A 57,671-nucleotide genomic window follows, 5' to 3' on the forward strand; every position below is an offset into this window, starting at 1 on the left:
TCGTTTGGATCGGTCAACCGGTCATTTTCTTAACTGATCGGCATTAAGCTAATTAGCTCCTTTTTTTATGTAACGACTTTTTATTAACTAATTATTAATCAGCTTCGTTTTCGTCTTGGTTGTGAATCTCTAAACTTGAAGACATCGCACTTTCGCGGGTGCTTTTTGCTGAATCGTTACGTAGCTCATCAATACGGTTTAAATAGTTTTGATCAATGTCGCCTGTAATATATTGCCCATCAAATACTGAGGTTTCGAACTTAGTAATTTCAGGATTTTCTTGGCTAACCGCAGCTATTAAATCTTTTAACGATTGAAAGATTAAACCGTCAGAACCAATACTTGCATTAATATCTTCAACTTCACGGCCGTGAGCAATAAGCTCAGCTGCTGAAGGCATATCAATACCGTACACATTAGGGAAGCGTATTTCAGGCGCTGCGGATGCAAAGTAAACATTTTTAGCACCAGACTCACGAGCCATTTCAACAATTTGTGCTGATGTTGTACCACGAACAATTGAGTCATCAACCAATAATACGTTTTTGCCTTTAAACTCGCGATCAATTGCATTTAGCTTTTGACGCACTGATTTTTTACGCATCTCTTGACCAGGCATAATAAATGTACGACCAATATAACGGTTTTTAACAAAACCTTGGCGATACGGTAAATCAAGCACACGTGCAATTTCCAGTGCTACATCGCATGAAGTTTCTGGGATTGGGATAACTACATCAATGTCTTTATCAGCCCATTCGCGTGCAATTTTTTCGCCTAGTTTTGTGCCCATGTTTACGCGTGTTGCATAAACAGACATACGGTCTATTGTTGAATCAGGTCGAGCAAAATAAACAAATTCAAAAATACACGGCGAGTAAGATGCTTTATCTGCACAACTAAGTGAATGAAATTCACCTTCTTCTGTAACATATATAGCTTCACCAGGGGCAACATCACGTACAAACTCAAAGCCGTCCGGTTTTAACGCAACGCTTTCAGAGGCGAACATGTACTCAGTCCCTTTTGCAGTCTCACGTTTACCAAATACAAGTGGACGGATACCATTCGGGTCGCGAAAAGCAACAATACCGTGACCAATAATCATAGCAATTGTTGCATAACCACCGCTTACTTTATTATTTACCTCGGTTACCGCAGTAAATATATCTTCAGGGTCTAAATGCAACTTATCAGATTTACTTAGTTCATGTGCCATGATGTTGAGTAAGATTTCTGAATCAGATGTTGTATTTACATGACGACGTGCTTCTGAGAATAACTGCTCTTTTAAAGCTTCTGCATTAGTAAGGTTACCATTATGGGCAAGCGCTATACCAAACGGTGAGTTAACATAAAAAGGCTGTGCTTCAGATGAGCTTGAAGACCCTGCTGTAGGATAGCGCACATGGCCAAGACCTATCGTACCTTGTAGTCGTTTCATATGACGAGTGTGAAAGGCATCTTTCACTAAGCCATTTGCTTTGCGTAAGCTGAACGTATTATTCTCAATGGTAATGATACCCGCGGCATCTTGACCACGGTGCTGCAAAACAGTTAAGCCATCATAAATCGCCTGATTGACAGGGGATGTTCCGACTATTCCAACGATACCACACATGTAATTTATCCTCGCCGATTAACGGTTTACTGAATTTAAAAAGCTCGAGTTGTTTTCTAGGTACGAAAAGAACCATTCAACAACAAAGCCAAATTCTGGAATCAAAATAGAATTGCCCCACCAGTGCGTATTGGGTGCACCAGTAAAAGCATCAAGAAAGAAGAGTAACGCGCTCACGACCAACACGCCTCGTAGAGCACCAAACACTATACCAAAGACACGGTCGGTACCCGATAAACCAGTACGATGTACAAGTTCACCTAAAATGTAGTTTAGTAAACCGCCTAACAGTAGCGTCGCAAAGAATAATATGGCTATGGCCGCCGCATTTCTTAAAAGGGGTTCAGAAATGGTTGTTAGGAAGGAAGCTAAATATTGGTAAAATAAGCTAGAGATGATAAAGGCGCCAGCCCATACCGCTAATGACATTGCTTCTTTTACAAAGCCGCGTATTAAACCGATGATGGTAGACAATACAATGATGCCAATAATGGCGTAATCAACCCAGATCATAAGAACCAATTAGTCGCTAATTTGGGGCGCATTCTATACCCAAACATCGTTAGTATGCAAGTTTAAACGGGAGATTACTGGGTTGTAGTTAATACAAAAAATTAACATTCTAGTCTAGGTATTGTGAGATAAAGATAATGATAAAAAAAATATAAATAAATAAATAAAGGCTTGTTATACAAGCCTTTATTTATTTTGTTACTTCGTACTGCGTAACTTTACCATTTAATTTAGTAAGCTCTTTGAGCTGGGGGAGCTGCTTTTGTAATTCACTTTTATCAAGCGAAGGACCAACAAATACTTTGGTTAATGCCCCATTTGGGGTTTTAATCGGTTTAGTAAACGTTTTAAACCCTTCAGCCTTTAATTTAGCCTGTAATGCTTTAACGTTTGCAACATGTGAAAAACTACCTAATTGAATAACATAGGCCATACTCGTTAGGTTTTCATCACTTTTACGTGGTGCAATTGGCTCTGGCTTAGCTTGAACAGGTGCTTTTGTAATTGGTGTAGCTTTGGGTTCTATAGTTGCTTCAACAACTTTATCTTCCACAGCGTAATCACTCTCATCCTTCGCGCTTTGCTGCTCAAAAGCTTCATCGTCAGCTTGAATGTCTTCAATTTCATCTTGCTTTAGTGGCTCAGCATTAGCCATATTTTCATCAATTGACTCTTGAAGATCGATTGTTTTGAACTCAGGGCGGTCTGGGATCGCTTTAAAGCCTTCTTTATAATGCACTTTTTCGCCATCGAGTATATTAGGGATAAACACAATTGCTGCAATCACCACTATACTTGTTCCGACTAAGCGATTAATAAAACTTGAGTTCACCGACATCCTCTCTATTTTTTAAAGTAATTAATAGCGCCAGCAACTGTAAAAAATGAACCAAATATAATCAACATAGTATCACTTTGTTGTTCTGGTAAAATTACATTCAGTGCCTGTCCCACACTGTCATAGCTATTAATAGTATTATGATGAGACAATTCCTGCAGTGCATTTTGTAAATTACTTGCAGTGTCGCCTCGCGGGCCACTTAAGCTCGCTAATGACCACTCATCGACCAAGTGACTTACTTCTTTAAGTACACCCGTTTTATCTTTATCAGCAAGCATAGCGGCTAATGCATGAATTTTAAAGCCTTTATCTTTATAGCTTGATAACTTATTGGCTAAATAACGCGCCGACTCAGGGTTGTGTGCTACATCGGTAAAGACTAAAGGCTCAATACTTAACTGTTGAAATCGCCCTTCGACAACTAAATTAGCTAAACAACTTCGTATAACTTGCTCACTTGGTAATAAGTTTAAAACACTGAGCGTGGTTAATGCGGTTGCTGCATTTTGACACGGTATTGCTGGCTTATCTATTTCAAGATTATGTTCTTTATATTGCCAATTAAAGCTCTCAGCATTTTCTTTAAAAATAAAGTCACTGCCCGACAACGTCATATTGGCATTAATTTCTTTGCCGTAATCAGTCATTGTGTGAGGAATATTTAAATCCCCTATAATAGCGGGCGTATTTTCACGAAAAATACCGGCTTTATCATAAGCCACTAACTCACGGGTATCACCTAAGTACTCTTTATGGTCTAAGTCTATAGTCGTGATCACGCTTGCAAAGGGAGTGACTATATTTGTGGCGTCAAAGCGCCCACCTAAACCAACCTCGAGTAATACATAATCGACGTTACAGCGTTTAAAAATTGCCAACGCACCCAAAGTACCATATTCAAAATAAGTCAGAGGAGTGTCTTTACGGCCTTGCTCAAGCTGGTGAAAAGCATCTATATGAAATTGGTCTGCCAATTCTTCCCCATTAACTCGTACACGCTCGTTATAACGAATTAAATGTGGAGATGCGTAAGTACCCACATTGAAACCTTGCGCTAGCAATAGCGACTCTAAGCAGCGTGCTGTGGTGCCCTTACCGTTTGTACCGGCAATAAGAATAATTTTACTTGGAGTGTTTAACAGGCCAATATTGTTAGCAACATTAGCAACTCGTTCTAAGCCCATAGCAATGTTAGCTGGGTGAACACTTTCTAAATAAAAAAGCCAATCATCAAGGCTTGATGATTGGCTAGGAGTTTTTTTTGTCATAGCGTGTAATCAGTAAAGCTGAAATTTACGCTACTCTATGCTCTTGTTCCGTAGAAGGCAAGTTCATAAATTTAGCTAAAATGCGTGCAAGGGTATCGCGCATTTCACGGCGGTCAATAATCATGTCAATTGCACCGTGTTCAAGCAAAAATTCACTACGCTGAAAGCCTTCAGGTAATGTTTCGCGAACAGTTTGCTCAATAACACGAGGACCCGCAAAACCAATTAATGCTTTAGGTTCCGCAACGTTAATATCGCCCAGCATAGCAAGTGATGCAGATACACCACCCATAGTTGGGTCAGTCATGACTGAAATAAACGGAAGACCTTTTTCAGTCATTTTTGCAAGTGCAGCACTTGTTTTAGCCATTTGCATAAGCGACATAAGCGCTTCTTGCATGCGTGCACCGCCTGATGCAGAAAAACAAATAAGCGGCATGTTATGCTCTAAACATTGATCAACAGCATCAACAAAGCGAGCGCCAACAACAGAAGCCATTGAACCACCCATAAACGAGAACTCAAATGCTACTGCTGCAACTGGAATACCTTTTAATCGGCCTTTCATAGCTACAAGTGCATCTTTTTCACCACTTGCTTTTTGGGCTGCACTGATACGATCAGAGTATTTTTTAGAATCTTTAAACTTAAGAATGTCTTTAGGCTCATGTTGTGTGCCAAGCTCTTGACGGTCACCTTCATCTAAAAAGTGCTCCAGGCGCTTACGGCCACTAACACGCATATGATGGTTACACTTAGGACATACGTTTAATGACTTTTCTAATTCAGCTTTATATAAAATTGAATCACACGATGTGCACTTAGCCCAAATACCTTCTGGGATTTCTTTACGACCTGATGATTTTGTCGTTTTAGGTAAGATTTTTTCTAGCCAACTCATTTGCAACTCTCTTAATGCTGTTCTGTGTCGCGAGCCTGCCAATAGCAATTAGCAGACAAATTTTTTCAATTAAAACATGAATTACACTAACGCGGTATAAAAAACTGGTCTTAGTAGTTAAAAGTGTTCATAAAAAGCACTAACGACAACCATAACTAAATTTCAGCGTCAGGTAAAAACAATGGACCTAAAGGCATTTTAGGAATATTAAACTCTTCAGGATAATCGACATCAACCAAGTATAAACCTGCAGCTTTAGCTGTAGCACTTGCTTTAGCACGCTCTTTACAATCAAGTAATTCTTTCAACCAAATAGGCTGTTGCTTATGTATGCCAATATCCATCAAGCTCCCCGTTATATTACGTACCATGTGATGTAAGAACGCATTCGCCTTAATATCAATAATAACGTAACACCCTTGGCGCTGTACCGATAAATGATGAATAGTACGAGTCGGTGTATTCGCTTGACAATGGATCGCTCGAAAAGATGTAAAATCGTGTGTCCCGATCAAATACTGACAGGCTTCCTGCATTTTAACTTCATCTAATGGGTGATGAAAATGCGTAACCCCTTCGCTTAACACTGCTCCTCGAAAAGGAGAGTTATAAATAATATAGCGGTATCGGCGAGCGGTTGCACTAAAACGAGCATGAAAATCGACAGCAACTGGTTGTGCAAAGCGAATAGCAATATCTTTAGGCAATAAGGTATTCATACCCATTGTAAATGCGACCATGTCACGCGAAGCTTCAGTTTCAAAATGTATTATTTGACCTGTACCGTGCACACCCGCATCAGTTCGCCCCGCACATACTACTTCAACTGGGTGATTACAAATACGCGACAATGCCTTTTCTACTTCTTGTTGTACGCTATTTACATGTGATTGACGTTGCCACCCACTATAGCGTACGCCGTTGTATTCAACTCCAAGTGCTACTCGCATAATTACTGCTTTACCTACTGTGCTAATGAACACGGCATTTTATGCTATCTCTCGACGCAATAAAAGGAGGTGTGCGGTAATACCCTTTTTATTAAAAACATGATCATTTTAATGAATCAAATAACTTAATAATTACGATGTAAATTATTCTTTTATAACAATTACATACTATAAAATTCGCTTCATTAATGCGTTGCTTTTCCTTGTTATAATTAAACTAACTTCCATAAAAAACCCTTAATTAGTATGACCAATTAAGGGTTTTTTAAAACAATTTGTTATTTTAGTTTCGCTTTTAAACTAAGTGCCTCTTCTTGAACTTCTTCAGGGCCTTTGTTGATGACATCCTCAATGACCTTGAGCGCAGAATCAAAATCATCAATTTCAATATAAGCACGCGCTAAATCTAGTTTAGCTGAATAGCCACCACTTTCAGCATCAACATCGGTTGGGTTATCACCAGCAAGTAATGCATCAAACTCACTCAAACCGACATCCATATTAACGTCGGTGTAAGGTTCGTGTTCAAGTTCAGCCTCTTCACTTTCTTCTAATAATGAATCTATATCTACAAATTCATCATTATCAAGTTGCTCAATATCACTACTTTCAACAAGTGGCTCTTTTGTAGTTAATGAGTCATCTTCCTCTAAGTCTTCTTTTAGCAAGCTGTCAAAGTCGACATCAAATTCACTGCTATCCTCAGCGCTTAATTCTTCAGGCTCCGCTAACTCACTAAGTAATGAATCAAAATCAGTTTGCGTCAAATTTGACATAAACTCTTCATCAAGTTCATCGTCAGAGCTAATATCAGTGCTACCTGCTTCATCTGAGTTTGTTAACTGTGCTTCGCGCTCTGCATTTGTTTGCTCTTGCTGATCGTCTGATAACTCATCAGTTAGCGCTTGCTCTAAAGTATCTTCGTCAAACTCAACATCTAAGTCAGAAAAATCGTCTTCAATTAAAATTTCATCATCAAAATCGTCTTCTAAACTATCTAAATCAGTATTTTCAGAAAGCGCAATTGATAAGTCCTGCTCAGCTTGGCTGGAAGCGACTCCCTGCGCCTCACCGTCTAAATCATCACCTTGTAATTCTTCGGGAGTAAATGGCAACTCACTTTCTAGTGTTTCTTGAACTTCATCAAGGTTAAGAGGTTTGGTATCCTCTTCTATACTAATTGGTTCAACAGAATCAATTCCGTCATTAATTTCTTGCAGTAAATCATCATCAAACGACTCGTCTTTAACCTTAGCTTCTGATTCAGAGAAGTCATTATCAATTAATAGTTCATCATCAAAATCATCTTCTAAGCTATCTAAGTTAGCATTTTCAGAAAGCGCATTTGCGAGATCTTTCTCTGTTTGACTAAGTGCTACTGCATTTTCTTCACTCGGTGCATTTTCTTTAGGTTCTTGCGGCTCAAACGAAGGTTCATTCTCCAATAATGAATGATCATCATCTAATTCAAGTTCAGGATATTCATCTAACTCTTCACTTGGCGTTATAAGATCGCTATCAAGCTGCTCTTCAATTTTTGTAAGATCTGAGTCATCGTCGCCCGCTAACGGATCGTCACCAAGATCTACTTCTATTGCTTCAAGATCGTCGTCAAGCTGATCTAAAGACCAATCTGGTGTTTCTATATAGTCATCATCCGTCGCTTGTTGTAGCTCATTTAAAAGCTCATCAACGCTCTTTAAAGTATCATCTGTATATTCTTCAAGCGCATCTTCAGGATCAAGAAGCGACTCTGATGTATCTGAAAAATCATCAACCGTTACATCTATAAGTTCAGATTCTTCTTTAAGCTCAGGTTCTTCTGCAAGTTCAGGCTCATCGTCAAGCTCAGGCTCATCGTCAAGCGCAGGCTCTTCTTCAAGCGCAGGCTCTTCTTCAAGCTCAGGCTCTTCTTTAAGCTCAGGTTCTTCTATAAGCTCAGGCTCATCGTCAAGCTCGGGCTCTTCTTCAAGCTCAGGCTCTTCTGCCAGTTCAGGCTCATCGTAAAGCGCAGGATCTCCTTCAAGCTCAGGCTCTTCTACAAGCTCAGGTTCTTCTACAAGCTCGGGTTCTGCTATAAACTCGGGCTCTTCTTCAAGCTCAGGCTCTTCTGCGAGTTCAGGCTCATCGTAAAGCGCAGGCTCTTTTACAAGCTCGGGTTCAGCTAAAAGCTCTGGTTCTTCTTCAAGCTCAGGCTCTTCTTCAAGTTCAGGCTCTTCTTCAAGCTCAGGCTCATCGTCAAGCTCGGGTTCTTCATTTAATGATGAAGCAAGCGACTCAATATCATCAACATTTAATTCTTCTTGAGCATCTGCTAAATCCTCAACTGAGTCTGCCAATGCATTATCAATTTCTGAATCTCTTACATCTGAATTTTTTACTTCATCATCAATTAGGTTATCTATATCGTCTAAATCAAAGCCATCACTTTGTTCAACTAATGAATCATTTGCAGCATCAACTGCTGCCTCATCAATTAGGTTATCAATGTCGTCTAAATCAAAGTCGTCACTTTCCTTAACTAATGAATCATTTGCAGTATCATCCGCTGCCTCATCAATTAAGCTATCTATGTCGTCTAAATCAAAGTCGTCACTTTCCTCAACTAAAGAGTCATTTGCAGTATCAACCGCAGTCTCATCAATTAAGCTATCTATATCGTCTAAATCAAAGTCGTCACTTTCCTCAACTAAAGAGTCATTCTCAGTATCAACTGCAGCCTCATCAATTAAACTATCTATATCGCCTAAATCAAAGTCGTCACTTTCCTCAACTAATGAATCATTTGCAGTATCAACTGCAGCCTCATCAATTAAGCTATCTATGTCGTCTAAATCAAAGTCGTCGCTTTCTTCTAGAAGTTCATCTTCGTCGAGTAACTCTGCATCAAGTGAGTCATCTACCACATCACTTTTTGGGTCATTCGCCTCATCAATTAAGCTATCTATATCGTCTAAATCAAAGTCGTCGCTTGTATCAAGTTCAGCTGAAGTGCTATTTGAGGTATCTAATTCTGTTGATGTTTGATCTAATAATTCATCTATATCAAAATTATCTTCATCTGCAAGCTCTTCACTTAAAGCCGCCATTTCATCATGAGATTCTAAGCTGTCATCTTCTAAAGCTTCGCTTGTTTGCGGTGCATCAAACTCAGGTAGACTATCGTCTTCATCAAACAAGCTATCTAAATCGTCATTAGTTAGGATTTCATCATTGTTAATTGAGTCATCAGATAAGTCTAAATCTATATCTTCAGCGTTTTCATCTGAAGGTTGATCAAACCCTTGCTGCATAAAAATATCGAGCTCATCATCGTCATCGGTATTTTCATCATCAAAAACAATGTCATCGCTTAGTAAGCTTTCGAGCTCATCCTGATCAAGTAAATTTTCGTCGCCAGAAAAATCATCTAAGCCGTCGTCTAAATCATCATTAGGCAACATATCACTTTCGAGACTATCATCTAATTGAACACTCAAGTCATCTAAAGGGTCAGGTACAATTGGATCGTCATTTAAGCTTGGGCCTAAATCATCATCGCCAGTATAAGTTGGGGTTTGTGGTAAAAAGTCATCATCGTTTTGCGGCTCTTCTTGATTGCTTGCTCGTTTGCGTAAAAACATAACGATTGCAAAAATAATCAGTAACCCAGGAATAAACATTAACATGCCCAGTACTATGGGGTTTGAAAATAATGAGCCAAAATAAAATGACTCTTTTGGTATTACTTCTTGTTTTTTTTGTTGGGCAATAATCTCGTTTTGTTTAACGATGAGTTCTTTTAACTGATTTTGAATTTCGCTGTCTTGTCCTAGTTGCAAACGTAAGTTTTCGAGCTCTTTTGATATTCCTGATAACTGTTTTTTAAGATTATTATTTTCAACTAAAATCTCTTCTACATTACTAACTGAGCTTTTAAACTGTTGTTGTAACTCAACTAGCTTAGTACCTTGCTCTGTTTTTATTTCATTTAATTCTTTCTGTATCTCTTTTTTAGCATCGTCTACATCAATTTTACGCGCTTGAGTTACTTTTGTTTGCGCTGAGTTAATTTCGCTTTGTGTAAGCGTGCCATTTTTTTTCTTTTCCCATAATGCATCATCTTGCTCAGAGCGTTGCTTTGCGAGCTGCGTATTTACAGCTTTTATTTCGGCTAAGGTAGGGATTTTTAAATAGGCACCATTTTGAATGTGGTTAAGATTTTGTTCTAAAAATGAATCGGGATTTTTGTTATACAAAGCCTGCATAACTTGATAAATACTGACAGAATTGTCTGGGCGCACTTTAGCTGCTATACGCCAAAGCGTATCAGTTGGTTTAATTGGCCCAATTGATCGCCCTTGCGCACCATAGTCAACGCCTTTAGGCCCCTTTAATTGGGTACTGTCCTGAGAGTAAACTGGCGTTACTATCAATGCAGACGCTAATATAATAAGTGTAGCTAAACCGCGCATGCTGATCCTTTAATATTTAAATATTAATAAAACACCTAAAACTTAAGTGCATAAATATTGTTTATTATTGCTATTATCAGCCAAATGACTGACTCGCATTTATTATTACAATCTATTTTTATTGCAAGCTCTATTCCAATTACAAACTATAAACCAGTTAGAGCGTAATATCCATCGCAACACCTTGAAAATAAATGCCTTAAAACATCTTTATAAATATTAATTTATTGAGTGTTATCAATCAGTTTTTGTATTTTTAAAATTAAACGGCAAAAATTTGACAAGCCATATAAACAAAAAGCGGCAAACAACTACTGTTTACCGCTTCAAAGGCATGTTTAGCGCAATTAACTATTACATGTAATTGGCAATGAGCTCTTCTGCAATTTGAATGCTATTAGTTGCAGCACCTTTACGAGTGTTGTCACTTACAACCCACATGTTTAATCCATGAGGATGAGAAATATCAGCACGTAATCGACCTATATACACAGTATCGTTACCACTAGCGTCAGACACTGCTGTTGGGTAGTCACCTTCATCATCAATTAGCTCGACACCAGGCGCGTCTTTTAAAAGTTGTTTAACGTGTTCAAAGTCATAAGGCATGCGCGTTTCAATATTAATTGATTCTGAGTGCCCAAAAAATACGGGAACACGTACACACGTTGGGTTCACTGCAATAGTGGTATCACCCAAAATTTTATGAGTTTCGTTTACCATTTTCATTTCTTCGCGCGTATAGCCATTATCTTCAAAGCTATCAATTTGAGGAATAACGTTAAATGCAATTTGCTTTGGAAATACTTTATTATCCATAGGGCGTGCATTCATCAAATTAGCTGTTTGCTTTGCAAGTTCATCAACCGCGTCTTTACCTGCACCCGATACAGCTTGGTAAGTAGATACATTAATACGGTCTATTCCGTAAGCATCATAAATTGGTTTAAGTGCTAACATCATCTGAATAGTTGAACAGTTAGGGTTAGCAATAATATTACGATTTCTAAAATCAGCTAGGCTTGAAGCATTAACTTCTGGCACCACGAGTGGTATTTCAAAATCATTTCTAAAGTGCGATGTATTATCGATTACAATACAGCCGGCTTCAGCAGCAATAGGAGCATATTTTTCAGATACACTGCTACCAGCAGAAAACAAACCTATATGCGCTTGGCTAAAGTCAAAGCCTTCAACGTCAAGTACTTCAATGGTCTCACCACGAAACTTTATATCTTCACCTGCGCTGCGGCTGCTAGCAAGTAAAAAAAGCTGATCAACAGGAAACTTACGATCTGCTAGCGTTTCAATGATTTGACGGCCTACTAAACCAGTAGCGCCAAGTACGGCAACGTTATATTTTTGCGACATATTTCTTCCTCTATAAACGACATTAAAACAACATCGTTAGTTAAATAATTATTCAGCTATGCTAAAGCCAAGCTGGCTAAGTGCTGCTAGTTGTGGGCTATCACCTTGTAGAAATAAAGTGCTAAATTCTCGCCTTATAGGATAGTTTTTACGTAAACTATCAAAGCCGTCGCTCTCTAGACGACGAAGTAATATTCCGTCATCGCGGCGAACGTCATAAATTAAATGCACTAAACGGGCAATATCTTGCTCATTAAGGCTTTGCGTAACAGTTGCATTTGTAATGGCTGGTGTTGGTAAAAAATCATCCAACGATTTAATCGCCTCAACACCTTTGAGCTGACACAGTTTTTGATACAACATTTGTGTACCACGAGCTTTCCCCTCAAGTGTATGCCCTGCAATGTGCACACTAGCGTAACGAACATGCTCTAGTAATTCAGTTAAAATATTGGGTTCTTTCTCCCATACATCAAGTACTAAATCTAAATCAGCCCCAGCTTCCATTACCTCAAGTAATGCTTGGTTATCAATTACATCGCCACGGCTTGCATTAATTAGCGTGGTTCCTGGCTTAAGTGCCTTTAAACGCTCTTTACCCATCATGTGCAGTGTTTTATGCTCGCCACTTTTAACAAGGGGAACGTGAAAAGTAACAACATCTGACTGCGCTAATAACTCATCAAGCGCTACATGCTCTTGTAATAAGCCTTGTTCGTGCTTAATCGGATCGCACAGCAGTACAACTACGTTTAATGCTTTTAATTTTTGCGCCAAACATGTACCAATGTTGCCCATCCCTACAATACCAATTGTTTGACCACACAATGGACGCGCATTTTCTTGGCTTAATGCAAATAAGCTACTAATTACATATTCAGCTACAGCAACCGCATTACAACCAGGTGCACTTGTAAAAGCAATATTTCTATCATGCAGTAATTGCGTATCAATATGGTCAATGCCGATTGTGGCAGTACCTACAAAGCTCAACTTGTCAGCTTGTACCAAAAGTTCATGATTAACATTTGTCACCGAACGAGTAAGAAGAACATCTACATCTATTAATTGTTCAGGCGTTAATTTACGACCATCAAAACGCTCAACCTCACCAAAGTCTGCAAAGTACTGCTCAACTAAAGGCATATTTTGATCGGCAAGAATTTTCATTACAGAGTCCGTTTGGCAATTAAGAGGCGCCATTGTAGCGAACAACCTAGCCTTTACACAAACTAAAAAGGCGCATTTTAGTTAATACAAACACTCAAAAATGGGGATGTGGATTGTTTTAAATCAGCAATTAAAATTAGGAATTTAAACGATGCAAATAATAACCTTACTATTGAATACACAAAGGCCGAATCACAGCATGATTCGGCCTTTATTATGCAAAATAAACTTCAATTACATTTACTTGATTTTAGTTTATAGCTCAAAATCTTTTTTGAATTTCAAACCAAATTCACTTCGATCATTACTGCGCATTACGCCAACAAAACCTGATTGTTGTAGACGACCAACATCGTAAACTTCGTTTAGAACGTTTTCACCATACAGTGTAACTTCCATATCGCCATATGGATTAGTGTAGGAAATATTAAAACCAACTAGTTCACGAGAGTCAATAGTCTCACTTTGGTTATAAACTGATTGCCCTTGCATTTCGCTTCGGTACGAATAATTAGCATTAAACGCAAGTGTTGCGCCGCTCTCTAAATCCATAAAGTAAGAAGGTGCAACCATGACAGTCCAGCGTGGTGTAAGTGCTGGTGAATCGCCTTTACCTATACCTTGTACACCCTCAGCCACTTCTGTTATTTCAGAATCTAAATAACCAACTGCACTGCGAATAGTAAAATCATCAGTAATAGCGACGGTTGTTTCAAGCTCAATACCTTGTGCTTTAGACTGACCCGCATTTTCTACAATTGTTACGAAACCGCCACCTGCTGTTGGGTCTGAAAACGGTAATGCTAAATCAGTGTAATCAGTCACAAATACCGCAAGCATCATAGATACATTTTCGTGTACTTGGCCTTTTTGAATTTGGCCATACACATTCATATTATTACTAAGCTGATAAGATGCATTTACATCCCAGGTAACTGCATCAAAATCTGCACTTACATACTTACGAGTAGGAAATGATGGGAATATAGCATTTGCATCTTTTTCATCTTTTGAATAACGAAGACCACCACCAACGGTTAAATCGTCAGTTAAATCATAGCTTTTAAAGTAGGCTGCGTAAGAATTAGTTTCTTGGTTAATTTCAAAATCGCCGTAACCACCAAATGATTCTGTTACTCCGTCATTCAATAAGCCATTGGGTGTATTAAATGGGCTGAATACAAATGGGCCTGAACGTGTAAAGCCATCTTCATTAAAAAAGTAAAGGCCTGACACAAAGTCCATATTATCAAATGTTGCATTTAGTTGAATTTCAAACGAGTACTGATCAGCTCCGCCCTCTTCTGGAAACTCAGATAAGTTTAAAGGTGATGCATCGTCATCTAGGCCACCTTCATACTCAGATGTACGGTAGCTTGAGATAAACTTAGTTGTGGCATCTAATAGTTTATCTGAAAGGTAATGAAGGTTTTTAGCTACATCCCTCACAGCCGTTAGCGAGTCCATTGTATCTTCAAATGATACGTGCATATTTGTCACGTTTTCTACAACCATAGCAGCAACTGATGTTTGCTCTTCTGTGGCAGCAGCAATTTGTGAGTTCATCCCATTTATTTCTAGCATTTGCTCTGCAATTTTCTCTATAGAAATGCCCGTTTTTTCTGCTGCAGTTGCATTATCTGTAGCCATATCTCTTGCAGTCGTCATTGCAGTAACTGATTCGTTAGCCGCTTCAGTTAAAGTAGTCAACAGCTCTCTAATCTCATTTGTAGAGTGAGCAGTTCGCGATGCAAGCTCTCTAACTTCATCAGCAACAACAGCAAAGCCTCGGCCATGCTCACCAGCACGGGCAGCCTCAATGGCAGCATTAAGTGCAAGTAAATTTGTTTGCTCCGCTATTGATGTAATAACATTTAATATTTGCGACACATTTTTTGTATCGTCTGCTAATTTATTTATAGTTGTAGCAGCGTGATTAATCTCATCACTTAACGTACGAGAAGCGGTTACTGATGTTTGTACTTGAGTTCTACTTTGCTCAACTTCTTTCTCAGCCGTTTGCGCTGCATGAGAAGCACTTGCAGCTGATTGAGAGATATCTCCTACACTCTGTTTCATCTCTTCCATTGATTGCTTTACAATCTCAGCATCAGTGGTTTATTTAGTCGTTGCACGCTCCGCTTGTTCCATCCCCTGCACTAAGCGAGTAGAGTTTTCCATTAACGGTTCGCAAACCGCGATAATTTCTAACACCGTTTTTTTCAATATGCCAATAAAAGAGTTGAAGTTTATAGATACTTGACCTATTTCATCTTCAGAGTTAACTGTCAATTTAGTGCTTAGCGAGCCTTTACCGCTTGCTAATAAGCTTAAATTATTTGCCGCATCACTTGCCGAAGAAGCAATTCGCTTAGCTATCCAAATAGCCATAAAGAGCAATAAAATAAGCGATACAATAGAAACAACTAACATTAACGTAAGGGCGTAATCAGAGCGGTCCTTTGTGCTTGCAACAAGTTCAAAAAAACGATCGTCAGCTTTGACTTGTGCTGCCTTAAACTTTTCTAGGACATCGTTATAAAGCGCTGTTTTCCTCTGTGCTTGTTGTTGAATTTTACTAAAATCTGCTGTTCCATTTACCATGCCATTTGCGATAGTCGCTGATATTTTTTCGTAATTTGCGAGCTGCTCTTTAGTGTCACTGTGAATGTAAGAGGCATTTATTTTTTCTATCGCAATAATATTCAATTCAAGTTGCTTGTATGTGTCAGATGCTTTCTCGACTAAATCTTGCTCACCAAATGTTACGGCTTGGGTGTAAAGTTCGTCCAGCTTCTCTAAAATACCAACATTAGCTGATGTTAACTTAACAACTTTGTAGGATGATTTTTCCATTTCATCAAGTGCAATTCTATTATCATTCATAGCAAAATAGTTGATCAGAACAATCACTAAAAATGCAACGACAGCAATACTCGTAATCGCATGTATTTTTTTACTTATGCTGAGATTTTGAAAAGAGAAGCCTGAAGCCATTGTGAATAGCTTATTTTATTGTCTAAATCTATTATCGGCTTATTACTCATAAGTGTTAACTAAATTTGTAATATTTCTAGTTTTTTTTACAAATAATTCAAAATTCTACATAACTAATTGCCCTTTAAAAAAGAAAGTACAAATAACATTCAATTTAAATTGCAGGCACAAAAAAACCAGTAACATTTCTGTTACTGGTTTCTAAATTTGGTGCGGATGGGGGGACTTGAACCCCCACGCCCGAAAGCACCACCCCCTCAAGGTGGCGTGTCTACCAATTCCACCACATCCGCATTTTTAAGCTCTCGCTTATTTGTTAAACATATGATTTATTTGAGGAGTATAAATCGTTTAACGATAACATTACGCTAAATTAGTTCGGTACGTCAGAGCTTTGCTCTTTAGTAGATGTTACCGGAACATCTTCTTCAACAGGAACTACAGTTTCCACTGCAGGAGCTGCTTCTAGGTTTTCCCACTCGTCAGTCTTTTTAATTTGACCTGCAGTTAGGTTACCTAGCACAATGCTTAAAACAAAAAATACTGTTGCTAAGCTTGTGGTTGTTTTTGTCATAAAGTTACCAGCACCTGACGAACCAAAAACCGTGCCTGATGCACCAGCACCAAATGAAGAACCCATATCTGCACCTTTACCTTGTTGAATTAAAACCATTCCAACTAGAGCTAAAGCCACAACTAAATAAACTACTAATAAAATTTCGTACATCTTATACAGTCCCTTTTGCACTGTTACAGATTGCAGAAAAAGATTCTGCTTTTAGACTTGCGCCGCCAATTAAGCCGCCATCTATATCTGTTTGTGCAAATAATAATTCGCTATTTTTTTCATTAACGCTACCACCATATAAGATGGAAAGCCCTTGTGCTAAAGTGCTGTCAAGTGCAGCAATTTTATCACGGATAAATTTATGAACAGTTTGTGCCTGCTCTGGCGATGCAGTCTTACCTGTGCCTATGGCCCAAACGGGCTCGTATGCTATCACAGAATCTTTCAGTGCTGCTACACCTAATTTTTCAATTACTGCATCAATTTGTGCAGCAACTACTTGTTCGGTTTGACCGTTTTCTTGCTCACTTTCACTTTCGCCAACACATAAAATTGGTGTTAACCCAACTTCTTGTGCTCTAGCAAACTTTTCAGCGACAGTTTCATTACTTTCGTTATAAATACTGCGGCGTTCAGAGTGACCAACGAGTACGTAAGTTGCACCTAAATCTTTTAGAAGCTGTCCGTCTACTTCACCGGTAAACGCACCAGGTGTATTTTCAGAAACAGTTTGAGCGCCTGTAGAAACACCACTAGCTATCATCGCTGGTACAAGTGGGAATGGAGGAAATAAAACAATGTCCATCTCTTGTGATTTTACATCGTTAATAGCATCAGACATTTGTTTAACTAGCTCTAACGAACCATTCATTTTCCAGTTGCCTGCGACCATCGCCTTGCGTATTGCCATTTTCCACTCCACATTAGAAAGCGGGCGAGATATTAACTTTTCTCGCCCAAAGTTACAAGAGGTTATTGTTATTAATCAGTCTGTTTGCTCATAGATTCTACAACAGCTGCAATTTTTTGAGCGCTGTCTATTACAATTTTTTCTTGCTCGGCTTCAACCATAACACGAACCACAGGTTCAGTACCTGATTTGCGCAGTAAAACTCGGCCTTTGTCGCCTAAAGCAAGCTCAACTTCTGCTACAGCTGAAAGTACCTCTGGCGCTTTTGTCGGATCTGTTCCAGCGGTATAGCGCACGTTAATCATTTTCATTGGATATTTAGTAAAACCAGCACCCAAATCTTGTAGTGTACGGTTTTGTGCAACCATAGCTGCAAGTACTTGCAAACTTGATATAATGCCATCACCCGTGCTAATTAAATCTAAATTTAATACATGGCCTGAGCTTTCACCGCCAATTTTCCAGCCTTTTTGCTGTAGTAATTCCATTACATAGCGGTCACCCACTTTACTGCGAGCAAACTCGATACCTTTCGCTTTTAAAGCATTTTCAAGACCCATGTTAGACATTACAGTGCCAACTACACCTCCACCCAATATATCATCTTCGGCAGCTTGGCAAGCAATAATATAAACTAAATCGTCACCATCAAATACACGACCATTATGATCAACCATCATTACACGATCGCCATCCCCATCGTATGCAATACCTACGTCAGCTTTAAATTCAAGCACTTTGCGTTTAAGGGTATCTACATGAGTAGCGCCACATTCATGATTTATATTAACGCCATTAGGCTCGCATGCATGTGTTATAACTTCAGCGCCAAGTTCGCGCATGACAGAAGGAGCTATATGGTATGTAGCGCCATTTGCGCAATCGACAACAATTTTAAGCCCTTCTAAAGATAACCCTTGGGGGAACTGGCTCTTACAAAACTCTATATAACGGCCGTCTGCACTAACTAAACGCGAAGCTTTGCCTAATTTATCTGAAGCAACACATGTCATTTGCTCATCAAGCATCGCTTCAATTTGAAGCTCTACTGCATCATCAAGCTTTAAGCCTTGACCATTGAAAAACTTAATACCGTTATCGTAATACGGATTATGTGAGGCACTAATTACAATACCTGCCTCAGCACGAAATGTTTGCGCTAAATACGCAACTGCAGGTGTCGGCATTGGACCCAGTAATACAACATCAATACCAGCGGCAATTAAACCAGCCTCAAGTGCGGTTTCAAGCATATAGCCCGAAATACGCGTATCTTTACCTATAATGACTTTTTTAGTACCACTTTGAGATAATACGCGCCCTGCAGCCCAACCCAACTTCATTGCAAACTCAGGGTTAATAGGTGGCGTTCCTACTAGACCACGTACGCCATCAGTACCAAAATATTTTCTTTCTTTCATTATGCAATTCCTTTCTCGCAGGCTTGATATACACCAAGTACGTCTGCGGTTTCTTTAACGTCATGTACACGAATAATTCTTGCGCCATTTTGCGCCGCGATTAACGCACCCGCTAAGCTGCCCGCTAATCGCTCATTTGTTTCTCTATTTAATAGATTACCTATCATCGACTTACGAGATAATCCGGCCAATAATGGCAAACCTAATTTATTAAAATCATCAAACTTAGCCAATATTTGATAGTTATGGCTAAGTGTTTTTCCAAATCCAAAACCAGGGTCTAGAATAAGTCGCTCAAACTTAATCCCTGCTGTTTCACATGCTTTAATACGTTCACTAAAAAACATATTTATATCTGCAAACAGATTGTCGTAATGAGGTGCGCACTGCATGCTGCGGGGTTGCCCTTGCATATGCATTAAACAAATTGCTACATCTTCATACTGCGCAACCGTTTCTAAGGCGTTTATTTCTTGTAGAGCTCTTACATCATTGACTATATCTGCCCCAGCGAGTATTGCTTGCTCCATAACTTGCGCTTTACTAGTATCAATTGAAATAACGCAATCACTGTACTCACGTATCGCTTTAATAGCAGGAATTACTCGGGCAAGTTCATCTTTTAAACTCACATCTGGCGCGCCGGGGCGGGTAGATTCTCCCCCTATATCTAAAATTTGCGCACCGTCATCTAATAATTGCATTGCGCGCTTTAGCGCTATTTTAGGGTCTAAAAACTGCCCGCCGTCAGAAAATGAGTCTGGCGTTACATTCAATATTCCCATAATAACAGGCTTTTCAATATTGAGCGTACGTCCTCTGGGAAGCTTTAATATATTAGTCATTGCCAACCTTTATTCTTTTTCTAAATAGCTGATACAAAAAAGCCCCGAAATTCGGGGCTTTCATTACTATTTTAACGATTATTCAGCTTTATCATCAAGGTTTGTTTCATCTTTTTTCGATGAATCATCCGCTTTTTGACTTTCATCAAGCACTGGCTCTTGCTCTTTTACCGGCTTAGCTTCATGGCGGTCATGAGCATCGCGCGGCTCACGCACTGGTTGGCGTGCCATTAAATCATCAATTTGCTTAGCATCAATAGTTTCGTATTTCATTAATGCATCTTTCATTGAGTGAAGAATATCAATGTTTTCTTTTAATATTTCTTCTGCTCTTTGATAGTTACGATCTGAAAATAAACGTACTTCTGCATCAATTATTTTAGCTGTATCGTCTGACATGCTAGATGAACGGCTACCACCGCCACCCATATACATTTCGTTCTGATCTTCAGCGTAAAGTAACGGACCTAGTTTTTCACTTAAACCCCAATGCGTAACCATTTTACGCGCTATATCTGTAGCTCGTTCAATGTCATTACTTGCACCCGTTGTTACTTTATCTGCACCGTAAATAAGCGCTTCAGCAATACGGCCACCATAAAGGCTAGAAATCATTGATTCTAAAAGCTCTTTTGAATGGCTAACACGATCTTGTTCTGGTAAGTACATTGTTACACCCAGCGCACGGCCACGTGGAATAATAGATACTTTATAAACTGGATCATGCTCTGGCACCATACGACCAACAATTGCATGGCCTGCTTCGTGGTACGCAGTCATTGCTTTTTCTTGCTCGCTCATCACCATGGTCTTGCGCTCTGCGCCCATCATGATCTTGTCTTTAGCAGCGTCAAATTCAGCCATACTTACAACACGTTTATTACCACGTGCAGCATAAAGCGCAGCTTCGTTTACTAAGTTTGCTAAATCAGCACCTGAGAAACCAGGAGTACCACGTGCTATAAGAGCCGCTTCTACGTTATCGCCTAATGGCACTTTACGCATGTGTACTTTAAGTATTTGCTCACGACCACGAATATCAGGTAAACCTACTTCAACTTGACGGTCAAAACGACCTGGACGAAGTAATGCAGGGTCTAATACATCTGGTCGGTTAGTTGCTGCAATAACGATTATACCTTCGTTACCACCAAAGCCATCCATCTCTACTAGCATTTGGTTAAGTGTTTGCTCACGCTCGTCGTTACCGCCGCCCATACCAGCACCACGTTTACGACCAACAGCATCAATCTCATCTATAAAGATAATACAAGGCGCCGCTTTTTTAGCTTGTTCAAACATATCACGTACACGTGATGCACCAACACCCACAAACATTTCAACAAAATCTGAACCCGAAATTGTAAAAAACGGTACTTTTGCTTCACCAGCAACTGCCTTTGCAAGTAGCGTTTTACCAGTACCTGGAGGACCAACCATAAGTACGCCTTTTGGAATACTACCGCCAAGCTTTTGAAATTTTGATGGGTCACGTAAAAAGTCGACCAATTCAGTAACGTCTTCTTTCGCTTCATCACAACCTGCCACATCGGCAAACGTTGTTTTAATTTGGTCTTCGCTCATTAACCGAGCTTTACTCTTACCAAATGACATAGCGCCTTTACCGCCGCCGCCTTGCATTTGACGCATGAAGAATATCCACACACCTATAAGGAGTATCATTGGGAACCAAGAAATAAATATACTTGCTAAAAATGATTGTTCTTCAGGTTGTACACCCTTCACATTTACATCATTTTTAAGTAAGTCATTAATTAAATCTTCATCGTACATTGGCATCGTTGTTTGAAAACGCTCACCACTGCTCTTAGTACCAGTAATATTACCTGTACCACGGTCAATAATAACTTCTTGTAAAGAGCCACTACGGACATCTTTAACAAATTGAGTGTAACTAGTTTGACGATCAACTTGCTCGCCGCCATTAAAGCTCTGAAAGACTGACATCAGCACAACTGCAATCACCAGCCATAGTATTAAATTTTTCGCCATATCGCTCAAGGGGTTAACCTCTTGTATCCAATTAATTTAAGTTCAACTAAACGCCAAGCAACTGTACTACAGTTTGTATCCAGTCGCTACTATATATACTTCCCGAGAACGGGCACGTGAGGCATCAGGTTTGCGTATTTTCACTGCTTTGAAACTATTACGTACATCTTGCAAGTATTGATCAAAGCCTTCGCCTTGGAAAACTTTAACAATAAATGCGCCATTTTTCTTTAGTACTTGGCTACACATATCTAGCGCAAGTTCTACCAAATACATGCTACCTGCTTGATCTACTGAGTTATTGCCACTCATATTTGGTGCCATGTCAGAGAGTACCACATCAACATTTTTACCATCAATACGTTTTAACAACGCATTTAGTACAGCCTCCTCACGAAAGTCACCTTGTAAGAAGTCAACGCCCGCAAGTGAATCCATTGGTAATATATCACACGCAATTACTTGACCTTTGTCGCCTACTTTTTCAGCCAAGTATTGAGACCAACTTCCTGGCGCTGCCCCTAAATCAACAACGGTCATGCCAGGGCGAAGTATCTTATCTCTATTTTGTACTTCATCTAATTTAAAAACCGCTCGGGAACGCCAGCCTTTTTTTTGCGCTTCTTGAACATATTTATCATCAAAATGTTCTTTCAGCCATCGCTGTGAACTGGCTGACTGTTTTTTATTTGTCATAAATTAACACGCAACTAATTAGTAATATTCTTTAGATGGCGTTAGAATACCCTTAATTCAAGCCATATTCAGCAAAATTTGTATAAACATGACATTATCAAACAAACAAAAGCAATTTTTAAAAGGTCAGGCACATAGCCTTAAGCCTGTAGTTTTACTAGGTTCTAACGGTTTAACCGAAGGCGTAGTAGTCGAAATTCAAAGTGCATTAGAAATTCACGAATTAATCAAAGTTAAAGTTCCAACTGATGATCGTGAAACAAAAGCACTTATTTTTGAAGCAATCGTACGTGAAACTGGTGCGACTAAGCTACAAACGATAGGTCACACTATTGTGCTTTATCGTCAAAGTGTTGAGAAAAAAATACATTTACCACGTAACTAATTAATCCTATTTAAAGGATTTAGTACGTTTAAATTAAAAAACCAGCTTAATGCTGGTTTTTTGTTATATAACACTTTTTAATTTAAAAGCTCATTGTATGGTGCGTTACATCATAATCAGTGCCATTACTTCTGGGCTTATTATGCAATATAAAATACTGAGTAAATTGTGTCTCACTCATAGCTGGCACTTTTTCATTGGAGAGTAGTTCAGCCAGTTGCGGCGTCGTATTACTGTGCCCAATAACAACAACTACACCCTTTAGTTTGAGTAACTCATTTTTTAAATCACCTAGCTCACCTGCGTTATACACATTTAATTTGGTATTAAAATGTGCCTGCAAAGGTGCGGCTGTCTGCAACGTGCGTTTATAGTTGCTGCTAAAAAGATGTATATTTTGATGTTCTTTAAACAAAGTAACTAAATTATTTGCACGTGCCTTCCCCTCTTCTGAGAGCGCTGGGTTTTTCCCCGTTAACTTTTCGCTATGACGAAACAAATATACCTCGTCAGGTGCGGCAAATGCCAAACTACAATTAAATGACAAGGCTAAAAAAGTGATTGCTAATATTATTTTATTCATATTTTTTTACCTCGTTTGTATTCTAATAGCCTGTCGATAAATTCAGTTGTTAATTCATTAATTACGCCGGTTTCAGCATTAACGATTAAACTAAAACCAACATTTAAGTGGGGAAACACAACCACATCGCTTCTATATCCTTGCACCCAGCCACTATGATAGTAAAGCGTTTCATCAGCATAATTATAAACCCGCCAACCTAGTCCGTAATAAGCCTCATTAAGGTGTTTTTTCCACACCCTGCGATGCATTTCTTTTTTTGTATGTGTATAAGGACGCGTTTGCTTTGCTAGAGTATCCAATGACAAAACATCTGGGTATTGCCCTAGCTGGGCTTTTAACCAAATAGCCATGTCATTTGCGCTTGCGTTTACACCCGCTGCAGGTCCCACTTTATAATAATTTTTTTTAAGCTTAGCGCTATACCAACGTTTTGTACCGCGCACGTGTGGTAATGCGTAATTTTCATCCTGAACCATAGATTCAAAACCTAAGCTGGCATCACTCATTTTTAAAGGCGCAAAAATAGTTTCCCGTAACCATTGCGCGTAACTTTTACCACTGCTTTGTAATATCACATTACCTATAAGGCTAAACATAACATTTTGATAACCGTAACATTCGCCTGGTTTGCAAATAGGTTTAACACTAAGTAATTTTTCAACAATACTGGAGTAATCCATACGAGATTCAATTAAATTATCGTATGCATTAGGAACTAACCCGCTTGAATGACTTAAAAGATGAAACACCTTTAAATCATTTTCATATACAGTTCCTTTAAAATCAGGTATGTAATCACTAACAGGCTTATCTAACTCCAGTAGGCCGTTAGCAGCCAATTTAGCTGATAACGAGCCTGCAAATGTCTTAGAAACAGACGCAAGTCTAAAGCGGGTATGCTTATTAACTTTTTGTCCATTTCGTGTTTTAGTTACGCCCATAGTGTGGATGTAGTCTGAGTTGTTTATACTTACAATCGAAAGCGCTGCACCAGGTATACCTTTACTTTTTAATTTTTTTTGTGCGTAACGGCCGTATTTTTTTACAAATGCATCCCAATCAGGATCCGCTTTTGCCGCAAAACCCACAGAGCTAAACAACAAACACAAAGCAGGTAGGCTATACAATAAAGAGTTGAGATACTTCATTTTTATAAATTTTATCTTTTTAACCACATCTGCGCAGATAATATCATGAAGTTTTGTTTGGACTAACGTACAATACGACGATTATTTGGTTTTTAGCGGGTGTTTAGTACTTATGCGTTTTTTAGTTGTGTCACTTTTTATATTATTATCAACTGGTTGTGCTATTACAAAGCAGCCAGCCGAGCCATTGGCTATGCCGTTAAAGCCAACATTAAAAAGTCAGACCTATCAGCTTGAGTACACTACAGAGCACTCATCTCCAAAAGTTAAATCGGTTCAACTTCCTGCACATAAAGTAGTTAGAAACCAGACAGTAAAAATCATTACCGATAAAGCGAGCGTGACCGATAAACTTCTATCGCAAATTAGCCAAGCACTGAATGATAAACAACTAAAAGTGACAACTAAAAATAACAGCGACTATACACTGACAATTCAGCAACTCGATTTAACTTTTACAGACGATACCAAGTACGCAATAAAGCAACCAGAGAATCCTTTTACTTTATATTCAAATGTTGCACAACAATATCCAACCCATCAGTGCGCAGCTATGTTCGCACAAGTTAGTATGCGTCTTACGCACAAGTCATCGGGTGATGTTGTTTGGTTTGCTAAATCATCTATCGACAGTGCTAGTTTTCATCGCGAGCCGCTAATTTACAATTTTACCGAAGAGCAAAAAATAACTAATGAGCTTGAGGTTGTCGCTTTTGTTCATCAACAAAACACTGATGAAGCTCGCATTGAAAGACTTGGGAAAGACATTCAAATCCCTCAGTACAAAACGTTGTCAAAACTATCTAGTCTTACCAAACTTAGCGGTCCATGTAACAGAACAGAAGTAAGTGCATTAACACCTATGATGCAGTTTTACTTGAGCAGTATATTAATCGATAAAATTAAAGTTCAGTAAATTTATACTTACTACATTTTTTTACAGATTAAAGGGACGAATTAACAATATACTACGCTTAATAACAAATAATAATTAGGCCCTTAGGGATGAGAAACACTTTGCTTAACCATACTTTAGTGAGCATAACATTGCTTTTTTGCTTTATTTTTAGCACCACAAGTATGGCAAGTAACCGCTATTATGCCGATAACACGTTAGAGCCAACCCAAGGCTTTGCGTGGGATTGGAGTGCTGGTGCGGGCTTTTATATTGAAGATTCCTACCTAATCGGTATCGAATCTTACGATAAAGGCGTTGAGCTTGATTTAAGTCTTGCTGTTTCTTACGATAAATTTTATCTTGATTTTGATCACAATCAACTCAGCGGTGGTCTTGTAATTGGTTACAGTCTTATAGATAAATTTGATTGGGGCTTAGATATACTTGGCACAAATACTCAAGCCGGGTTTGACGAAAAAGGCCTCGGGTTTTATAACCACGGTGTTATAAAAGAGCTTCAAGGTATTAAGAAACGTAATTACGATTTTGATGTTGGTCTTAGGCTCACCCGCCGATTTGAAAACTCACAATTCTCCTTTGAATACCTTCATGACGTATCTGGTGCTCATAATGGCTGGGTTATAAATAGCTTTTTTAGCCACATTTTGCCATGGCGAAACTGGGAGTTTAGATCTGGTGTTGGTTTAAGCGCCTACTCTGCCGATTTTACCAATTATTACTTTGGCATTGATAACGATGAAGCCACCAGCCTTCGCCCGATTTATAGCAGCAATGCCAGTACGAGTATTATCTTTGAGTTCCATGCTGAATATCCAATAAGCCAAGATTGGGTGTTTTTATCCGGTTGGCTCACTACATGGTTTTCAAAAGAAATTGACGACAGCCCCATTATTTCCCAAGGATATCAGCATAAAGCCAAGGTAGGCCTACGTTATGTATTTTAGATGGATTTGGGTATTACTGATCTTTCCCAGTACCTTTACTGTTAAAGCGCAGGAGCCCCCTGAAGCACTCATAGCACTACCCGACACTTGTGTTGCACTGCGCGAAGGGCGTAATTGCTATGCCGATGTCACACTTACGTGGGAGCAACCTATCATTGGTAATTACTGCCTACGCGATGCAACTTCAAAGTACATTATGCAATGTTGGCTAAAGCAACAAAGTGGTACTTTTAATTATGCTTTTGACTCACAGCAAAGTATTTCATTTGAACTATTTGATAGCAATACATCCAAAGTCATCAGTACAGCAGAAGTAAAACTACAATGGGTTTATCAAAACAGACAAAAAAAACGCCGCTGGCGACTATTTTAATACCAATCGCATTAGGGATATTTTATGGATAACTACGGGACTATTTTACTTGTTGAAGACGATGCATCACTAGCGCAATGGGTTGCTGAATATTTAACAGAGCAAGGCTATACAACGCATGTTTGTCATCGTGGTGACGAAGTTGTTAGCCAGGTCAAAACGTTAAATCCAAATATTGTACTCCTTGATATTATGCTCCCGGGGCAAGATGGTATCAGCGTATGTAGAGAGCTTCGTAGCTTTTATAATTCGCCTATTATAATGCTCACCGCACGCGATGAAGAGATGGATGAAGTTATTGGTTTAGAAGTTGGCGCAAGCGACTACATAATGAAACCGGTGCGTCCACGTGCATTGCTAGCGCGAATAAAAGCAGCACTGCGTCAAAACAATGAGCCAAATAAGCCACAGGTTAGCCAAAGCGTTATTCAAGTTGGTACGCTTAGTATTAATACCGAATCAAGAAATGTGACCCTTAACGAGCAAGATGTAAACATATCAAGCGCCGAATATCTATTATTGCACTACCTTGCAAGTAATGCAGGTCAAGTTGTCTCACGCGATGCCGTATTTAAAGCGACGAAAGGTAGAGAGTACGACGGGCTTGATAGAAGTGTTGATGTACTTATTTCTGCACTTCGTAAAAAATTTAATGATGACCCACAAAACCCTGAAAAAATTAAAACCATTTGGGGCCGTGGCTATTTACTTGTTTCTACCGCGTGGTAACAGAGCGATGAATAAATGAAAAAGTTTTATATATCGCTTCTAGGCAGTGCACTTTTATCTATTGTGGTATTGGGCTGGCTTATTGATGCTTTTAGTCAACAAGCGCATACCCCACAAGATGAATTTAGTCAGCAAAGTAAAATGATCATGGGTTTCAATAAGCAGTTAGCTAACATACCCACATCTGAGCGCAGCGATTATGTAAAACAACTGGCGCTAGAGTTTGATGTTTTAATTGATTACAAGCCTAATGAATCACTTGCTTTACCGCCTTCTTTATTATTACAAATGCATACGCCGGGTGGGCTGATTTTAGAAGATCAGCAAGGCTTTTATATGCTTTATAGCAGCGCTGTTTTAAATCCTTTTCACTTATCAATGCGTTTAGATAAAATTTTTGATAGCGAGCAACATAACGATATTATATTAACCTTACTCTTTTACGCAGGCTTATGTGTATTTATGGGGTTTATTATTGCGCCCTTAGCTAAACGATTAACCGTGTTAAATAAAGCCGCTAAAAAGTTTGCCTCAGGTAATGTTCAAGCCCGAATAAAAGTATCGCATTTTACTTACATAAAAGACGTAGAGCTTACTTTTAATCGCATGGCCAGCCAAATAGAGAAGCTTGTCGCCGAAAACAAGCTAATGGCCTCAAGCTTGTCTCATGATATACGCACCCCTATCGCGTGCCTGCGATTTGGTTTAGATGCGGCATTAGATAGCCATGATGAGCAAAAAATAAAACAGTATTTAACCCGTATGGAAAACGATTTAGATCATATGGAATCGATGCTTAGTAGCTATTTAGCATTTGCTACTTTAGAGCAAAACGCTAATAAACTGACCTATTCATCAACCAATATTAAATCCTACCTTGAAGATATTTTAGTTCAACTTGCACCAAAACTTGAAATGCAAATGCTCAACGTACAACTCAATAGTACTGATAAAATAATAAATGCAGATCTTCACTGGTTGGCTCGTGCAATTACTAACTTATTAACAAACGCATGTGATTTTGCAAACCAACATATTTACCTCAGTGCAAGGTTACACGAGCAACAGCTTATAATAACGGTAGAAGATGACGGCCCAGGTATCGCACAAGAAAACTTTAGTAACGTATTTAGCCCATTTTTTAGAGAGGAAGATCACCGTAACAGAGCCGATAAAAGTTATGGCCTTGGCTTAGCCATTGTTACCAAAGTAGCTGATTGGCATCATGGCAGCGTTAAAGTAACTAAAAGCACCCAGCTAGGTGGTGCGTGCTTTACTCTAACTATTGCACAGCACCATAATCCGTAAAGCAATAGTTACAGACTGTAATTAACAATTATTAAACAAAATCAACTCGTTATTTTAAACGACTTAATAACAACAATTAAAATCGATGGTTATAACATACACTTTACTTATTAATTTGTGCTAGATCAGCAAATAAGCACTTTTTATTTTTTTACATTTCCAGTAGATTGTCACCGCCGTCACACAATAGAGAAGTACAATAATATGAGCGCAGTTAGAGGCGAGTTTAGCTCTCGCTTTGGTTTTATTATGGCCGCAGCGGGTTCTGCCGTTGGTTTGGGCAATATTTGGGGATTCCCTACACAAACAGCCAGTAATGGCGGTGCTGCATTTTTAGTCGCATATTTAGTGCTTGCGTTCTTTTTAGCCTACCCCGCTTTAATGGCTGAACTTATGATTGGACGTCATGGCCAAGCAAACGCAGTGTCATCTCTTCAAAAAATATCTAATAAGCCATGGCAAAAACACTTTGCCTTTGCTGTTGGTTTTGGCGGTATTTTATGCGCTGGCTTTATACTAAGCTTTTACGCCATTGTTGCCGGTTGGATGCTCAGCGCCACAGCTGAACCAATAGCCACTTTAGTTGGTGCCAACACAGCATCTACATGGTTAAGCGAGCAATCACTTACTCGAAATATTATATTCACCATGATCTTTATCGTACTAACAGTCGCTATTATAAGTAGAGGCGTTGAAAACGGTATTGAGAAGTGGTCTAAGCGTTTAATGCCTGCACTTTTAGGCATTTTATTTGCACTTATTGCTTATGTAATGACGCAAGATGGTGCTATGGAAGGCTTAAAAGCCTACTTAGTCCCTGACTTTTCATCTATTTTTGACGCAAAACTATTAGTAAGTGCATTAGGGCAAGCTTTCTTCTCATTATCGCTTGGCACTAGCGTAATGATTATTTACGGCTCGTACATTAGTAAAAAAGAAAACCTCGTTTCTTTAGGTGCCTATGTAACCCTTATTGATGTATTTATAGCCTTTGTTGCAGGTTTACTGATTATTCCAGCTATGTATGTAGCACAAGCTCAAGGCGTTGAAATATTCTCGGCCACAACGGGTAAGCTACTCTCTGAAGATACATTAGTATTTCAGGTACTCCCCGCTTTATTTGATGGAATGGGCGAAGTTGGCTTATTTGTGGGTTTTTCATTTTTTGCGTTAATGAGTATTGCCGCTTTAACATCATCTATTTCAATGTTAGAGGCGCCAGTATCATACACCGTAGAGCGCTTTGGGATGAAACGCGTTCAAGCAACGTGGTTAATTGGGGCGCTAATCGCTATCGTCAGTATTACAATTGTGTGTAACCTTAGCAGCTTATTTGGCTTAGTAATCACTCTCACTACAAAAGTAGCTCAGCCTTTACTTGGTCTTATGTGTTGTATATTTGTAGGCTGGATTTGGTATAGAGGCTCATTACTAAAAGCAATTCAAGAGGGTAACCCTGAAGTTCACAATACATTGTTTTGGAAAATATGGCCTTGGTATACTAAGTTTGTATGTCCACTTGCTATTGGCATGGTGTTTTTACATTCACTATTGAGCTAAATGATACCTTAGCCTTAAAATAGTTTTAAATAAAATAGCCCACATTAGTGGGCTTTTTTATAGCTGCTTAAATTGGATTTATTGAGTGAGTTTTAAAATCATATCTTGATGAGGTATGCCGTCTTCTAGATATTCACTTTTGTAATCTTCAAAGCCAAAGGAGCGGTAAAAATCAAGTAAGTAGGTTTGTGCACCAATATAAATATCTCGTTCCGGCCACCGCTCTTTACAGCACTCTATAGCTCTACTTACAAGTAAAGTGGCGTCGCCTTTGCCACGCGCGCTTTTACTTACCAGCACGCGCCCTATTGCGCTATATTGCTCATTTTTTTCATAACATCGCGCATAAGTGTGTAGCTGCCCACTGTCTAATGTATATAGATGCTGTGTATTTAAAGCTATATCTACATCATCAAGTTCAGGATAAGGACACGCCTGCTCTACAACAAATACGTCCACACGTCCTCGCATAATAGTAAAAAGAGTATGCGCATCTAAAGCATTAAACTGCTCACATTTAAATTGCATTTTAAATCCTATAAACAATAAACCCAGCCTAGGCCGGGTTTAATAATATTATTCACTTGTTAATTTATATTAAGCAAATAAACGCTCTAGTTGGTCGCACAACTGCGATACATTCACATGGTCATGCTCTATGGTTAAATCTACATAACCATCGCCTCTAAAAGCTCTGTCTAGTTCTATGAGCACATGTGTTTTATGTGCCTCTGGAACAAATGACAACTCAATCTCTTGAATGCCAAATAAACTACGGCTATTTGGTTTATATTCAAGCTCCTGATAACAGCCCGATAACGATTGAAATGTAGAAGCGCGCAAATGACCTTTTTCTACATCAGCTTTCATTAAGCTAAAGCCTAATTTTTCCATCGCCTGCATGCACGTTTTAACAGCTTCATTAGGGTAAATATGTAAATGGTCTTTATCGCTCGGATCAAGTGCTAAATCAATATCCAAGCCTGTTTCAAGCCACACATGAGATTGATTGTAACCTGCATTAATTTCTGTAATAGGAGTTTCAGAATGAAGGCGTGCTTCAAAAGGGATACTTTTAACTTCGCCCGGCTCAATTGTACCTATATCTGTAATTCGCCATTGGTCAATCACATGATTGGTAAAATAATCGCCATCATCACCTGCCACTTTAACACGGGTCATAAGTAATAAATCTAAGCCTGCAATATCTTGGCTAACATCACCTGCGGTAATGACTATTTGTGCGTTAAAAAGCTGACCAGGTTGTAGGTGTTCAGTCTCTAAAACAGTATCTACTTTTGCAGCACCAATACCTACCGACGCTAAAATCTTTTTAAACATATATTTCTCCTTAAGCTGAGCGGCTCTATTATTTGCTCTCGCTTAAACTTCTTCGTTATCGCATCTTAACCATATTTAAAAGCCAATGTCAGTGAAAAAATGTTATTTACATACTATTTACGATTAAATGTATGTTTGATGCGCATTTTTTATACACAGTTAGCCATATATCTGATTAGACACGTTCATTTTTAGGTCTATTTTTATTTTCAATGGTATAAATTTTTCGTTACACTGCAACCCCAAATGAAGTGATATTAAGAATTATGGAACTAATCTATTTTGCTGCCGCGTTTGTGTGTGGTTTTGCTGTTTATCAGTTAAAGCTGCCTCCTCTTATTGGATTTTTATTAGCAGGTTTTGCTTTAAATTTATCGGGTTATAAAAGTACAGAGTTGCTCGATACAATAGCAGCACTTGGCGTAACCCTTCTTCTTTTTAGTATTGGTTTAAAGCTAAAGGTAAACAGTTTAATTAAACCCCAAGTGTGGGCGCCTGCAACATTGCATATTATTTTTAGCAGTGCGCTTTTTAGTGGCTTTATGTTATTGCTTGGTATTTTCGCCATTCCACTGTTTATTGATTTAAGTTGGCAAAGTGCTTTACTGGTTGGGTTTGCGCTTAGTTTTTCAAGTACTGTATTTGCAGTAAAAGTGCTTGAAGAACGCGGAGAAATGGCAAGCCTTCACGGTAAAATAGCCATTGGTATACTAGTCATGCAAGATATCTTTGCAGTTATCTTTTTAGCGATTAGTACAGGTAAAATTCCAAATGTGTGGGCAATTGCATTAATAATTGCTCTGCCTTTATTACGACCTGTCATGTATGGCGTATTAAATCGCTCTAAACATGGTGAACTATTACCATTATTTGGTTTTTTCTTTGCTTTAGTTGCTGGTTATCATGCATTTGAATTTGCAGGCCTAAAAGGCGATTTAGGTGCACTAATAATAGGAATGATGTTTGCCCCTCACAAAAAGGCAGGCGAGCTATCAAAATCCCTGCTTAATTTAAAAGACATATTATTAGTCGGTTTTTTCTTAAGTATTGGCTTGAGCGCAGAGCTAACCACTAGCTCATTAATCGTTGCCATTATACTTGTTTTAGTTTTACCGATTAAAATAGCGCTTTATTATGTGTTCACGAATATATTCAAACTACGCGCGCGTACATCATTACTTACCGCCTTTAGTTTATCTAACTACAGTGAATTTGGGTTAATTGTATGTGCAGTAGCAGCTAGCACAGGCATGATCACTTCGGAGTGGCTCGCTGTAATGGCAATTGCTGTTTCCATTACCTTTGTAATTGCCTCGCCGTTAAATAAGCGCTCAAACGAGTTATACGTAAAAATAGAGCACTGGCTATTAAAGTTTGAAAGCAAAACTCGTTTAGCTGAAGAGCTACCCGTTAACCTAAACGATACTAAAATAGTCATTTTTGGTATGGGACGTATTGGTACTGGTGCGTATGAGACTATTAACGCGACTCACCCAAATGTTGTTGCAGGCATAGATATAAAACCTGAGGTGGTAGATAAGCACGTTAACAGAGGCCGCAACGTCTTAATTGCTGATGCAACAGATCCTGACTTTTGGCAACGAGTAAATCATTCGCAAGTAGAAATGGTCATGCTTGCGATGCCAAAGCATATGCAAAATATTTTTGCGTTAGAGCAGCTACAAGCCTCTGGTTATAAAGGCCAAGTAACAGCTATTGCAAACTATCCTGATCAACAAAAAGAGCTAGAAGAAATGGGTGTTCATTCTACTTATAACTTTTACTTAGAAGCAGGTAGTGGTTTTGCAGAACACGTTAAACAAGAGCTATTTAACGAATAATCACTTTTTATAACGTCTATAAATAACAAAGTCTTAGAATTATTAAGGCTTTGTTATTAGTTTCTAAATAAAAAGCAATTCTATTTACATTCCTTTACAAGCCATTTCACCACAACAATGAAAAACAGGTAGACTATCCGTGTTGGTTAAATAAAAACCCATGTTCTAATAATAACTTAATTAGATCCCAGCTAATTAAAGTTCAACTAGGTTTATATTAATCAACAAAAATTATTAAATCAGAGGGCCTACTCCCTCGCAAAATAGGCTGTTTCTTGCCCGTCACAGCCTATTTTATATTTCTAAAATCCCTTACACTTACGCAGACTTTAAAACCTAAGTAACTCTTATGGATCCAAAACAATTAAAAATAGCTGTAAATACAACGATGCCTTTTGGGAAATATGCTGGGCGCCCTTTATTACTACTACCAGAACCTTATTTGGTGTGGTTCAAACAGCAGGGATTTCCTGACTCAAAACTTGGTAGCCAACTAGCGATGATGTATGAGGTTAAACTAAATGGCCTTGAGCAAATGTTAATGCCATTACTTGAAAAAAATAAAAAATAATTGAGAACTTTTTTAAATACTTGCGGTCTATTATATTGCTACTTGTTGATTTTGGTTTTTAACCGCAAAAAAAGCGCCTTAGGCGCTTTTTTTATGTCTTAAATTTGAGAGGTAAATATACAATAAATTTAGCACCACCTAAGCTTGAGCTTTCTGCTTTACACTCTCCTTGGTGCCACGACACAATTTTAGCAACTATAGCAAGCCCTAAACCAAAGCCACCAGTGTCCTTGCCTCTACTTTTATCTAATCGAGTAAAAGGCTTAAATACGTTTTCTCGCTCAACGGGGTCAATCCCTTCACCATCATCTTCAACAATCAATACGATGTGAGTTGCCTCTTGTAGCAATGAAATTTTGACTTGTTGATGAGTGTATTTGAGCGCATTGCCAATTAAATTTTGAAATACTCGCGCCATAAAGTGGCTATCACAGTAGTAATTTAAATGCTCAGGGAGGTTTATAGAGAGCGTTGTTCTAGCTTCAAAATTTAGCTTTTCAACAGTGGTTTTTACCAGCCCAGCTAAATCGCAGTTTATTGGCTGTAAACTTGGTTGTTGAGAGTCTAATCGCGCGTATTCAAGCATTTCAGAGACTAGTGACTCAAGCTCACTAATGTCTGTTTGCATGTTTGTTAGGTATTTTTCGCCTTTTTCATCAAGCATTTGCTCTTGTAACATTACAATTGCAAACTTTAAACGTGCTAATGGCGTTCTAAATTCATGTGATACCGATGAGGTAAGCTCTTGCTGCGCACTAAGTAAAAACTCAATACGTTGCTGCATTACCTTTAATGTATCTGTTATAGGTAAAAAGAAAGACTTAGAAGAGTCATTTAGTTGAAAGTCTTGCAAACCCTCTACCGCTTCACACGCTTTACGTAGCTTTGCAAAGTCACGCCAGAGTAAAAAGCTCCATAGCCCAACTGGTATACCTACAATAATAAGTAGTAATAAATACGGCCAAACTGAAGATGATTCTTGCGTTAATACACCTACCGGCCCTACCTGAAGTAATGAATCATTACCGAGATCTACATACCAAACAATGCGTTGTTGCTTATCATACAAATATAAGTAGTGATTTTGATTTAGCTGCGATTGTTGTTTTTGAGGGAGTATTAAATCACGTCGTTCAATCACTTTACTTTCAAAGTTATGCTTTAGCTTTTTAAGACCATTTGGGGTTTGCGAAAGCAACCACAGTGATTGCCCAAACTCATCGTCTAAGAAGACCTGCTGCTGCGACTCTTCATAAGGCCACAGCTGCTCAATAACACCACTTACAACAAATAATGAAACAATGATATATAAGTATAAGCTGGTAAACAGTTTTCCCATTACAGCCGATTAACCTTAAATAGTTCTAGAGATCCCACGCATCAGAAACAAATAAATAGCCTTGTCCCCATACAGTTTTTATACGATACGGCTTATCACTGTTGTCGCCTAATTTTTTACGAATTCGTGATACGCGTACATCCACAGTTCTATCAAGTCCGTCGTATTGACGGCCAATCATATGTTGGTGCACATGCTCTCTGCTTAGTACTTCACCCGCATTTGACGCTAATAGCCATAGTAGTTCAAACTCGTGCGAAGTTAATACAATCTCTGAATCACTTAGTTTTACAATACGGCTTGTTTTATCGATGACTAAATCACCAAACTGCAGTTCTTCACTAGATTTTACTGTTGGTTGCCCACGTCGAAGTAATGCATTGATCCGCGCTAGTAATACACGTGGCTCTGCTGGTTTTATTACATAATCATCAGCACCAAGTTCTAAACCAAGTACTTGGTCGAAGTCTTCACCTTTAGCAGTCAACATTAAAATTGGTAGAGTAAATTTATCTCTTACTTGGCGGCAAACGCTAAAGCCATCTTTACCTGGCAGCATAACGTCTAGAATCATTAAATCGGGTGTATTGTTTTCTAGGTAATTAAACACTTCGTCACCGCGGTCTAACACTTCGACTTCAAGGCCATTATGTTCAAGGTAATCTTTTGTTAACTGTTGTAAACCGAGATCATCTTCAACAAGTAAAATTTTTGGCATTAGTTGCTCCTAAATTAAAAAAAGCTCCACGGAGAGCGAAGCCTACGCCTATTTTTTTTAGCATGGGCGCTTTGTACTTCAACCTGTGTTTTTGCTATTAACACACCCGTATGAGGATTGATTAAGGAGTATATGGTCTCCACCTGAACACGCGCTTTATAATTAAATTGCCCAGAACGCTGCTGCTGCCAGCATTGAAGTAGTTGTTCTTGTTGATACAAACAGACATCACTATAGGTGTTTAATAGCCATTTAAACTGTAAATCAAGATCGCAAAAATCCTGCTGTTCGGAAACCACGCAGACTTTTGGAGAAACACTAAAAACAGGGGTTTGTGCCATACTAAAACCACTAAAAAAAGTGGTAATAAACACAACTAATATTGAATACTTCATATTAAAAAGTACGATCGAATCCTATAAATGCAGTCATTGAATAAGTACGTTCAAAGAGCGGACTGCCATCCATAGCCGAATAGTCGTAATATGCTACATGAAAACGAAGAGAGTCAGCCTTACTCAGTGGCCAACGGGCGTCGATTTTAGCATAAGGTTGCCAACTACTACCAACGTCTATTTTGCCAAATTGAGTTTCACCCTCATTAAGTCCATAAAAATAGCTATTTAGTTCCGCAGATTTATAGTTTATTCCAAGTGTTGGCTTTATTTTAAGCTTTCCTAGCACAGTATGATATTGCCACTGCAATGCACCGCGTACACCTCGATAAACATCGGTTATATCATGCAGAGCCTGAACTGAAAAAACATGGTCATCATTTACATAGTGATATGCAATACCCGCATCCAAGGCAATTTGCCGTTTATGCAAATTATCAATATCAACATAGCGAGAGGACGAGGCTTCATTTTGCATTACGAGCTGATTATTAAGAGCACTACTTTGCAATGCAAATACATTTTTAGGGTGCCAGTCTATAAAAAAGCGAGATTCAGAGTTGAGTTCACTAACTAGATTAAAGTGATGCTTTGGGGATTGTGAAAATGAATAGCCAAGGCGGCCATTATCAAAAAACCATTGCTCTGCATAAAATGCAATTTGTGGAATAAGCACAAGCGGAATATTATCTCCACCATGCAAAGGGTTGGTTATAACTCCAGCCCCAACACTTAAACTCAAATGCAGACGATCGGTTGTTATATCTTGCTCTGTATAATCGTCAGCATGCTTGCTTGCCTGTGTTGCTTGCACCGAAAGGCAAGCAAACAAAGTGCTAAAACATAGAGCTGTTAATAAGGAGAAGGAATACCGCATCAGCGTACATCAAAGAATTAAATTAAGTAAGTTCCCCATACTAGCAAGGTCTTTTTAAACTAGCTCTAGCTGGTTACAATTATTCACAATTTGTATACAAAAATGTTAACTTTATGCTTTTCGGACTATTTATCTTTCAAGGTAGTTGTGTCTAAGGATTGTACTTTGAGTTGCTTGTGTAGTTTTTGACTAATAGTACTTTAAGATACTTTGAAAATGAGGCACAACGTAGCAAATGCAATTATTCAAATAAAAAATTACTAAGAGCTAACTCGCTACAGCTCTATTGGGTTTTACCTGCTTGTTTACCAAAACTGAAGTTGGATTAAATCGCCCTAAATTGAGCGGCTTTAACCCAAATAAATCAAAAACCTCTGGCACTTATTAAATATCAGGGGCTATTTCTATACGATTTCGTCCATGTGTTTTGGCAATGTATAAGGCTCTATCTGCACGCTCAACTAAAACAGAACTATTTGTAAATGGCCGTAAAATTGCTAAGCCAAAACTTGCTGAAATAGCACGTTTTGCAGTTACATCATGCTTTTTACGAATCGCCAATTTTGCTATTGCTAAACGAATACAATCTGCAAATGCTATTATATCGTTAATAGTGTCAAAGTAGGCTGTTATGCAAAACTCCTCGCCACCGTATCTATACACATTTGCAGCTTCAGTTGTATTTTCTCTCACTTTTTTAGCAACTAGCCTAAGCACTTCATCACCCTTTTGATGGCCAAAATCATCGTTAAAGCGCTTAAAATGATCAATATCAAACATAATGAGTACGGCAAGAGAGTCTTCTTGCGCTTGCTCTGAGTATTCGAGGCAAAAGTTTACAATATCAGAATCAAACTTACCTCGATTATAAAAACCCGTAAGCGTGTCGATATCGGCTGCTTCCTTTGAAATATTGAGTGCTTCTTTTAAATCTTTTATTTCATTGTAGGCAACGGCTAATTTAGTCTGAAACTCCCGAGCATAATCTTGCATTGCAATAGAATCGTCGGTTAAACGCTCAACACAACCTAGTATCTCATTGTAAGAGTTTACATCAACAAGCATATTTAATTCATTTTGTGAGTCAACTAAACTCGTCGTAAAGCTTTTAGAGTGATCAAGCGTTGTGCTTATATCTTGCTGAACTTACTCCATAGTTGTATGAAATTTTTCAGTCATTTCTTGAAAAAAAACGAGATCGTCTTGCGTTAAATGTTTATCAAAAATTTCTTTTGCTTTGTCTTGTGAACATGTTTGTTGCAGAGCAATAACATGGTCTAACTCAGCATTTAATGAAGGTTTGTTTCCTTGAATATAACAGTACCAAATTGCATAGTTGATGGGTGTAACCGGCATTCGGTATTTTACCATCAAAGGAATCGCCTTTTTTAGGCATTGAGCAGAATGAGCAAGTGATTCGGCGTGGTTCATAAATAAACTCTCAAGCGTCATTGTTTTTGTTATTAGCGCTCAATGTTAAGTAACAGTAAACTTATACGCAACCTCTATTCATACTATTTAACTAACTTGCTTATTCTCTGCGCGCATTAAATCGCTTTTGCATCTAAAGTTTGCGCAATATTCCACAAAGCACTGATTGCAGGGTCATTTAACTCTTTCCTTAATACTGCCAAACCAATATCAAACCCATCAGGTGCTTGCATTTTTGGTGTTAGTATTTGTACTTTATCTTGCAGCGGGCTGTTATCTAGCACTATTTTAGGGACCATTGCGACACCTAATCCTAAGCTCACCATGGATACCATTGCTTCGTGCCCAGCAACCTGTGCGTAAATTTTCCCGTGAATATTATTTTTGCGCCACCAGTGTTCTAACCTTTGGCGAGAAAAACCTTGTTCTGGCACAATAAATTCTAAATCAGACCAATTAATGTCATCACCATTCTGCGTTAGTTTTTGTGTGATCGGGCATTGAATTTTTGGGCCAATTAATAAAAGTGGAGAATGCCCTATATCTACAAAAGCAATTTGCGCCAGTAACTTATTTGGCTTAGCTGCAATAGCCATTAATTCATGCCCATCTAATACACGGTTTATAGCAAGTGCAGGGTCGCCTGTATTTAATGTTATTTCTATATACTGATGCTGCGCACGAAGTTGCTCTAATATTTGATGTAAAAAACTATAAGATGCAGTAACCGAGCAATAAATACTTACTTTGCCGTAAATATGTTGTTGTGGGTCTTTCACATTCGTTTTAAACCGCTGCCAATTAGCAAGAGTTGCTGTGGCGTAATCAATAAACGACTCACCCTCACGCGTTAATTTAACACTGCGGTTATCGCGTACAAATAATGCAACACCGACCTCTTCTTCCAAGTGTTTTATATTGCGGCTTAAAGTGGGTGCGCTTATATGACAAAGCTCGCTTGCGCGTCCAAAATGAAGTGTTTTAGCCAGTGCTAAAAAGTAGTCTAAATGTTTATGATCCATGCCAAACCCAGTATTTCATATTATGAAACACTTTAATTCAAATATATCATTTTACGCAAGCAACGATTTTACATATGGTGTTTGTAAGCGCAATAAATCTTGCGCATCTAACAAACATGACTTTATAGGACACTAACAATGGCGAATTATTTCAATACCTTACCTTTACGCGAGCAATTAGCGCAATTAGCGCAATGTGAATTTATGGACGCAGGCGAATTTGCCGATGGCGTTGACGCACTTAAAGGTAAAAAACTAGTTATTGTAGGCTGTGGCGCACAAGGTTTAAACCAAGGCTTAAACTTACGTGACTCTGGTTTAGATGTTTCTTACACATTACGTGCTTCAGCTATTTCTGAGCGTCGCCAATCATTTTTAAATGCGTCTGAAAACGGCTTTACTGTTGGTACTTATGAAGAATTAATACCTACCGCTGACGTAGTACTTAACTTAACGCCAGATAAACAACATACCGCTGTAGTAAGTGCAATTATGCCACTTATGAAAAAAGACTCTACACTTGCTTACTCTCATGGTTTTAATATCGTTGAAGAAGGCATGCAAGTACGTGAAGACATTACTGTAATCATGGTTGCACCTAAGTGTCCTGGTTCTGAAGTACGTGAAGAATACAAACGCGGTTTTGGTGTACCAACTCTGATCGCAGTTCACCCAGAAAATGACCCTCAAGGTCTTGGTTTAGCACAAGCTAAAGCGTATGCAGCGGGTACGGGCGGACATCGCGCAGGTGTACTTAAATCATCATTTATTGCTGAGGTTAAGTCTGACCTAATGGGCGAGCAAACCATTTTATGTGGCATGTTACAAACTGGCTCTATTTTATGTTTTGATAAAATGGTAGAAAAAGGCGTTGATGCGGGTTATGCATCAAAACTAATTCAATACGGCTGGGAAGTAATTACCGAAGCACTTAAGTACGGTGGCGTTACTAACATGCTTGACCGCCTTTCAAACCCAGCAAAAGTAAAAGCGTTTGAACTAAGTGAAGAGCTAAAACTAATTATGCGCCCGCTTTATAATAAGCATCAAGATGACATCATCGACGGCACTTTCTCACGCACTATGATGGAAGACTGGAATAACGATGACGTAAACTTACTTAAATGGCGCGCAGAAACGGCAGAAACTAACTTTGAAAAGACCCCTGCTGGCGATGTGGAAATCTCAGAACAAGAATTTTTTGATAACGGTATTTTAATGGTAGCAATGGTTAAGGCAGGTGTTGAACTTGCATTTGAAACCATGACAGCAGCCGGCATTATCGAAGAGTCGGCCTACTACGAGTCATTACACGAAACGCCATTAATCGCCAATACTATTGCCCGTAAAAAGCTTTTTGAAATGAACCGTACTATCTCTGATACTGCAGAATACGGCTGTTATTTATATAACCATGCATGTTTACCATTACTTGCTGATTTTATGAAAAACGTTGATACAGACATTATCGGTAAAGGCCTTGGCGAGCACAGTAACCAAGTTGATAACCAAACATTAATTCAAATTAACGCTGCATTGCGCGAACACCCAGTTGAGAAAGTAGGTGCTAAATTACGTGGCTACATGTCAGCAATGAAAAAGATTGTTTAACCCTAAACAGTAAATGTTTCGCTTGTTAGAAACCAAGCCCGTATGCTTTTTGCATGTGGGCTTTTTTATGCTCATTCATAAAACTTTAATCATCCAACGCTACCTTTTATCCATCCCTTTATAGGCAATATTTAGATCAAAATAAATAATGTGCTAATATAGTCCTCTACTCAGTTGTAAAATTAATTAATATCATGACGATACAAAACCTTTCTATTACTCAAAAAATCACAGCTTTAGGCAGTGCTATTGCTATATGTGTAGCCGCGCTTATTGGCTTGACCTCTTTATACAGCTCAGAAGATATAATTGAGCAACGTATGATTGAGTCAGAGCTCCCTAGTAAACTGCAAACAATCAGCAATCACATAGGCGGTGAAATCAACGAGTTACTCGGTGCTGCTCAGCAACTATCATCAAACGAATTTATTTTACAATGGGCTCAATCAAACAACCAAGACGATACATTACTATTAAAAGAATTAAATCGCGTTGCCCAGCAATACGATTTAGCCACAGCATCTTGGGCAAATAGAGACACTGCACAGTACTGGAACCAGAATGGGTTTTTGCGTGTGTTAAAAAACGATGCAGCCGATGGCTGGTTTTTTGCTTTTAAGCAATCAAAACAACCTTACTCTATCAGTATTTATCAAGAGTCAGCCAATGATGTGAAAATGTTTGTAAACCATCAGCAGGCCAATGGTACTGGTTTAGCAGGTCTTGCAAAAAGCATCACTGATATGCAAAAGCTATTACAGCAATTTAAAATTGAGCAAACAGGCTTTGTATTCATTGCAGATAAAAATGGATTGATTCAGCTTCATAAAGATGCAAGTAAAGTAGCTAAAGCAAATATTGATGATTTGTATACTGCAAATATCCACAGCCAACTATTTAATAGTAATGGCTTTGCACTAGAAGAAATTAATTTAAATGGCGAACCGACACTTGTAGCTGCTACGCCTATTAAAAACACCGATTTATATGTTGTAGCTCAAGTACCAAAAAGTGAAGTTTTCGCAAGTGTAAATACCTTACAATGGCAAATTTTTACCTTTACGATAATTACAGCATTAGTTGCGAGTTTAATCAGTTACTTACTTGCACGCTCACTTTCATCTCCACTTTCTAAAATGGCTGAGTTATTTTCACGATTAGGCTCAGGCGATGCAAATTTAGCGTACCGCTTACCAGAATCGAGCCAACCAGAGCTTAACAACCTAAGTAATGGCTTTAATCAGTTTATTAACAAAATAGAAACAGCCATTACTCAGGTTGCAAGCGAAAGCCACGATATACGTCAAAGCTCTGATCATGTATTTGAACAAGCCAAACGAAATTCTCAAGCAATAGATCACCAAAAAGAACAAACAATATCTGTCGCAGCAGCAATCAACGAAATGGGCGCCACAGTACAAGAAATAGCGCAAAGCGCAGCAAATACAGCTAAATTAACCGATAACAGCCGCGAAAACACCATTCAAAGTCACAAACAAGTACTCCAAAGCCAAGCAACTATATCAGCCCTTGCCAGCGATATTGATGGCATAACAGAGCAAGTTACTTTGCTTTCTAAAAAAACGGTTGATATTGCAAGTATTGTTGACTCAATTAGAGGCATATCGGATCAAACTAATCTACTTGCTTTAAATGCTGCAATTGAATCTGCTCGCGCAGGTGAACACGGACGCGGCTTTGCTGTTGTTGCTGATGAAGTACGTGCACTGGCAAACCGTACATCGCAATCAACCACCGAAATTCAATCTATGATTGAAGAGCTTACAAGAATATCTGACGATGTAGTTAACGATATTGGTCAATCGAAAGATAAAGCTCAGCAAAGCGTTGGTGCTATGCAAAGCTCTGTTGAATTACTTGATACAATAACCGAAACAGCAAATGAGATAAACGATATGGCTACGCTCATAGCGACTGCAACTGAGCAGCAAAGTAATGTGGTTGCCGATGTAAGTCGTAATATTGAGCAGATTAGCGAAATTAGCGATAAAGCAATGAGCGAACAAATCAATACAGAGCAAGCTATTCGAGACTTAGCAAACAGCGCACAAACCCTTGATGCACTTGTAGCTACCTTTGAAAAGCATCGCTAAGCGACTCTAATATTACACGCCAGCTATGAGCAAAAACTATATTCGAAGATAGTTTTTGCTCATAGCTAATATGCTTAATTTATACAAACTAAGTGTTTTCACTATCGCCGCTATTAAACGCTAAAACGTACGCTTCCTTTTTAGCTCTAGGAAGCTTTTTTAATTGATACTCAAGCTTACTTGCTTCACTTTTATTACCTACTTGTTGTTGATGGATAAGTAAAAGAGGCCCTTTTCCTCTAAGGTTTTTAGCTCCTTTACCAGCCTGATGAGTTGCAAAGCGTTTTTCAACATTAGTCGTGATCCCTGTGTACCAATGACCAAATCGTGTTTCAACTATATATAAAAACCAAGTAGACTCAGTTTTTAAAATATTCGTTTCAATATACTGTAAACTTTTTTCATTATCATTGGTCAAAACATTACCTTAACGCCCTTAACATAAAACAATTGCTTAAAAGGGTTTTACCTTCAGTGACTAATCGGTATCATGCAGATTATAAAAAATAAGGATCACAACTAACAATGCAGTCGTTAAAAACTTTTTCTCTTTGGCTTATCGTCGCTTTAACACTTAGCTCAGCAGCAGGTTGCTCTAGCTGGGTATACCGAATTAACATCCCACAAGGCAACTTTTTAGAGCAATCGGATGTTGAAAAACTTCGTGTAAATATGACCCGAGAGCAAGTTGTTTATGTATTAGGTAGACCTATTGCCGAGGACGCCTTTGATAACAATACTTGGCGCTATATTTACAGCTTTAATAAAGGCCGTAAAAACGAACAAAATAAAGAGTTAGTAATTAACTTTGAAAATGAAAAGTTAGTTTCAATCTCAGGTGATTATGACCAACCTGAAAACTTTACTACACCGCTAGAGCAATAAACGTCTCAGGTAGTAAAAAAGGTGAGCATGGCTCACCTTTTTTATTGGTTTACTTAAAAAGCTTTTACCATTTTAAACGACGTTAGCGTGTGATTTAATCTGTTAAATTGTTCGAAGTTTATGCCGATTGGTATTACTTCTCGAGTGGGCGACCACCCGTTATTTTATTTGCACGCCCCTCTTCTTTTGCTTTTTCTGCACGTTTTCTGCGGGCATCTTTAGGATCTGCAATTAGTGGACGGTATATTTCTATACGGTCACCGTCTTTTAATTCATAGTTAGCTTTTACAGTTCGATTCCACACACCTAACGTTAGCGATGTGGCATCTATTTCTGGGCACTTTTCTATAATACCTGACTGAATAACAGCTTGCTCGACTGTAGTCCCTTGTGGCACTTCAATTGATAAACACGTGGCCGTGGTCGGTAATGCAAAGACCACTTCAACATTAATCATACTCGCGCTCCATAAACCTGTTTTGCACGTTGAGTAAATGCACTCACCATATTTTTTGCTACATCGTTAAAAATCTTTCCAAAGGCAAGCTCTATTAACTTACTTGAAAATTCAAACTCTAGGTGCAAATGAACCTTACATGCTTTGGCGTCAAGCTCTTGAAAATGCCAGCGCCCTTTTAACGTCTTAAACGGACCATCAACAAGGCGCAGTAACACGGTTTGCTCATCAACAAAGGTGTTTTCGGTGGTAAACCACTTTTTTATACCCGCCTTAGATATTTCTAAACTCGCGGTCATGTTATTATCATGCTGTGAAACAATTTTTGAGTCTGAGCAATTTGGTAAAAACTGCGAATAAGCTTCTACATCATTAACTAGATCAAACATCTCTTTAGTGCTGTACATAACCAGCGCACTTTTTTCTATTTGTGGCATACTCACTCCCAACTGTGTGGGCGAATTTTAGCAAGCTTTGCGCGTTTCCCCAAATTTTCATGCTGCTTAAGTTACAGCTTAATTTTTAAAAGCATTATTAAAAAATCGATGTAAAACATCTCACATTACGTATATTATAGGGCACTATGGCTAAGAAAAATTCATCAAAATCGACAAGTAATACCATCGCGCTAAACAAAAAAGCGCGACATGAGTATTTTTTACACGATAAGTTTGAAGCAGGTGTTGAACTACAAGGCTGGGAAGTTAAAAGCATCCGAGCTGGTAAGGTAAACATCACCGAAACTTATATTCATCTTAAAAATGGCGAAGCATTTTTGCTTGGCGCGCAAATCCAGCCACTTAATAGTGCTTCAACCCATGTAATTTGCGATCCGTTGCGTTATCGTAAGTTACTATTAAGCAGACGCGAACTTGACCGTCTACTCGGTGCAACAGAGCGAGATGGCTATTCATTAATTGCTACAGCTATGTACTGGAAAAAATGTTGGGTGAAACTTGAATTTCATCTAGCAAAAGGTAAAAAGTTGCACGATAAACGTGACGACGGGAAAAATAAAGATTGGTCTCGCGAAAAAGAACGTTTAATGAAACACAAAGTATAAGCACAACGCCTAACTAACAAGTTAGGCGTTTTTTTTTATTAAAAAAAACCAACTATTATTTGTTTTATTAATATACAACAAGATTACTATTCATTCAGAATATACATGTAAATAATTTATTACAATTTTATTGTGAATTAATTAATTTAATTATTACTCGCATTTAGGCTGTATTTGTTATTTCCAAAATAAAGCATATGCGCCTATTTCAACCTTCTTCAGCGCATAACATCTGTTTTAAAATCATCCAAAAACACACAAAAAACCATACTAAAATCACATTTCAGTCTAATTGCTAACACTTAAGTTACATGATATTAATGTCGTCGCTTGTTATATCAATCCGCTTAAATATGGGATTTATTTAACAGTTTAAAAAGGATTGGTATAGAGCAACTAAATTTATAACATATCAACAAGGACTTAAGGATGAAGTAATCAACTGCATTTACACCCAGCTTAATTGTAGGTGCTACAATCGCACTTTCAGCAGGTTTTACAACAACTTACGCTGCTGAAGAAGCTAACAAAGTAGAGCGCATTGAAGTAACTGGCTCACGAATCAAACGTTCAGATATCGAAGGACCTTCTCCGGTTCAATCAATCGCAAGAGCTGATATTGAGAACATGGGTTATGACAACCTACAACAACTCCTCGAAAGAATGCCTGTCGCGGGTAGCGGTACTTTCTCAACACGTGGTAACAACCAAGACTCAACTGCAAATGGGTCTGCTGCTGTTAGTTTACGTGGCTTAGGTGCTGATGCTACGCTCGTACTAATCAATGGCCGTCGTGTCTCTATTAGTGCATTTGCCGAAGGTATCACAAACTCATTTGTAGATATTAACAGTATCCCAGTTTCTGCCATTGAGCGAATCGATATACTAAAAGATGGTGCTTCAGCTATCTACGGCTCAGACGCAGTGGCGGGTGTTGTAAACGTTATCTTGAAAAAAGACATTGACGGTGTTGAAGTTAATTTGGGCTACGGTGGTACTGATGATCCCAATTATGAAGAAACGACAGCAAGTTTAGTATGGGGTACTACTAGCGAGAAAAGTAGCGCGTCAGTTATTATCGATTACTTTAAAAATACATCTCTTTCTTCTGATGAAATGGGCAGCTTAGGTACAGCAAATCAATCACCTTATGGTGGTGAAGATTTTCGCTCATCTCGTGGCTTCCCTGGATATTTTTATGTAGACGGTGTTAAAACAATTGATCCGGCTTGTCCTGCTGAAAATGCAACTTCAAGCGGCAGTTGTTTATTTGATTACGGCCCTTACGGTTATATCGCACCAGCGTCTGAACGCGTGGGTGCTATTTCTCAATTTGAATATAACTTTGATAATGGCATTACGGGCTTTTTAGAAATGGCAGTACAGCACAATACGTCTGTTGCGGCCGGAGCCCCTACCCCACTTGATGAAGATGCAGGCTTAACTGTCCCAGCTAGCCACCCTAACAATCCATTTGGTGAAGACATTCAAATTGGTCGTTACCGTACAGTTGATGCTGGCGCACGCCAATGGGATATTGAATCAGATACTCTTCGCTTTGTTGCAGGGCTTAGAGGTGAGTTTAATGATTGGAGTTGGGAAACCGCTGTACAAAAAGGCCGAAGTAAATCTCTGCAAACAGGTGATAGAACACAAGGTTGGGTGCGTACTGATTTCTTACAACAAGAAATTGATGCAGGAAACTACAATCCATTTGGTGGTACATACAACGACCCTGCTGTAATTGATCGTATTACAACAAGCTTAGTGCGTCGTGGTGAGTCTCACATGACTTCCTTTGATGCAAACATTACAGGTGAAGCATTTAGTTTTGGCGATGATGTAGTAATGATGGCTGCAGGTATTGAGTACCGTGAAGAAGACGTTAATGACATTCCTGATGATCAATTTCAACGTGGTTTAATATTTGGCACAGAGTCTGTATCTGCATCTGCAGATCGTGAACAATACGCAGCCTATGTCGAGTTTTCTATCCCTCTTGCTGATAATTTAGAGCTACAACTTGCTGGCCGTTACGATGACTACAGTGACTTCGGTACAACAACAAACCCTAAAGTAGCTCTTCGCTGGGCGCCTACTGATGAAATCACAGTGCGTGGCTCTTGGGCACAAGGCTTTAGAGCGCCTTATTTGGCACAAGTTGGTTTAGGTCCATCTCAAGAAAGCCAATTCTTTGTAGATACATACCGATGTGAAGCAACGGGCCTTGATTGTGATGCACTTGATTACAACATTGAATTTGCTGGTAACCCTGACCTTGAAGCTGAAGAATCAGAATCATGGAATGTCGGCTTTATTTGGGCGCCTTCTGCAGAGTTTGGTTTAAGTGTCGATGTGTGGAGCATCACTCAAGATAACAAAATTGATGAGCAAGAGTTTGGTCCAATTTATAACTCTGAGTGTAATAACCAAGATAGTACTGTATGTGTACGCTTAACACCTACAGGTGGCGATAGCTTAGGAACAATTCAAAAAATTTACAGCACATTTGAAAACGTTTCCTCGCAAGAAGTATCTGGGGTTGATGTTTCAGCTAACTACAATCACTCACTTGATGACTTAGGTTTATTGAAATTTAATTTAGAATGGGCATACCAAGATAAATTTGAAAAAGATGGCCGCGATTACACCGGTGAGTATGGCTATCCAGAGCACCGCTGGATTTTCTCTACAAACTGGGAAATTGGCGAGTTTAATACAAACGTAAACATCAGTTATGTAGGTGAGTTTGAAGATACCCCAGATATTGATTTTGACGGTAATTTAGACTTTGATAGCAATACATCACGTATGGTTGATTCGCAAACATTGGTAGATTTACAAACATCTTATCGTGTTACTGACTCAACTAAAGTATCGTTAGGTGTAAATAACTTATTTGATGAAGAGCCACCATTTGCAATTGGTGATGGCGACGCTGATCTATACGGTTATGCTTCAGGTGTACACAACCCTAGAGGCCGATACTTCTACACTAAAGCTAGCTTCTCGTTTTAACTTTGCGAGCTTATTTTAAAGTGAGCTAACGCTACAAATAAAAAAACCGCCAATTGGCGGTTTTTTTATTTAAAACTAAGGGCTAAATTATAGCTCGCCTTCGTTTTCAGATAAGAACTTAGCAACGCCTTCAGGGCTTGCGTCCATACCTTTTTTACCTTCAGTCCAACCAGCAGGACATACTTCACCGTGCTCAGTATGGAACGCTAGCGCGTCAACCATGCGAAGCATTTCGTCTATGTTACGACCTAGTGGTAAATCGTTCACTACTTGGTGACGTACGTTACCTTCTTCATCAATTAAGAAAGAACCACGGAACGCAACACCCGCTTCTGGATGCTCAACGTCGTATGCTTTACAAATTTCGTGTTTAACGTCTGCAACTAGTGCGTATTGAACTTTACCAATACCGCCGTCTGCAACAGCAGTGTTACGCCATGCGTTATGTGAGAATTGTGAATCGATAGAAACACCAATTACTTCTACGCCACGCTTTTGAAACTCTTCAAAACGCTTATCAAATGCAATAAGTTCAGAAGGACATACAAACGTGAAATCTAGTGGGTAAAAGAAGATAACTGCTTTTTTACCTTTAATTGTTTCATGAAGGTTATAGCTATCTACAATTTCACCGTTACCAAGAACAGCTGCAGCGGTAAAGTCTGGTGCCTGGCGGCCTACTAATACACCCATTTTATTCTCCAAATATTTTGAGTTTGTTTTCAATTGCTTTCGCAATGCTGGTACTTATATGGGCGCTAAAAATTAAAAACCAATAGCGCATACATATAATTAATTGGTATTCTAAAGTTATTCACTACAAAAGAACAATCGCATTTAACGATGTGAGCAATCGAAAATAACGAACACTTGCAACTTGCGCTAATATGCTTAAATAATAGGTCTAATTTAAAGTGTAAGTTGCGTTGTAACTAAGTAGAAATTTTAAAAATATCGAAGTGGTTTATGCATTAAACTTTTTAGAATTTCATATACGGTGGCGCTAAATTTTACAGATATAAAAAAACCTGCAAATGCAGGTTTCTCGCTTAGACTTAGTCCATTATATCTGAGGGCATATCACCACGGATTTTTTGCCAAATCTCACCCGTTTGATGACCATATTTACGCATCATAGAAATAGCACCATCATGCTCTTTCTTTTCTGCCAAAATGGTTAAATCTTTATAAAACTGACGAGCAAGTTCACGAGTTCCAGCATCAGAGAAGTAATGACAACCAATCTTTGAATAAAAGCCTCTAAAGCCGTTAAGTATTAATACATAAATACGGTTATTACCCGCAACGGCTAATTCGTGATGCACTTTATAATCATAGTCAGCAAATGCTTGAGCGGTGTCTTCTAGCTCATGGCTTTGTGATAAAATTTCAATCACGCGTTCAGGATTTAACTTAATTGCAGCACGTGTATAAATAGCACTAATATTAGTACGTGCAGATAAAAGCTGATCTGTCAGCTCTGGCATCTTGTCTTCATCTAAGCGCGCTAATGTTTCAAGAATGTTTAAGCCAGACGTTTCCCAAAAGTTATTTACTTTTGTTGGTTTACCATGCTGAATTGTTAACCAACCATCACGTGCTAAACGCTGTAATACTTCTCTCAAGGTCGTTCTTGTTACACCAATTAACTCTGAAAGTTCTCGCTCGGCAGGTAGAATTGAACCTGGAGGGAAATCGCCGTTCCAAATAGATTCAACTATATATTCTTCAGCAAATCCTGCTGGGCTTTTCGCTTTAAAAATTCTCATCCAGTTCCCACTCGAATTAATCAACACTCATCGTTTTACACGAATAACTGACTGATTGTACCAGAGGAAGCATAACTAACAAGTAAAGTCAGGTATATTAATAAGCAAATGAGTAGAAATTAAAGATTAATAAATAATAAAATTTAGGTTTTTCTAATATAGCTACAATGTATAAATATACAGAGCAATATTCATTGTAGGTACATTGTAATTATTGGTATTTTTTATTTACACCATACCTAGCTGAATCAACTTAAAACACATAAGTACATTAAAAAGGAACACCTATGCAACAGAGCGTTCTAACCGCAACTTTAAAGAATTGATTAGGCAATGTACCAATGTTGTATAAGTAAGCGATATAACTAAGCTTATGTATCAATGGGAACTAAGTCGAGCGTCATGTAGCCTCTGCTGAGGCTGCATTGAGTGGTCAAAAATTTCATCTTATAAAAAGCGACTTCGGTAGCTTTTTTTTCCTTTTTGTTGTCGCATACATTATCCTAGGTCATAATCTAACGTCTTATTTAAACGCGGAATTTTTATGAACTGGCTTGCGCAATTACCCACCCAACGTACCCCGTGGCTTTTATTTACAGCTATCGTTTTTTTACTTGAAGTGACCGCCCTTTTCTTTCAATACCAAATGGGATTGGCGCCTTGCATAATGTGCATATATCAACGTACAGCCGTACTGGGTCTATTAGGCGCAGGAATTGTAGGTTCGACTAAACCACAGAGCAAAGCAGTTCGTATATTAGCGTATGTAATTTGGGGTGTATCGAGTGTTTGGGGATATTTAATTGCTCGCGAGCATATTGATATGCAAACCACCACGGACCCTTTTGCATTTAGCTGTGAGTTTGAACCAAACTTCCCATCGTTTATGCCGTTACATGAATGGATACCTAGCTTTTTTCAGGCGACCGGGGATTGTGGAAATATAGATTGGCAATTTGTTGGTTTGAGCATGCCTGCTTGGATGGAAATTATATTTGGGATTTTCTCACTAACACTATTTATTATAGTTATTGGCCGTTTATTAATTAAAAAGTCGATTTGATATGTTCACATTTTTTTCAAGCCAATTAGATGAGCTTAAGCACCTAAAGGTACGCAAGCGTCAGGATGTAATAGCACTTTCTTTAAGTATGTTATCGCCAACTGATAAAGTGTTACTACGTATTATTAAATTAATATTACTAAGTCCACTATTTTTAATATTCACAGTATTTAAAGGTTGGATATTAATCCCGTTTTTGGTACTCGGCGGACTTTGCTACCCACTTTTAACAACACCTATTGAAATCAACTTTGCTAAAAAACACTTAAGCGATGCATTAAAACAATTTAATCAGGGCGCATAGCGCCCTGATTGTTATCTACTGCTATTAAAGTGAAATTTTCCCCTCTAATTTGGCTAATAGTTTTTTACCAATTCCTTTAACTTGCGATAAATCACTGACGCTTTTAAATTCGCCGTTTTCTTCACGGAAGTCCACTATTGCCTGCGCTTTTTTCTTACCTATACCAGGTAACTTAGCAAGCTTCTCTGCATCGGCATTATTTATACTAATTGTCTCAACTTGAGGCATTTGCTTAGTTACTTCTGATAATTGTGCATACGCGGTAGTCGCGGGTAGTAAGCATAATAAGCTTATTATGAATAAATTTTTTAACGTTTTCATCAAACTTGTCCCTATTCTTCTTTTCTTAATTTTGAATATTGCTCAGGAAAACCAAAAAGTAAGGAACTGAAAAGCTCATCATTTAAAGTGTACCTAAACGCATTATCACTATGATCCGAAATCCTGAAAATGCAGCTGGTACAACAAGTGATTGCTTAACTAAAGTAAAGTTACCGTTTTTTGTCAAATTTAAGACACCTAAAAATTAATACTTCGCGCTTGCAAATTTACGCCCAAACCATTACTGTACATAAAAACAGTAATCTAATGGTTTTTACAAACCACGGTGCCAAGCAATTTTGCAGGAGAAATCATGGCTGTTGTTGTTAAATATGTTGTAGAACGAAACGGAGTCGAGCGTATGACGTTTACTACCAAAAAAGAAGCTGATGCTTATGATAAGATGCTCGATATAGCAGAATCACTTGAGCTAATGCTAGAAAAGGTAGACGTACCGCTTAGTGAGCAACAAATTGAATCACTTGCTTTAGAAATAGCGAAAAGCAAAGATGACTTTATGACCATATTAAAGGGCGGCAAAGATCCAGTTGTTACCAAAGCGCCAGCAAAAAGTAAAAAGTCAGATAACGTTGCATCAATTGAAGATAACAACGATAAAAAAGTAAGTTAATTCATAGAATGTTCCCTCCTCGAACGGGACAAACTAAATAAAAAAGGGAGCAACTAAGTTGCTCCCTTTTTTATTATACCAATTCGCTTAATTAAGTGATCTCTTTGAGGGTGGAAAAACGTGTTGATAGCTAGGCAAAAATTCGATATTTAGTTGTACTGAATGAGAATTTTTTAACGCCGGTAGCAACACGTTTAGCCCCGCAAAATGATTAAGTATTATTGCGGATTGGTATTAATTACTACTCACTTTAAAATAAGTAGTAATTGCTAATTAAAGCTCTTTTTCTACTTCATCAAATAAAGCAGTGATGTTTTGCTCTGGCTCTTTTGTTACTAAGCTAACAACAACAATTGCAATACTCGCTAAAATAAAGCCAGGTACTATTTCGTACATAAAGCTACTTAAGCTTTCACCATTGATAGTAAATGGTCCATATATCCAAATTAGCACAGTAAATGCGCCTACTAACATACCAGCTAACGCACCAGCAAAGTTCATGCGTTTCCAATAAAGGCTAAACAATACAAGTGGTCCAAACGCAGCACCAAAGCCAGCCCACGCATTACTTACTAGGTCTAAAATAGAGCTATCTCTATCGTAAGCCAAATAAATAGCGAACATAGCAACTACGGCAACACTAATACGGCCAACAGCAACTAGCTCTTTATCACTGGCATCTTTACGTAAGAATGTTTTATAGAAATCTTCTGTTAATGAACTTGAACTAACCAATAATTGAGATGAGATAGTACTCATAATCGCAGCCAAAATTGCAGCAAGTAAAAAGCCAGCAATAAGTGGGTGGAACAGCAACTCAGAAAGAATTAAGAAAATTGTTTCAGGATCTTCAACTACAATGTTGTTCTCATAAGTATAAGCTGCACCAAATATACCAGTACCAACAGCACCAATGGCAGCAACAATCATCCATGTCATACCAATACGGCGTGCTTTAGGCATATCTTTAACACTACGCACCGACATAAAACGAACAATGATATGTGGTTGGCCAAAATAACCTAAACCCCAAGCCATTGCAGAAATAATACCTAATGCAGAACCTGCACCAATCCAGTTAAGCATATCTGGATTTACGCTATGTAAAGTTGATTCTAAAGGTTGTTCAAGCAAAGAGTATGCAACCGTTGGTACTAGAATAAGTGCAATGAACATAATACAACCTTGCACAAAGTCAGTTAAGCTGACAGCTAAAAAACCACCAAACAAGGTATATAAAACAACTACGCCCGTTGTAATGTATAAACCCATCTCATAAGTTAAACCAAATGAGCTTTCAAACAATTTACCACCAGCGACAACACCAGATGAAGTATAAAGAGTAAAGAAAACAATAATTACCACAGCTGATACAACACGTAATAGGTTGGATTTATCATTGAAGCGATTTGAAAAGTAATCTGGGATGGTTATAGAGTCATTTGCTTTTTCAGTGTAAACACGTAATCTCGGTGCAACTAACAAATAGTTTAACCAAGCACCAATCACCAAGCCAATTGCTATCCATGTACTACTAAAACCAGTAACAAACATCGCACCAGGTAGGCCCATTAAAATCCAGCCACTCATATCAGATGCACCTGCAGACAGTGCAGCTACACTTGGAGATAGATTTCGTCCACCTAACATGTAACCAGATACATCGTCAGTAGATTGCTTATATGCATATAGTCCGATACCTAACATTACAACAAAATATAATGCTAGTGAAATAATCATTCCTGTTTCCAAATTAGCCTCCGCATAATTATTAATAACAGGCTCTTGATCCGAATATTGACTCTTAAAATATTATAATAAAGACACTATTAGGATAAAAACCATTCTCGCTGACTATATCATGCCTAACAATAAAATCTCCAACTTGTTGCTTCCAGCTGATACAAAAATACTCATGTTGAATAATTTTAAAGCGAATTGGTAAAATATAATAAATTAAATAGAAGAAACACCTTAATTTATAATGATAATTTATTAATCTAGCAAATATACGTAATGCTATTTTGAGTCTTTTGCCATATATTATTACAATAACTAATTACATTAATCTTACGGAACTATTTATGTATTTTTACGCTGCACGCCAACCAATTTTAGACAGAGATAAAAAACTCATCGGATATGAGCTTTTATTTCGCGATGGCGTTGATAACGTATTCCCCGATATAGATGGTGACGAAGCAACAACACGACTTATAGAGGGTAGCCAGTTTAATTTTGGTTTAGAAGATTTAACCGACAATAAACCTGCCTATATAAACTTCACCCTAGAAACACTATCAAAGGGTTACCCTACACTACTAGGTAAAGACACTATAGTTGTAGAAATACTTGAAACTATCCAGCCTGGTAAGCGTTTATTAGCTATCGTTAAAGATTTAAAAGATAAAGGTTACACTATTGCTCTTGATGACTATATTCATCAACCTGTATGGCGTCATTTTTACCCATTTATTGATATTATTAAAATAGACTTTTTAGCATCTGATATAGATACAATAAAAACGGTTCTTAATGATTTAAAACTGCACTCGCATATTAAGTTACTTGCCGAAAAAGTAGAAACCTATGAAATTTACCAACAAGCTCTAGAGCTTGGTTTTGATTATTTCCAAGGATTTTTCTTCTCAAAACCTGAAATGGTACAAAGTAAGGCTCTACCGCCTTCAGAAATGGCATTAGCTGAATTACTTTACGAAACATCAAGCGTTGATATGGATCTTAAAAAAATCACTGATGTGTTTGAGCGTGATGTAAACCTATCTTACAAATTACTTAGGTATTCAAATTCTGCTGCCTTTGCAAGGCGTGCTGAAATAAGTACCATTAAGCAAGCCCTTATAGTGCTTGGTGCTAACGAAATTAAAAAACTATTATCATTATTATTTGCAGCGCAAGTATCAGCAGATAAACCTGTAGAGCTAATTAGGCTATCGCTTACGCGCGCTCGTTTTGGTGAGTTACTCGCTATATCCCATGGACAATTTAAAGATACCGGCATGGCATTTTTAACCGGTATGATGTCTCTTATGGATGCTATTTTAGATGAGAGTATGGAAAGCGTTATGAAAAAGCTTCCACTTTCGAATGACATAAAAGCAGCGTTATTAAACGATGAGGGGTTGCTGGCAAAATATTTAAACTTAGTTAAGTATTATGAACAAGCTAACTGGTCAGCCGCAAACGAATTAACGAAAGAGCTAAACCTAGGTGAAAAAGTTCCTGATGCCTATCATGAAGCACTCACTTGGGTTAATGAGCAAATGCAGTTAATAGTTAACGAAAAATAAGTAACCCGAACTCTGGTTAAGGTATTTACTAATATATTGAATCATAATGATACTTAAGTTTATTTTTCTCTAGCCAAAGTTCAGATTATATATAAACAGTCAATAAAAACGCCAGCATTTAGCTGGCGTTTTTATCATTGGCTTCAATTATAAACTTTCTAAAAAGTCTTCATCAAAATCAGCTGGCTCTTCTTTTATAGGTGGGTTGCCATCGTACAGCTCATAAATTTGACGCTGGAAGTAAATATCTTTTACAAATAAGTACGGATCAAGTGAATCATTTAATAGCCCTTCTTGTGGGATTAATGATGCACGCGCCTCAACTGCTTTTAAAACAAATACTAAAATAGTTTGTGGAGTCGTTAGCGCAACTTCAGGTAATACAAAGTTATCGACTACATCACCGGTCAGGTTACGTACTGTTGTAGGACCCATGCCAGGTAGCATTAAATAAGCGCCATCACCCACGCCCCATACACCTAACGTTTGTCCAAAGTCTTCATCTACAATTTCAAGACCAAGTGAACTGGCAACATCAAAAATACCAAAAATACCAACCGTAGAGTTAACTAAAAAACGCGCTAAGCTCACACTTGCATTACCCGGCTTACCTTGCAAACCCGCATTAATCATATCGACAGGTGCTGTAATATTACCTGTAAAATTAACAATACCGTTTCTTACCGGTACAGGCGTTACTTCAACATAACCTACAGCAACTGGGCGCAATAAATAAGCATCCAGTACATCCATATTAAAGTCATATAATGGACGATTAATACTTTGCAGCGGATCTCTATCATCTACTTTGCTTTGTGGTACTTGAGCACACCCGGCTAGTATCAATAAACATAAAAAAGTAAAACTGTGTTTTAACATTTAACGTCCTTAAGGTATTAATGTATCAATTTGAAGTTGGTAGTCACTTACACTTTCACGCTTTAACGACTCTGAATGACCTTCTAGCTCACCAGAACTTGGCATAACCGAGTCATCTATAGAAATACGCGCCGAAATAATAATATTTTCTGCACTAGATAAGTTAAGCCCTGCAACCATTGCACTACTATCACTCAACTCAACTGTAATTGGAAATGA

53 protein-coding genes, 1 tRNA gene and 1 pseudogene (1 of these 55 running past the window's edge) are annotated in these 57,671 nt (G+C 38.4%); 18 read left to right on the forward strand and 37 right to left on the reverse strand.

The features are described 5' to 3' along the window. Nucleotides 1-94 precede the first annotated feature (94 nt). The 18 genes from purF to rlmE all read right to left on the reverse strand — a co-directional run bounded on the left by purF (nt 95) and on the right by rlmE (nt 22,539). A complete protein-coding gene (gene purF, locus GQR53_RS01530; protein ID WP_024596369.1) occupies nt 95-1,621 on the reverse strand; it encodes an amidophosphoribosyltransferase in 1,527 nt (508 codons plus the stop codon). An 18-nt stretch (nt 1,622-1,639) separates the two neighbouring features. Next, nucleotides 1,640-2,134 (reverse strand): CvpA family protein, encoded by a 495-nt coding sequence (locus GQR53_RS01535; RefSeq protein WP_002958356.1) that lies wholly within the window; start codon nt 2,132-2,134, stop codon nt 1,640-1,642. A gap of 190 nt (nt 2,135-2,324) precedes the next feature. After that, entirely contained in the window at nt 2,325-2,966 is a 642-nt protein-coding gene (locus GQR53_RS01540) for an SPOR domain-containing protein (protein WP_165742690.1), read from the reverse strand. Between the two features lie 11 nt (nt 2,967-2,977). Then, entirely contained in the window at nt 2,978-4,243 is a 1,266-nt protein-coding gene (gene folC / locus GQR53_RS01545; RefSeq protein ID WP_165742691.1) for a bifunctional tetrahydrofolate synthase/dihydrofolate synthase, read from the reverse strand. A 25-nt stretch (nt 4,244-4,268) separates the two neighbouring features. Then, a complete protein-coding gene (gene accD, locus GQR53_RS01550) occupies nt 4,269-5,144 on the reverse strand; it encodes an acetyl-CoA carboxylase, carboxyltransferase subunit beta (protein ID WP_024606166.1) in 876 nt (291 codons plus the stop codon). Nucleotides 5,145-5,299: 155 nt separating this feature from the next. After that, nucleotides 5,300-6,094: a tRNA pseudouridine(38-40) synthase TruA gene (truA, locus tag GQR53_RS01555; RefSeq protein WP_002958360.1), complete on the reverse strand. Its 795-nt coding sequence runs from the start codon at nt 6,092-6,094 to the stop codon at nt 5,300-5,302. A gap of 278 nt (nt 6,095-6,372) precedes the next feature. Then, entirely contained in the window at nt 6,373-10,548 is a 4,176-nt protein-coding gene (locus GQR53_RS01560) for a FimV/HubP family polar landmark protein (RefSeq protein ID WP_165742692.1), read from the reverse strand. A 354-nt stretch (nt 10,549-10,902) separates the two neighbouring features. Next, nucleotides 10,903-11,919, reverse strand: a complete 1,017-nt coding sequence (locus tag GQR53_RS01565) for an aspartate-semialdehyde dehydrogenase (RefSeq protein ID WP_165742693.1) — start codon at nt 11,917-11,919, stop codon at nt 10,903-10,905. Between the two features lie 48 nt (nt 11,920-11,967). Further along, nucleotides 11,968-13,089: a 4-phosphoerythronate dehydrogenase gene (locus tag GQR53_RS01570; RefSeq protein ID WP_024606169.1), complete on the reverse strand. Its 1,122-nt coding sequence runs from the start codon at nt 13,087-13,089 to the stop codon at nt 11,968-11,970. Between the two features lie 255 nt (nt 13,090-13,344). Then, the gene (locus tag GQR53_RS20720) at nt 13,345-15,177 is read right to left on the reverse strand and encodes a TonB-dependent receptor (RefSeq protein ID WP_346774381.1); all 1,833 of its coding nucleotides are present in this window, start codon (nt 15,175-15,177) and stop codon (nt 13,345-13,347) included. A gap of 30 nt (nt 15,178-15,207) precedes the next feature. Then, nucleotides 15,208-15,975 carry a hypothetical protein gene (locus tag GQR53_RS20725; RefSeq protein ID WP_165742689.1) on the reverse strand — a complete coding sequence of 256 codons (768 nt, stop codon included), beginning with the start codon at nt 15,973-15,975 and terminating at the stop codon, nt 15,208-15,210. A gap of 319 nt (nt 15,976-16,294) precedes the next feature. Further along, nucleotides 16,295-16,379: transfer RNA gene (locus GQR53_RS01585), tRNA-Leu, on the reverse strand. An 80-nt stretch (nt 16,380-16,459) separates the two neighbouring features. Then, nucleotides 16,460-16,813, reverse strand: a complete 354-nt coding sequence (gene secG, locus GQR53_RS01590; protein ID WP_002962769.1) for a preprotein translocase subunit SecG — start codon at nt 16,811-16,813, stop codon at nt 16,460-16,462. Between the two features lies 1 nt (nt 16,814). Beyond that, nucleotides 16,815-17,564, reverse strand: a complete 750-nt coding sequence (gene tpiA, locus GQR53_RS01595) for a triose-phosphate isomerase (RefSeq protein ID WP_002962767.1) — start codon at nt 17,562-17,564, stop codon at nt 16,815-16,817. Nucleotides 17,565-17,635: 71 nt separating this feature from the next. Further along, nucleotides 17,636-18,985: a phosphoglucosamine mutase gene (glmM, locus tag GQR53_RS01600; protein WP_165742694.1), complete on the reverse strand. Its 1,350-nt coding sequence runs from the start codon at nt 18,983-18,985 to the stop codon at nt 17,636-17,638. Further along, nucleotides 18,985-19,830: a dihydropteroate synthase gene (gene folP / locus GQR53_RS01605; protein WP_165742695.1), complete on the reverse strand. Its 846-nt coding sequence runs from the start codon at nt 19,828-19,830 to the stop codon at nt 18,985-18,987. Before folP ends, glmM begins: the two co-directional genes overlap by 1 nt. 78 nt (nt 19,831-19,908) lie before the next feature. Next, nucleotides 19,909-21,843, reverse strand: a complete 1,935-nt coding sequence (gene ftsH, locus GQR53_RS01610; RefSeq protein WP_165742696.1) for an ATP-dependent zinc metalloprotease FtsH — start codon at nt 21,841-21,843, stop codon at nt 19,909-19,911. 66 nt (nt 21,844-21,909) lie between these two features. Continuing rightward, the gene (gene rlmE / locus GQR53_RS01615; RefSeq protein ID WP_007586629.1) at nt 21,910-22,539 is read right to left on the reverse strand and encodes a 23S rRNA (uridine(2552)-2'-O)-methyltransferase RlmE; all 630 of its coding nucleotides are present in this window, start codon (nt 22,537-22,539) and stop codon (nt 21,910-21,912) included. A gap of 88 nt (nt 22,540-22,627) precedes the next feature. Here rlmE and yhbY point away from each other — a divergent pair, with 88 nt between their 5' ends. Further along, the gene (yhbY, locus tag GQR53_RS01620; protein WP_002963153.1) at nt 22,628-22,924 is read left to right on the forward strand and encodes a ribosome assembly RNA-binding protein YhbY; all 297 of its coding nucleotides are present in this window, start codon (nt 22,628-22,630) and stop codon (nt 22,922-22,924) included. Nucleotides 22,925-23,006: 82 nt separating this feature from the next. Here the strand turns inward: yhbY and GQR53_RS01625 are convergent, their stop codons facing one another. Together GQR53_RS01625 and GQR53_RS01630 are read right to left on the reverse strand one after the other, a co-directional pair. Continuing rightward, nucleotides 23,007-23,507, reverse strand: coding sequence for a histidine phosphatase family protein (locus GQR53_RS01625; protein ID WP_002963152.1), 501 nt, complete (start codon nt 23,505-23,507; stop codon nt 23,007-23,009). Then, nucleotides 23,504-24,658 carry a serine hydrolase domain-containing protein gene (locus tag GQR53_RS01630; RefSeq protein WP_165742697.1) on the reverse strand — a complete coding sequence of 385 codons (1,155 nt, stop codon included), beginning with the start codon at nt 24,656-24,658 and terminating at the stop codon, nt 23,504-23,506. Before GQR53_RS01630 ends, GQR53_RS01625 begins: the two co-directional genes overlap by 4 nt. Nucleotides 24,659-24,770: 112 nt before the next feature. Here GQR53_RS01630 and GQR53_RS01635 point away from each other — a divergent pair, with 112 nt between their 5' ends. From GQR53_RS01635 to GQR53_RS01660, 6 genes are all read left to right on the forward strand, one after another. After that, nucleotides 24,771-25,574: a hypothetical protein gene (locus tag GQR53_RS01635; protein WP_165742698.1), complete on the forward strand. Its 804-nt coding sequence runs from the start codon at nt 24,771-24,773 to the stop codon at nt 25,572-25,574. A 164-nt stretch (nt 25,575-25,738) separates the two neighbouring features. Next, complete coding sequence (locus tag GQR53_RS01640) at nt 25,739-26,521, forward strand: MipA/OmpV family protein (protein WP_231619887.1); 783 nt, start codon at nt 25,739-25,741, stop codon at nt 26,519-26,521. Beyond that, nucleotides 26,511-26,894 carry a DUF3019 domain-containing protein gene (locus GQR53_RS01645; RefSeq protein WP_149591801.1) on the forward strand — a complete coding sequence of 128 codons (384 nt, stop codon included), beginning with the start codon at nt 26,511-26,513 and terminating at the stop codon, nt 26,892-26,894. The genes GQR53_RS01640 and GQR53_RS01645 overlap by 11 nt, the downstream gene beginning before the upstream one ends. Before the next feature lie 24 nt (nt 26,895-26,918). Next, a complete protein-coding gene (locus GQR53_RS01650) occupies nt 26,919-27,623 on the forward strand; it encodes a response regulator transcription factor (RefSeq protein ID WP_165742699.1) in 705 nt (234 codons plus the stop codon). A 15-nt stretch (nt 27,624-27,638) separates the two neighbouring features. Beyond that, nucleotides 27,639-28,931 carry an ATP-binding protein gene (locus GQR53_RS01655; protein ID WP_024606179.1) on the forward strand — a complete coding sequence of 431 codons (1,293 nt, stop codon included), beginning with the start codon at nt 27,639-27,641 and terminating at the stop codon, nt 28,929-28,931. 204 nt (nt 28,932-29,135) lie between these two features. Continuing rightward, a complete protein-coding gene (locus tag GQR53_RS01660; protein WP_138488731.1) occupies nt 29,136-30,491 on the forward strand; it encodes a sodium-dependent transporter in 1,356 nt (451 codons plus the stop codon). A gap of 78 nt (nt 30,492-30,569) precedes the next feature. Here GQR53_RS01660 and GQR53_RS01665 read toward each other — a convergent pair whose 3' ends face one another. Both GQR53_RS01665 and GQR53_RS01670 read right to left on the reverse strand, forming a co-directional pair. After that, entirely contained in the window at nt 30,570-31,019 is a 450-nt protein-coding gene (locus GQR53_RS01665; RefSeq protein ID WP_024606180.1) for a GNAT family N-acetyltransferase, read from the reverse strand. A 69-nt stretch (nt 31,020-31,088) separates the two neighbouring features. Then, nucleotides 31,089-31,832, reverse strand: coding sequence for a sporulation protein (locus GQR53_RS01670; protein ID WP_024606181.1), 744 nt, complete (start codon nt 31,830-31,832; stop codon nt 31,089-31,091). Between the two features lie 266 nt (nt 31,833-32,098). Between GQR53_RS01670 and GQR53_RS01675 the strand changes: the two genes are divergently transcribed. Both GQR53_RS01675 and GQR53_RS01680 read left to right on the forward strand, forming a co-directional pair. Then, nucleotides 32,099-33,673: a cation:proton antiporter family protein gene (locus GQR53_RS01675; RefSeq protein ID WP_165742700.1), complete on the forward strand. Its 1,575-nt coding sequence runs from the start codon at nt 32,099-32,101 to the stop codon at nt 33,671-33,673. A 349-nt stretch (nt 33,674-34,022) separates the two neighbouring features. After that, entirely contained in the window at nt 34,023-34,244 is a 222-nt protein-coding gene (locus tag GQR53_RS01680; RefSeq protein ID WP_024606183.1) for a DUF3820 family protein, read from the forward strand. Nucleotides 34,245-34,335: 91 nt separating this feature from the next. Here the strand turns inward: GQR53_RS01680 and GQR53_RS01685 are convergent, their stop codons facing one another. The 6 genes and pseudogenes from GQR53_RS01685 to ilvY all read right to left on the reverse strand — a co-directional run bounded on the left by GQR53_RS01685 (nt 34,336) and on the right by ilvY (nt 40,026). Beyond that, nucleotides 34,336-35,583 (reverse strand): ATP-binding protein, encoded by a 1,248-nt coding sequence (locus GQR53_RS01685; protein ID WP_024606184.1) that lies wholly within the window; start codon nt 35,581-35,583, stop codon nt 34,336-34,338. Between the two features lie 25 nt (nt 35,584-35,608). Beyond that, nucleotides 35,609-36,301 (reverse strand): response regulator, encoded by a 693-nt coding sequence (locus GQR53_RS01690; RefSeq protein ID WP_024606185.1) that lies wholly within the window; start codon nt 36,299-36,301, stop codon nt 35,609-35,611. A gap of 14 nt (nt 36,302-36,315) precedes the next feature. After that, nucleotides 36,316-36,696, reverse strand: coding sequence for a DUF3019 domain-containing protein (locus GQR53_RS01695; protein ID WP_188085381.1), 381 nt, complete (start codon nt 36,694-36,696; stop codon nt 36,316-36,318). 1 nt (nt 36,697) lies between these two features. Next, nucleotides 36,698-37,510 (reverse strand): MipA/OmpV family protein, encoded by an 813-nt coding sequence (locus GQR53_RS01700; RefSeq protein WP_024606186.1) that lies wholly within the window; start codon nt 37,508-37,510, stop codon nt 36,698-36,700. Nucleotides 37,511-37,957: 447 nt separating this feature from the next. Further along, nucleotides 37,958-39,004, reverse strand: a pseudogene (locus tag GQR53_RS01705) (GGDEF domain-containing protein). Nucleotides 39,005-39,120: 116 nt separating this feature from the next. Further along, nucleotides 39,121-40,026, reverse strand: a complete 906-nt coding sequence (gene ilvY, locus GQR53_RS01710; RefSeq protein WP_024606187.1) for an HTH-type transcriptional activator IlvY — start codon at nt 40,024-40,026, stop codon at nt 39,121-39,123. A 138-nt stretch (nt 40,027-40,164) separates the two neighbouring features. Between ilvY and ilvC the strand changes: the two genes are divergently transcribed. Together ilvC and GQR53_RS01720 are read left to right on the forward strand one after the other, a co-directional pair. Next, nucleotides 40,165-41,637 carry a ketol-acid reductoisomerase gene (ilvC, locus tag GQR53_RS01715; protein WP_024589917.1) on the forward strand — a complete coding sequence of 491 codons (1,473 nt, stop codon included), beginning with the start codon at nt 40,165-40,167 and terminating at the stop codon, nt 41,635-41,637. Nucleotides 41,638-41,831: 194 nt separating this feature from the next. Beyond that, nucleotides 41,832-43,751: a methyl-accepting chemotaxis protein gene (locus tag GQR53_RS01720; RefSeq protein ID WP_024606188.1), complete on the forward strand. Its 1,920-nt coding sequence runs from the start codon at nt 41,832-41,834 to the stop codon at nt 43,749-43,751. Between the two features lie 88 nt (nt 43,752-43,839). Here the strand turns inward: GQR53_RS01720 and GQR53_RS01725 are convergent, their stop codons facing one another. Next, nucleotides 43,840-44,169, reverse strand: coding sequence for a GIY-YIG nuclease family protein (locus tag GQR53_RS01725; RefSeq protein WP_024606189.1), 330 nt, complete (start codon nt 44,167-44,169; stop codon nt 43,840-43,842). A 107-nt stretch (nt 44,170-44,276) separates the two neighbouring features. On the opposite strand from GQR53_RS01725, the gene bamE reads away from it, so the two are divergent. Continuing rightward, a complete protein-coding gene (gene bamE / locus GQR53_RS01730) occupies nt 44,277-44,636 on the forward strand; it encodes an outer membrane protein assembly factor BamE (RefSeq protein ID WP_004335706.1) in 360 nt (119 codons plus the stop codon). A 133-nt stretch (nt 44,637-44,769) separates the two neighbouring features. Here the strand turns inward: bamE and GQR53_RS01735 are convergent, their stop codons facing one another. Together GQR53_RS01735 and GQR53_RS01740 are read right to left on the reverse strand one after the other, a co-directional pair. Continuing rightward, a complete protein-coding gene (locus GQR53_RS01735; RefSeq protein ID WP_007584122.1) occupies nt 44,770-45,093 on the reverse strand; it encodes an RnfH family protein in 324 nt (107 codons plus the stop codon). Then, the gene (locus tag GQR53_RS01740) at nt 45,090-45,530 is read right to left on the reverse strand and encodes a type II toxin-antitoxin system RatA family toxin (protein WP_007584120.1); all 441 of its coding nucleotides are present in this window, start codon (nt 45,528-45,530) and stop codon (nt 45,090-45,092) included. Before GQR53_RS01740 ends, GQR53_RS01735 begins: the two co-directional genes overlap by 4 nt. Nucleotides 45,531-45,676: 146 nt before the next feature. Here GQR53_RS01740 and smpB point away from each other — a divergent pair, with 146 nt between their 5' ends. After that, nucleotides 45,677-46,156 carry an SsrA-binding protein SmpB gene (smpB, locus tag GQR53_RS01745; protein ID WP_004335699.1) on the forward strand — a complete coding sequence of 160 codons (480 nt, stop codon included), beginning with the start codon at nt 45,677-45,679 and terminating at the stop codon, nt 46,154-46,156. A gap of 462 nt (nt 46,157-46,618) precedes the next feature. Further along, complete coding sequence (locus tag GQR53_RS01750; protein ID WP_050582232.1) at nt 46,619-49,174, forward strand: TonB-dependent receptor; 2,556 nt, start codon at nt 46,619-46,621, stop codon at nt 49,172-49,174. 87 nt (nt 49,175-49,261) lie between these two features. Here the strand turns inward: GQR53_RS01750 and GQR53_RS01755 are convergent, their stop codons facing one another. Both GQR53_RS01755 and fadR read right to left on the reverse strand, forming a co-directional pair. Beyond that, a complete protein-coding gene (locus GQR53_RS01755; RefSeq protein WP_007378637.1) occupies nt 49,262-49,867 on the reverse strand; it encodes a peroxiredoxin C in 606 nt (201 codons plus the stop codon). A gap of 362 nt (nt 49,868-50,229) precedes the next feature. Continuing rightward, on the reverse strand, nt 50,230-50,943 hold the full coding sequence (gene fadR / locus GQR53_RS01760; protein ID WP_024606190.1) for a fatty acid metabolism transcriptional regulator FadR: 714 nt from the start codon (nt 50,941-50,943) through the stop codon (nt 50,230-50,232). Nucleotides 50,944-51,487: 544 nt separating this feature from the next. On the opposite strand from fadR, the gene dsbB reads away from it, so the two are divergent. Both dsbB and GQR53_RS01770 read left to right on the forward strand, forming a co-directional pair. Next, complete coding sequence (gene dsbB / locus GQR53_RS01765) at nt 51,488-52,006, forward strand: disulfide bond formation protein DsbB (protein WP_007584117.1); 519 nt, start codon at nt 51,488-51,490, stop codon at nt 52,004-52,006. Nucleotide 52,007: 1 nt separating this feature from the next. Next, nucleotides 52,008-52,310, forward strand: coding sequence for a DUF6170 family protein (locus GQR53_RS01770; protein ID WP_024606191.1), 303 nt, complete (start codon nt 52,008-52,010; stop codon nt 52,308-52,310). 24 nt (nt 52,311-52,334) lie between these two features. Here the strand turns inward: GQR53_RS01770 and GQR53_RS01775 are convergent, their stop codons facing one another. After that, nucleotides 52,335-52,631, reverse strand: coding sequence for a ComEA family DNA-binding protein (locus tag GQR53_RS01775; protein WP_165742701.1), 297 nt, complete (start codon nt 52,629-52,631; stop codon nt 52,335-52,337). A 313-nt stretch (nt 52,632-52,944) separates the two neighbouring features. On the opposite strand from GQR53_RS01775, the gene GQR53_RS01780 reads away from it, so the two are divergent. Then, nucleotides 52,945-53,262 (forward strand): YebG family protein, encoded by a 318-nt coding sequence (locus GQR53_RS01780; RefSeq protein ID WP_024606193.1) that lies wholly within the window; start codon nt 52,945-52,947, stop codon nt 53,260-53,262. A gap of 273 nt (nt 53,263-53,535) precedes the next feature. On the opposite strand, the gene putP is transcribed toward GQR53_RS01780, so the two are convergent. Then, a complete protein-coding gene (gene putP, locus GQR53_RS01785; protein ID WP_024606194.1) occupies nt 53,536-55,014 on the reverse strand; it encodes a sodium/proline symporter PutP in 1,479 nt (492 codons plus the stop codon). Nucleotides 55,015-55,346: 332 nt separating this feature from the next. Here putP and GQR53_RS01790 point away from each other — a divergent pair, with 332 nt between their 5' ends. After that, a complete protein-coding gene (locus GQR53_RS01790) occupies nt 55,347-56,573 on the forward strand; it encodes an HDOD domain-containing protein (protein WP_024606195.1) in 1,227 nt (408 codons plus the stop codon). A gap of 147 nt (nt 56,574-56,720) precedes the next feature. Here the strand turns inward: GQR53_RS01790 and GQR53_RS01795 are convergent, their stop codons facing one another. Both GQR53_RS01795 and ccmI read right to left on the reverse strand, forming a co-directional pair. Then, the gene (locus GQR53_RS01795; protein WP_024606196.1) at nt 56,721-57,452 is read right to left on the reverse strand and encodes a VacJ family lipoprotein; all 732 of its coding nucleotides are present in this window, start codon (nt 57,450-57,452) and stop codon (nt 56,721-56,723) included. Nucleotides 57,453-57,461: 9 nt separating this feature from the next. Continuing rightward, on the reverse strand, nt 57,462-57,671 hold the 3' portion of the coding sequence (gene ccmI / locus GQR53_RS01800; RefSeq protein WP_024606197.1) for a c-type cytochrome biogenesis protein CcmI. It continues 1,041 nt past the right edge of the window; the window shows 210 of its 1,251 coding nt (coding positions 1,042-1,251); its start codon lies beyond the right edge, outside the window; its stop codon occupies nt 57,462-57,464.

It is taken from the genome of Pseudoalteromonas sp. Z9A6 (genome assembly GCF_011378805.1).
GTDB lineage: Bacteria > Pseudomonadota > Gammaproteobacteria > Enterobacterales > Alteromonadaceae > Pseudoalteromonas > Pseudoalteromonas distincta.

What these genes read in the sequence shown, in the direction of transcription:
- GQR53_RS01780 (WP_024606193.1), top strand. Translation starts at nt 52,945, where the DNA reads ATGGCTGTTGTTGTTAAATATGTTGTAGAACGAAACGGAGTCGAGCGT.
- ilvY (WP_024606187.1), bottom strand. Translation starts at nt 40,026, where the DNA reads ATGGATCATAAACATTTAGACTACTTTTTAGCACTGGCTAAAACACTT.
- fadR (WP_024606190.1), bottom strand. Translation starts at nt 50,943, where the DNA reads ATGAGAATTTTTAAAGCGAAAAGCCCAGCAGGATTTGCTGAAGAATAT.
- GQR53_RS01740 (WP_007584120.1), bottom strand. Translation starts at nt 45,530, where the DNA reads ATGCCACAAATAGAAAAAAGTGCGCTGGTTATGTACAGCACTAAAGAG.
- GQR53_RS01720 (WP_024606188.1), top strand. Translation starts at nt 41,832, where the DNA reads ATGACGATACAAAACCTTTCTATTACTCAAAAAATCACAGCTTTAGGC.
- GQR53_RS01535 (WP_002958356.1), bottom strand. Translation starts at nt 2,134, where the DNA reads ATGATCTGGGTTGATTACGCCATTATTGGCATCATTGTATTGTCTACC.
- GQR53_RS01770 (WP_024606191.1), top strand. Translation starts at nt 52,008, where the DNA reads ATGTTCACATTTTTTTCAAGCCAATTAGATGAGCTTAAGCACCTAAAG.
- GQR53_RS01625 (WP_002963152.1), bottom strand. Translation starts at nt 23,507, where the DNA reads ATGAATAAAATAATATTAGCAATCACTTTTTTAGCCTTGTCATTTAAT.
- GQR53_RS01560 (WP_165742692.1), bottom strand. Translation starts at nt 10,548, where the DNA reads ATGCGCGGTTTAGCTACACTTATTATATTAGCGTCTGCATTGATAGTA.
- GQR53_RS01645 (WP_149591801.1), top strand. Translation starts at nt 26,511, where the DNA reads ATGTATTTTAGATGGATTTGGGTATTACTGATCTTTCCCAGTACCTTT.
- GQR53_RS01650 (WP_165742699.1), top strand. Translation starts at nt 26,919, where the DNA reads ATGGATAACTACGGGACTATTTTACTTGTTGAAGACGATGCATCACTA.
- GQR53_RS01695 (WP_188085381.1), bottom strand. Translation starts at nt 36,696, where the DNA reads ATGAAGTATTCAATATTAGTTGTGTTTATTACCACTTTTTTTAGTGGT.
- GQR53_RS01735 (WP_007584122.1), bottom strand. Translation starts at nt 45,093, where the DNA reads ATGATTAATGTTGAAGTGGTCTTTGCATTACCGACCACGGCCACGTGT.
- purF (WP_024596369.1), bottom strand. Translation starts at nt 1,621, where the DNA reads ATGTGTGGTATCGTTGGAATAGTCGGAACATCCCCTGTCAATCAGGCG.
- smpB (WP_004335699.1), top strand. Translation starts at nt 45,677, where the DNA reads ATGGCTAAGAAAAATTCATCAAAATCGACAAGTAATACCATCGCGCTA.
- GQR53_RS20725 (WP_165742689.1), bottom strand. Translation starts at nt 15,975, where the DNA reads ATGAATGATAATAGAATTGCACTTGATGAAATGGAAAAATCATCCTAC.
- GQR53_RS01775 (WP_165742701.1), bottom strand. Translation starts at nt 52,631, where the DNA reads ATGAAAACGTTAAAAAATTTATTCATAATAAGCTTATTATGCTTACTA.
- GQR53_RS01570 (WP_024606169.1), bottom strand. Translation starts at nt 13,089, where the DNA reads ATGAAAATTCTTGCCGATCAAAATATGCCTTTAGTTGAGCAGTACTTT.
- ilvC (WP_024589917.1), top strand. Translation starts at nt 40,165, where the DNA reads ATGGCGAATTATTTCAATACCTTACCTTTACGCGAGCAATTAGCGCAA.
- folC (WP_165742691.1), bottom strand. Translation starts at nt 4,243, where the DNA reads ATGACAAAAAAAACTCCTAGCCAATCATCAAGCCTTGATGATTGGCTT.
- dsbB (WP_007584117.1), top strand. Translation starts at nt 51,488, where the DNA reads ATGAACTGGCTTGCGCAATTACCCACCCAACGTACCCCGTGGCTTTTA.
- bamE (WP_004335706.1), top strand. Translation starts at nt 44,277, where the DNA reads ATGCAGTCGTTAAAAACTTTTTCTCTTTGGCTTATCGTCGCTTTAACA.
- GQR53_RS01790 (WP_024606195.1), top strand. Translation starts at nt 55,347, where the DNA reads ATGTATTTTTACGCTGCACGCCAACCAATTTTAGACAGAGATAAAAAA.
- GQR53_RS01665 (WP_024606180.1), bottom strand. Translation starts at nt 31,019, where the DNA reads ATGCAATTTAAATGTGAGCAGTTTAATGCTTTAGATGCGCATACTCTT.
- GQR53_RS01635 (WP_165742698.1), top strand. Translation starts at nt 24,771, where the DNA reads ATGCGTTTTTTAGTTGTGTCACTTTTTATATTATTATCAACTGGTTGT.
- glmM (WP_165742694.1), bottom strand. Translation starts at nt 18,985, where the DNA reads ATGAAAGAAAGAAAATATTTTGGTACTGATGGCGTACGTGGTCTAGTA.
- folP (WP_165742695.1), bottom strand. Translation starts at nt 19,830, where the DNA reads ATGACTAATATATTAAAGCTTCCCAGAGGACGTACGCTCAATATTGAA.
- GQR53_RS01675 (WP_165742700.1), top strand. Translation starts at nt 32,099, where the DNA reads ATGGAACTAATCTATTTTGCTGCCGCGTTTGTGTGTGGTTTTGCTGTT.
- secG (WP_002962769.1), bottom strand. Translation starts at nt 16,813, where the DNA reads ATGTACGAAATTTTATTAGTAGTTTATTTAGTTGTGGCTTTAGCTCTA.
- GQR53_RS01565 (WP_165742693.1), bottom strand. Translation starts at nt 11,919, where the DNA reads ATGTCGCAAAAATATAACGTTGCCGTACTTGGCGCTACTGGTTTAGTA.
- accD (WP_024606166.1), bottom strand. Translation starts at nt 5,144, where the DNA reads ATGAGTTGGCTAGAAAAAATCTTACCTAAAACGACAAAATCATCAGGT.
- GQR53_RS01630 (WP_165742697.1), bottom strand. Translation starts at nt 24,658, where the DNA reads ATGAAGTATCTCAACTCTTTATTGTATAGCCTACCTGCTTTGTGTTTG.
- GQR53_RS01670 (WP_024606181.1), bottom strand. Translation starts at nt 31,832, where the DNA reads ATGTTTAAAAAGATTTTAGCGTCGGTAGGTATTGGTGCTGCAAAAGTA.
- tpiA (WP_002962767.1), bottom strand. Translation starts at nt 17,564, where the DNA reads ATGGCAATACGCAAGGCGATGGTCGCAGGCAACTGGAAAATGAATGGT.
- GQR53_RS20720 (WP_346774381.1), bottom strand. Translation starts at nt 15,177, where the DNA reads ATGGAAGAGATGAAACAGAGTGTAGGAGATATCTCTCAATCAGCTGCA.
- GQR53_RS01685 (WP_024606184.1), bottom strand. Translation starts at nt 35,583, where the DNA reads ATGGGAAAACTGTTTACCAGCTTATACTTATATATCATTGTTTCATTA.
- ftsH (WP_165742696.1), bottom strand. Translation starts at nt 21,843, where the DNA reads ATGGCGAAAAATTTAATACTATGGCTGGTGATTGCAGTTGTGCTGATG.
- GQR53_RS01690 (WP_024606185.1), bottom strand. Translation starts at nt 36,301, where the DNA reads ATGCCAAAAATTTTACTTGTTGAAGATGATCTCGGTTTACAACAGTTA.
- truA (WP_002958360.1), bottom strand. Translation starts at nt 6,094, where the DNA reads ATGCGAGTAGCACTTGGAGTTGAATACAACGGCGTACGCTATAGTGGG.
- GQR53_RS01680 (WP_024606183.1), top strand. Translation starts at nt 34,023, where the DNA reads ATGGATCCAAAACAATTAAAAATAGCTGTAAATACAACGATGCCTTTT.
- GQR53_RS01795 (WP_024606196.1), bottom strand. Translation starts at nt 57,452, where the DNA reads ATGTTAAAACACAGTTTTACTTTTTTATGTTTATTGATACTAGCCGGG.
- GQR53_RS01755 (WP_007378637.1), bottom strand. Translation starts at nt 49,867, where the DNA reads ATGGGTGTATTAGTAGGCCGCCAGGCACCAGACTTTACCGCTGCAGCT.
- GQR53_RS01655 (WP_024606179.1), top strand. Translation starts at nt 27,639, where the DNA reads ATGAAAAAGTTTTATATATCGCTTCTAGGCAGTGCACTTTTATCTATT.
- yhbY (WP_002963153.1), top strand. Translation starts at nt 22,628, where the DNA reads ATGACATTATCAAACAAACAAAAGCAATTTTTAAAAGGTCAGGCACAT.
- GQR53_RS01640 (WP_231619887.1), top strand. Translation starts at nt 25,739, where the DNA reads ATGGCAAGTAACCGCTATTATGCCGATAACACGTTAGAGCCAACCCAA.
- rlmE (WP_007586629.1), bottom strand. Translation starts at nt 22,539, where the DNA reads ATGACAAATAAAAAACAGTCAGCCAGTTCACAGCGATGGCTGAAAGAA.
- GQR53_RS01660 (WP_138488731.1), top strand. Translation starts at nt 29,136, where the DNA reads ATGAGCGCAGTTAGAGGCGAGTTTAGCTCTCGCTTTGGTTTTATTATG.